The following is a 56878-nucleotide window of genomic DNA, read 5'->3' as shown; positions in this document are numbered from 1 at the left end:
ATGCATATATTTACATAATCGCCGCGGCGATGCGTCGACACGCCGCGAAGCGCCTGTGACAAACGGCGCTGAAAGGTAACAGTCGGTCACCGGGCGGCAACGCGGCGTCGGGCCCGGTATACTTTGCTCCACCGGCCGATGCAAAGAGCCGGCCGTTTTTTCCCATCGAGTGCGAAATTCGTATGAAACGTCATCTGTTTGCTTTCGTCGCGGCGGCCGCCGTGTCGGTTTCCGCTTTCGCGCAGAGCGCGCCGGTCGACCTCGTCCGCACGGCGGTCGAGGGCACCGTCAACGCGATGAAGGCCGATCCGGCCGCCCGCGGCGGTGACATGGCGAAGATCACGCAGGTGGTCGAGCAACGCTTCCTGCCCGTGACCAACTTCGAGCGCACGACCCGCATCGCGGTCGGCGACGCGTGGAAGCAGGCCACGCCGCAACAGCAGCAGGAGCTGTACAAGCAGTTCCGGTTGCTGATGACGCGCACCTACGCCGCGTCGCTCGCGCAGCTCGGCAACCAGGACGCGAAGTTCTCGTTCAAGCCAGGCGGCGCGTCGGGTGCCGATGCGCTCGTGCAGTCGACGGTCACGACGCCGGGCGACAGCCAGTCGGTCGGCTATCGTCTCGGCAAGGTCGGCAACGACTGGAAGATCTACGACATCGACATGTCGGGCGCGTGGCTGATCCAGGTCTACCAGGGCCAGTTCAAGAGCCAGCTCGCGACGGGTGGGATCGACGGCCTGATCGCGTATCTGCAGAAGCACAATTCGCGGACGAACTGACGGCTGTTGCGCGTAGTTCAGATGCATGGAAGGCGCCTTCGGGCGCCTTTTCTATTCGTAGGTCGGTCGAACGAGGGTGGCTAATGCAAGAGGCTGACTCAGCGAATCACATACGAGGCGAGAAAAAACAGCATCGTAGGGGTAATCAGTTGGCTAACGGGATTTCCTGCGAGTCACGACAATTGCGCCGGCCATTGCGAAAATTAAAATCAATCCGCCCCATGTGACGAAAAATAGATTCGCGATCTCCGGGTCCGTGTCGAAGAGGCTTCCCTTGCCATGCAGAACGAATGCCCCGTACACGTAGAGCGCTCCCCAGCAGAACATTGTCGCGAGCGCTCCACCGACAAGTGCACCTGCTACCACAGTCACGAGTTTCATTTGACGGGAAAAAACAAGATGGTTTTCGAATTTCGGAAATCCGACCAGATGCCCGGTAGGACTATATTCCATGAGATCCGCACGCCTGATCCGAAGCCAGTGAGTTTGCTCCCGTTCCAGAGGTCGACGTGACCGCCGCTCAAGTTGTCCGGTGAGTCGCCATCCTGAAGCCAATAGCCGTCGAAGAATATGATTCCGGTCCGACCGGATATCCTACTCGCCCAATTCTGACCCGTGATGTTCTCCGGAGCCAGTACTCCCGCGATCGGCCGCAGCTTCAACCACTCCGCGAACTCGTATGCGCGAGTCGCGGTCGGTTTGCCGTCGATCAGAAGGCGGCCCAGCGCCGGTTTGCCGGGCATCGGCCGAACCCGCTTCTGCGAAAACGACTTCATTGCGATGCCGACCTTGTGCAGCGTCACGCTTATCCGGATCGCACACTGGTTCTTGTACTGTCCGTTCGGATCATCGTACGGGTTGCCGTGAGCGTAGTTCTTCCACAGCTCGGAAAACGTCACCGACTTCAGCTCGACTTCCTTGTACGAGTTTTGCACGGCGGTTGTCCTGACGACTGTTTTTCCGTTCGGCATTAAGCGTCTCCGTCCGATCTCGCGAGCGCTTCGTCGCCCCAATAGACCGTGTACTCGTCGCTGTCGGTCGTATGGATGCGCGGCAGGCACGCGGTGCTGTCGAGCCTGCCTGAATGAATGCGCCCGTCCGATGTTTCGATGATGTAGGGATAGTCTGGCGACGCGCCGTTTCCGACGGCGCGGACGCATTCGTCGTAGGCACCTGCGGCTAAGCTCGTGACGTTGCCTGCCCGGTTCAGTCCGGAAGTAACGACGCCTGCCGCTTCCGCCTGGTCGTCGCACCATGAATTGCCGGCGAGCAGCGCGACGATGCGCGGTGGTGTCGAGCATCGACATTGAACGATGTCGCCGTCGGCCGCCGTCTCGCCCATGAATTCGATGCGCTTGGGGCCGCCCATCTTGGCGATCCGGCCGGTGCTTTCACACGCTTCGCAGAACGCGAGGCCGCCGATCAGCGCAACCTGATGGCCAGCGTCGCCAAACGTGAATGGCGGCCCTGCGTAGGCGAGAATGTGTCCGCCGGTTTCCAGCGCGTCACCGACAACGGCGATACGGCGCATCATGATTTCGCTCCTCGATCCAGGTCACCGATATCAGCCGGTGATGCCGGGGCCGCATGACGAGTTCACGCGTGTCATGCGAATCACGAGCACGGTGCTCGTTTCGGCAAGCGAAAGAATTCCATCGCCCCAGGGTGAGGTCGATTGGACAAGTATGAAATTTGAAAGTGAATTGCGCGTCGCGCGAGCCATCCGGGTGCGCTTGCCTACCGCCGCCGATGCTCGACCGCGAACTTGATCAGCTCGGCCTGCCCTTCGATCTCCAGCTTGCGTTTCAGGTTGAGCCGGTGCGTCTCGACCGTGCGCACCGACAGCCCCGTCTGTTGCGCGATCTGCTTGCTCGACAGCCCTTCGGCCAGCGCGTCGAGGATGTCGCGCTCGCGCGGCGTCAGCCGGTCCAGCGGCGACGCCGTCGCGCTGGCCTGGATCATCCGCGCGGCCAGCCCTTCGCTGAAGAACGTCTGCCCGGCCAGCACCACGCCGATCGCACGCACGATCTCGCTCGCGGGCGAATCCTTCAGCAGATAGCCGCTCGCGCCGGCGCGCACCGCCTGCGTCACGTACTCGATGTTGTCGTGCATCGACAGCATCAGCACGCGAATACCCGGAAAACGCTCGTGGAACACGCCCGCGAGCGTGATGCCGTTCATCCCGTTCATGCCGACGTCCATCAGCGCGAGATCGGGTTCGAGCGAGGCGGCCAGCGCGAGCGCCTCGTCCGCGTTGCCGGCCTCGCCGACCACCGACAGGTCGGCCGCTTCGAGCCGCATCCGCAAGCCATCGCGCACGAGCGGGTGATCGTCGACGAGCAGCAGTCGGGCGGCGTGCCGGGCGGTATCGGGGGCGCTCATGGGCAAGGTCTCCGGGTAGGGTGTGCGTGCTCAGGCGGCCGCGCGCCGCAGCGGCACGCGCGCGGCCACGACGGTATGGCCGACCTGCGACGTGATCGTCAGCGTGCCGTCGAGCGCGTCGAGGCGCTCGCGCATGTTGCGCAGGCCGATGCCGCGGCGCGCGTCGGCCTGCGAGCGTTCGGCGTCGAAGCCGCAGCCGTTGTCGGCGATGGTCAGCGTGACGGATTGTGCGCCGACGTCGAGCGTGACGGCCGCGCGCGACGCCCGCGCATGATGCACGATGTTGCTCAGCGCTTCCTGCGCGATCCGGAACAGCGCGGTGTTGACGGCTTCGGGCAGCGGCTGCGTGCCGCCGTGCGCGACCTGCGTGTAGCCGATGTCGATGCCGCTTTCCGCGCCCAGCTCGCGCACGAGTTGCTCGAGCGCGGCCGCGAGGCCGAGATCGTCGAGCATCGACGGGCGCAGCGCGTGCGAGATGCGTCGGACTTCGCGCAGCGTGTCGCCGAGCCGCCCGACGCCCGACGCGAGCGCCTGCTCGGCTTCGGGCACGCGCGACGTGCCGCGCTCGAAGCGCGCCAGCGCGGATTCGAGCATCAGCTTCGCGGACACCATCATCTGGCTGATCCCGTCGTGCAGTTCGCGCGACAGCCGCGCACGCTCCTGCTCCTGCGATTCGACGACGCGTTGCGCGAGCAGCTTGAGCTTCGCGTCGGCGCTGCGCGACTCGCTGACGTTCAGTACCAGCGCGCACACGGCGATCGCCGCCGCGCCGGTGAGCGCGATCGCGGTGAGCCAGCTCATCGTGCGCTCGATGTTCGCGGACGCGCGCGCATCGATGCGCTGCAGCGCGGTGTCGACGTCGTCGAGATAGATGCCGGTGCCGACCATCCAGCCCCAGCGCTCGAGCGCGACGACGTAGCCGAGCTTCGGCGCGACGCGGCCCGTCGACGGCCGCTGCCATGCATAGCGCACGTAGCCGCCGCCCTGCGACGCCGCGCCGATCAGCTTCTGGATGGTCAGCGCGCCCTGCGGGTCGCGCATCGACCAGAAGTTGTGACCGACGCGCTCGGGCTCGCGCGGATGCATCAGCGAATTGCCGTGCAGGTCGTAGACGAAGAAATAGCCGTCGGGGCCGAAATCCATCTTCTGCAGCATCGCGAGCGCCTGCGTGCGCAGCAGCGCGTCGTCGCGCGCATTGTGGCCGCTCGCGTCGTAGAGCGGCATGATCGCGCTCGTCGCGAGTTCGACGTAGTGCTTCAGCTCGACTTCCTTGCTCGACAGGTACGCGGCCTGGATCGTCGCGTGCTGCGTGCGCGCGAGCGTCGTCGCCTGCTGGCGCACGCCGAAGCCGATGCCGGCAATCGCGAGCAGGAACGGCACGATGGCCAGAAGGAAGATCTTTGCCTTGAGTCTCATGGTGGTGCGAAGCGGCCGGCCCACGCGGCCGGCCAGGCGCGCAGGCCGGGCGCATCGGCCGCGCGGCCGCGCGGTGGCATATCGAGCCGGTATTGTCGGCGATTTTGCAGGCGGGCGGCGGCCGCCGCCCCGCCGCTGCCCGTGCGTTCAGGCCCGCCGCGATTCGCGAGTGTCGGGCGACGTGGCCGCCTGCACGGCGATGCGGTTGCGCCCGCCTTCCTTCGCCCGATACAGCGCATCGTCGGCCCGCTTCAGCGCGGCCTGGATGTTGTCGTCGTGTTCGGGGTAGCTGGTCGTCACGCCGATGCTCACCGTCAGGCGGCCGACCGTGCCCGCGTCGTGCCGGATGCCGAGATCGAGGATGCCCGTGCGGATGGTTTCGGCGATCGTCACCGCGCCGTCCGTGTCGATATCCGGCAGCACGACGACGAATTCCTCGCCGCCGTAGCGCGCCGCATAGTCGGCCGGGCGGCGCAGGCAGCCGGCGATGCAGTGGCCGACCGCGGCGAGTGCGTCGTCGCCGGCCTGGTGGCCCTGCGTGTCGTTGTAGCGCTTGAAGTCGTCGACGTCGATGAACAGCAGCGACAGCGCATGTTGCGAGCGCGCGGCGCGGCGCCATTCGCGCGCGAGCGTGACGTCGAGCATCCGGCGGTTGTCGAGGCCCGTCAGGCCGTCGGTGCGCGCGAGCGCCTGCAGCTCGGTTTCCGCGCGATGGCGTTTGCGCAACTGCACGTCGAGCAGCAGCGACAGGCCGACGAAGCCGATCGCGAGCGCGACCATCGCGGAGCCGATCGGGATCGCACGGTCGTACCACGCGGCGTAGGTGTCCGCTTCCGAGCGCGCGACCATGACGATGAGCGGCAGGTGCTCGAGGTGCCGGAACACGTACAGGCGCCGCACGCCGTCGATCGTTGCGGTATCGGCGAAGCTGCCTTCGTTGGCGGTCATGAAGTGCCGGAACGTGCTCGCGCGGCTGATGTCGCGGCCGACGATCTTGGGGTCGTACGGCTCGCGCGCGACCATCCTGCCATCCGTGTTGATCAGGGCGACCGAGCCGCGATCGCCGAGCGACAGCCGCGAGAACAGGTTCTGAAAATATTCGAGCCGGATCGACATCACCGCGACGCCGCCGAACGATCCGTCGGGCCGCGTGATTCGCCGGCTGAGCGCGATGCTCGGCGAGCCGCCGCGCAGCCGCGAGTGATACGGGGGGCTGACGTACAGGCCGACGTCGGGACGGTCGCGGTGCACGGTGAAGTACGGTTCGTTGGCGAAGTTGGCCTTGCGCGGCACGTCGCTCATGCCGTCGACCGCGATGTCGCCTTTCGCGTCGAGCACGTAGATGCCGCCGAGGTACTTGGCGGTCGTCGCGCGATCGAACAGCACCTGGCGGCGCAGCGCCATCGGCAGCCGGGTCACCGCCGGGTCGTTCGCGCCTTCGACGACCGCCTGCAGCGACAGCGAATAGATCTCGATGTTGCGTTCGATGTCCCACGACGCCATCAGCGCGAGGTTCTGCTGCATGCTGCGCGAGCGGTCGCGCGCGTCGATCCGGCCTTCGTACAGCACGATCCCGCACAGCAGCAGCAGGATCAGCGCGATCAGCAGCCCCGTATAGAAGATCAGGTGCGGCAGCAGGGACCGGCGCAGATGAGCGGCGACACGGCTCGTCACGCCGGATTCGCTGGGCATTGCGTAGTCGGTTTCTGCCATGGTCCGTGGATCGGGGGCATCGTCGCCGGGCGGCGGGCCGATGCGATTGTTCGTATGACTACCGGTGGCGATCCGGTGCGCGCCCTTCCCGTGCCAGCCTTCCGTTCAGCGGAGAAACCGGGCACCGATTATCGACAATCGCGGCCCGAGAAACCGATAAACCGGGTATTCACAGGTAACGTCTGCTGCAATTCGACCATCTGACGAATCGCGACGCGAATTGAACGGAGTATAACGCGCGTGTTTGTGTGCGCGGAAAATGTTGCAACCTGTTGATCGGGATCAAATTTTCGCGTAATCCCGGGCTTGCAAATATCGGCGAAGCGTTGTCGCGCAAGGCTGTGCGGCAGTGCGGAAAAGGCCGTGCGGCGCACGTCCGCGGGCGCACCGGGATTAACGTCGGGTGAGCACCGCATGCGAAAGCGCGCGATATCTACCGATTATCGGTTTCAACGGCACGGTGCACGCAAATAGGAAAACGGGCAGCCGCGCGGGCTGCCCGTTTCGCAAGGTCGGCGTACGACCGGTGTCCGGCATGCGGGCGAGCCCGCGTGCGCAGGTTCAGGCGCCGTGCTGTTGCGCCTTGAACGCGAGCCGGAACCGATGCAGCAGCGGCTCGGTATAGCCGCTCGGTTGCGACGTGCCTTGCAGCGCGAGCGCGCATGCGGCCTTGAACGCGGTCGACTGGTCGTAGCCGGGCGCCATCGGGCGATAGTTCGGATCGCCCGCGTTCTGCTGGTCGACGACGCGGGCCATGCGCTTGAACACGTCGAGCACGAACGCCTCGGTGATCACGCCGTGGCGCAGCCAGTTCGCGATGTGCTGGCTCGAAATGCGCAGCGTCGCGCGGTCTTCCATCAGGCCGACGTCGTGGATGTCCGGCACCTTCGAGCATCCGACGCCCTGTTCGACCCAGCGCACGACGTAGCCGAGGATGCCCTGCGCGTTGTTCTCGACCTCGCTCAGGATCTCGGCCTCGCTCCACGCGGCGCGCTCGACGACCGGGACCGTCAGCAGCCCTTCGAGCAGCGCGTCGCGCTCGCTCGCGTACGGCGTCTTCTCGAGTTCCTGCTGGACGGCCTGCACGTCGACGAGGTGGTAGTGCAGCGCGTGCAGCGTCGCGGCGGTCGGCGACGGCACCCACGCGGTGTTCGCGCCGGCGCGCGGATGCGCGATCTTCTGCTCGAGCATCGCATGCATCAGGTCCGGCATCGCCCACATGCCCTTGCCGATCTGTGCGCGGCCGCGCAGGCCGGCCGACAGGCCCGCAAGCACGTTGTTGCGCTCGTACGACTGGATCCACGCGGACGATTTCATGTCGCCCTTGCGGATCATCGGGCCCGCTTCCATCGCGGTGTGCATCTCGTCGCCGGTGCGGTCGAGGAAGCCGGTGTTGATGAACGCGACGCGCGCGGCCGCTGCCGCGATGCACGCGGCGAGGTTCACGCTGGTGCGGCGCTCCTCGTCCATGATGCCCATCTTCAGCGTGTTGCGCGGCAGGGTGTACAGATCCTCGATGCGCGCGAACAGCGTGTCGGCGAACGCGACTTCGGCCGGGCCGTGCATCTTCGGCTTCACGATGTAGATCGAGCCCGTGCGCGAGTTGCGCTTGGCCTTCAGGTCGTGCAGCGCGCACAACGTCGTGACGACGCCGTCGAGAATGCCTTCCGGAATCTCGTTGCCGTCGCGATCGAGCACCGCGCCGTTGGTCATCAGGTGGCCGACGTTGCGCACGAACAGCAGCGAGCGGCCGTGCAGCGACAGCGTGCCGCCGGCCGGCGTCGTGTACTCGCGATCGGCGTTCAGGCGGCGCGTAAACGTCTTGCCGCCTTTCGCGACTGCCTCGACGAGCGTGCCCTGCATCAGGCCGAGCCAGTTGCGGTAGAGCTGGACCTTGTCGTCGGCGTCGACCGCCGCGACCGAATCCTCGCAGTCGATGATCGTGCTGACCGCGGCTTCGAGCACGACGTCCTTCACGTTCGCGAGATCGGCGCGGCCGATCGGCGTCGACGCGTCGATCTGGATCTCGACGTGCAGGCCGTTGTGCTTCAGCAGGATCGCGGACGGCGCGTCGGCCGCGCCCTGGTAGCCGACGAACTGCGCCGGCTGCGCGAGCGCGACGTTGCCCTTCGCGGTTTCGACCGCGAGCTGGCCGTCCTGCACGCGGTAGCGCAGCGCGTCGCGGTGCGAGCCGCTCGCGAGCGGCGCCGCGTTGTCGAGCACGTTGCGTGCATAGTCGATCACGCGCTGGCCGCGCGTCGGGTTGTAGGCCGCGGTGCGTTCGGCTCCGCCGTCTTCCGGCAGCGCGTCGGTGCCGTACAGCGCGTCGTACAGGCTGCCCCAGCGCGCGTTCGCGGCGTTCAGCGCATAGCGCGCGTTCGACAGCGGCACGACGAGCTGCGGGCCCGCCTGCGTGGCGATCTCGCTGTCGACGTTCGCGGTGGCGGCCGCGACGTTCGACGGGACCGGCACGAGGTAGCCGATCTGTTCGAGGAACGCGCGATACGCGGCGTGGTCGCGTACCGGGCCCGGGTGCGCGCGATGCCACGCGTCGAGTTCCTGCTGCAGGCGGTCGCGTTCGGCGAGCAGCTCGCGGTTGCGCGGCGCGAGGTCGTGCACCAGGGCCGAGAAACCGCTCCAGAACGCGGCCTTGTCGATGCCGGTGCCCGGCAGCGCTTCGTTTTCAATGAACTGGCTCAGCGCTGGCGCGACTTGCAGTCCTGCTTGGTCGATCATCGTGATTCCTCCCGGGGAATTGAAAAACGCGCGCGCGTTGGCTGGCTATGCCACGACGCTTTGTGTACCGGCGCGGGCGATCTGCGCGTCCTGTTCGGACTTTACGCCAGACACACCGATCGCGCCTGCAATCCGGCCGTCGACCGTGACCGGCACGCCGCCTTCGAGCAACCCCGTCAGCGGCGCGCTCAGGAACGCGGTGCGGCCACCGTTGATCATATCCTCATACGCCTTCGTCTCGCGACGGCCGAGCGCCGCCGCGCGCGCCTTGTCCTGCGCGATGGTGCTGCTGGCCGGCGATGCGCCGTCCAGCCGCGCGAACGCGAGCAGGTGGCCGCCATCGTCGACGACGGCGATCGACACGGCCCAGCCGTGGCGTTCCGCCTCCGCGCGGGCCGCGGCGAGCATGCGCTCGGCATCGGCCAGTTCGAGTTCGGGTTTCGTTTGCATGGCGTTCCTCCGGAATAGGCGGTCAGTCGACCAGCCGGTTGTCGACGAGCTCGATCCAGTGGCGCACGGGCGTGCGGCCCGCGCCGTTCAGGTGAGTCTGGCAGCCGACGTTGGCGGTGACAATCAGGTCCGGCTGCGCGGCTTCGAGCGCATCGAGCTTGTTGTCGCGTAATGTCGTCGCGAGCGCAGGCTGCGTCAGCGAATAGGTGCCGGCCGAGCCGCAGCACAGATGGCCGTCGGCGACATTCGTCAGATCGAAGCCGAGCCGCGTCAGGATGCTTTCCACCGCGCCGCCGAGGCGCTGTGCGTGCTGCAGCGTGCACGGGCAGTGAACCGCGACGCGCCGTGGCGTCGCGTCGGCGAGCGCGTCGAGCGGCTCCGCCGCGATCACTTCGGCCAGATCGCGCGCGAGTGCGCCGACGCGCCGTGCCTTCTCCGCATAGACGGGGTCGGAGCGCAGCAGGTCGCCGTATTCCTTCACGAACGCGCCGCAGCCGCTCGCGGTCAGCACGATCGCTTCCGCGCCGGCCTCGATCGCCGGCCACCACGCGTCGATGTTGCGGCGTGCGCGTTGAAGGCCCGCGTCCTGCGCGTTCAGGTGATATTCGGTCGCCCCGCAGCAGCCGGCTTCGCGCGCCGGCGTCACGCTGATGCCGAGCCGGTCGAGCACGCGCGCGGCGGCCGCATTGGTGTTCGGCGACAGCGATGGCTGCACGCAGCCCTCGAGCATCAGCACCCGTCGCGCATGGCGCACGGCCGGGCGCGGCGCGGCCGCGGGCACGGCGGCCGGGATCTTGTCCTGCAGCGTGCCGGGCAGCAGCGGGCGCAGCGCGCGGCCGGCCTTCAGCAGCGCGGCGAACGTCGCCGGGCGCGGCACCACGTGACGCAACCCCGCACGCAGCAGGCGCTCGCGCGTGGGCCGCCGCGCGCGCTTCTCGGCTTCCGCGCGGCCGATGTCGAGCAGCGTGTGATAGCGCACGCCGGACGGGCAGGTCGTTTCGCAGTTGCGGCACGTCAGGCAACGGTCGAGATGTTGTTGCGTGCGTTCGCCGCACGGCTCGCCTTCGAGCAGCTGCTTGATCAGGTAGATGCGGCCGCGCGGCCCGTCGAGCTCGTTGCCGAGCACCTGGTAGGTCGGGCAGGTCGCATTGCAGAAGCCGCAGTGCACGCAGGCGCGCAGGATCGCTTCCGCTTCGTCGGCCCGGGCGAGGGCCTTGCTTGCTTCGCTGAGGTTGGTTTGCATCGGCGGGTCGAAGTCGGGTTCGCGTCAGAAGTCGGCGTAGAGCCGGCCGGGATTGAAAATCGTGTGCGGGTCGAGCTGCGCCTTGAGTTGCCGGTGCACGCGCAGCAGCGCGGGCGGCAGCGGCTGGAACGGCTCCGCTGTCGTGCCCGGCGTGTAGCAGGTCGCGTGGCCGCCGCACTGCGCGGCGAAGCGCTGCACGTCGGCCGGCGCGGCGTCGGTCTTCAGCCAGCGCTGCGCGCCGCCCCAGTCGACGAGCTGCGCGCCCGCGAGCGCGTCGAGCGGCGCGGCGGCCGGCACCGATACGCGCCACAGCGGCCGCGGATCGTCGAAGAACGGCAGCGACAGGTCGCGCAGATGTGCCCAGAACGCGTCGTCGCGGTCGTCCATCCGGTCGCCGCCGATCGTGTCGCGCGCGGCCTTCACCGAGCCGTCGCCGCCTTCGAGCCGCACGCGCAGCACGCCGTCCGCGTGGCACGCGCCCGCGAGCGGCAGCCCCGCGCGACGCCACGCGGCGACGCGTTGCACGGCTTCGCTCGCCGTGAGCGTCAACGCGAGATCGCCGGTCGCGCGCGGCTTCGGCAGCACCTTCAGCGAGACCTCGGTCACGACGCCGAGGCAGCCGAAACTGCCGGCGAGCAGCCGCGACACGTCGTAGCCCGCGACGTTCTTCATCACCTCGCCGCCGAAGCGCAGATGCTTCGCGTGGCCGGTGATCACGCGGCAGCCGAGCACGAAGTCGCGCACCGCGCCGGCCCACGGGCGGCGCGGGCCCGACAGCGCCGCCGCGAACATGCCGCCGACCGTCGCCGCGCCGCCGAACGACGGCGGCTCGCATGGCAGCATCTGGCCGGCCGCGTCGAGCATCGCATCGAGATCGGCGAGCGGCGTGCCCGCGCGCGCGGTGATCACGAGTTCGGTCGGGTCGTACGACACGACGCCGCGATGCGTGCGCACGTCGAGCGTGCGGCCTTCGACCGGCCGGCCGACGAACGCCTTCGTGCCGGCGCCGCGGATGTGCAGCGGCTGGCGAGCGTGGATCGCCGCGTCGACCTGCGCGACGAGCGCCGCGCTGTCGTCGATGGACTCGATGGATTCGATGTCGCGTCGCATCAGAAGCGCTCCAGTTCGGGAAACGGCAGCTTGCCGTGATGGACGTGCATCGCGCCGAATTCGGCGCAGCGGTGCAGCGTCGGGATGTTCTTGCCGGGATTGAGCAGGCGCTGCGGATCGAACGCGGCCTTCACCGCGTGGAAGAACGTGATTTCATCGGCGTTGAACTGCACGCACATCTGGTTGATCTTTTCGCGCCCGACGCCGTGTTCGCCGGTAATGCTGCCGCCCACGGCGACGCACAGCGCGAGGATCTTGCCGCCGAGCGCTTCCGCGCGGTCGAGCTCGCCCTGCCGGTTCGCATCGAACAGGATCAGCGGATGCAGGTTGCCGTCGCCCGCGTGGAACACGTTCGCGACCGGCAGCCCGTATTCGGCGGACAGCGCGGCGATCCCTTCGAGCACGCGCGGCAGCTCGCGGCGCGGGATCGTGCCGTCCATGCAGTAGTAGTCGGGCGACATCCGGCCGACCGCCGGGAACGCGTTCTTGCGGCCGGCCCAGAAGCGCTGGCGTTCGGTTTCGTCGCGCGCGACGCGAATCTCGCTTGCGCCCGCGTCGCGCAGCAGCGCGGCGACGCGTTCGGCATCTTCTTCGACATCGCTGGCCGCGCCGTCGAGCTCGCACAGCAGGATCGCCTGCGCGTCGACCGGATAGCCGGCGTGGATGAAATCCTCGGCCGCGCGGATCGCGAGGTTGTCCATCATCTCGAGGCCGCCTGGGATCACGCCCGCGCCGATGATCCGCGCGACCGCGGCGCCGGCCTCGGCGACGTCGTCGAAGCTCGCCATCAGCACCTTCACGCTCGGCGGCAACGGCAGCAGCTTCACGGTCACTTCGGTGACGATCCCGAGCATCCCCTCGGAGCCGGTGAACAGCGCGAGCAGGTCGAAGCCAGGTGCGTCGAGCGCGTCGGCGCCGAGCGTGAGCGTGTCGCCGTCGATCGTCAGGATCTCGACCTTCAGGATGTTGTGTACCGTGAGCCCGTATTTCAGGCAATGCACGCCGCCCGCATTCTCGGCGACGTTGCCGCCGATCGAGCACGCCATCTGTGACGACGGGTCGGGCGCGTAGTAAAGGCCGTGCGGCGCGGCAGCCTGCGAAATCGCGAGGTTGCGCACGCCGGGCTGCACGCGCGCAATGCCGGCATCGGGGTCGATGTCGAGCATCCGGTTGAACTTCGCCATCACCAGCAGGATGCCTTTTTCGAGCGGCATCGCGCCGCCCGACAGCCCCGTGCCGGCGCCGCGCGCGACGACCGGCACGCGGTGCGCGGCCGCGACGCGCAGCACCGCGCGCACCTGGTCGACCGTATCGGGCAGCACGACCGCGAGCGGCACCGTGCGGTACGCGGCGAGGCCATCGCATTCGAACGGCTTCAACGCCTCGCGTTCATGCAGCACGTCGAGGCCGGGCGCCGCCGCGCGCAGCGCGGCGGCGAGCGTGGCGCGGTCGACGGTTGCCAACGGGCCGTCGATCCGTTCGTCGTAGATGAAACTCATCGTGTGTCTCCGTCTCCACCAGGCAGTTGGCCGCGCGATGCGCGACACGCCGGATGGACGGCATTCTTGGCGGGACGCGCGGGCCTGTCCAGCCGTCTTGACAGTGGTCGTACCAGTTTTTGGAAAGGCATCGATCCTGGTTTCCTGAATGATCGATAAAACCCAATCGAGACAAGGCTTTGTGCGAAAATCGACGGCATCCGTCAAAAGTGGTCATACCAGTATGGAAATGCAGGATCGGGAGCGGCCGGCGCGGCGCGTGGCCGACGTCGTCGCCGAGCGGATCGAGCAGTTGATCGTCGACGGCGTGCTGAAGGCCGGGCAGGCGTTGCCGTCGGAGCGGCGGCTGACCGAGAAGCTCGGCGTATCGCGCACGGCCGTGCGCGAAGGCATGAAGCTGCTGCACGCGCGCGGGATCATCGACACGGCGCACGGCAAGGGTTCGTTCGTCGCGAGCCTGACCCCGCAGCGCGCGATCACGCCGATGATGCATCTGCTCGGCTCGCAGCCGCGCACGCTGTACGACCTGTTCGAGGTGCGCGGGATGCTCGAGGCCGAGGCCGCCCGGCTCGCGGCGCTGCGCGGTACGCCGGCCGATTTCATCCTGATCCGGCGCCGCTACGAGGAAATGACGGCGGCCGACGCGCAGGATCTCGATCCCGCTGCGCGTGCGAAGCTCGACCACGCGTTTCATCTGGCGATCTGCGAGGCATCGCACAACCCGGTGCTCGTCAACACGCTGCAGTCGCTGACCGACCTGCTGCTCAGCTCGGTGTTCGCGTCGGTGAACAACCTCTATCACCGCGAACCGCTGAAGAAGCAGATCGACCGCCAGCATGCGCGGCTCTACAACGCGGTCACCGGCCGGCTGCCCGACCAGGCACGCAAGGCCGCGAGCGAACATATCCGTCAGTGCGTCGACTATCTGCGCGAGATCGAGCAGGAGGAACAGCGGCTCGTGCGTTCGACGTTGCGGCTCGAAGGGTGGACATGAGCGGGCGGGCCTGGCCGATGCGGTAACCGCTAGAATTGCGGTTTTAGCCCGGAACACGTCCATGTCTTTTGCCTCGCTTGGCCTGATCGAGCCGTTGCTGCGTAATCTGCAGGGCCTCAATTACCAGACACCCACGCCGGTGCAGGCCAAGGCGATTCCCGTCGTGCTCGGCGGCAAGGACGTCATGGCCGCCGCACAGACCGGCACCGGCAAGACGGCCGGCTTTGCGCTGCCGCTGTTGCAACGGCTCGTCCAACACGGCCCGGCGGTGTCCAGCAACCGTGCGCGCGTGCTGGTGCTGGTGCCCACGCGCGAACTGGCCGAGCAAGTGCTGCAAAGCTTCGTCGAGTACGGGAAGGGGCTCGATCTGCGCTTTCTGGCCGCGTACGGCGGGGTGAGCATCAATCCTCAGATGATGAAGCTGCGCAAGGGTGTCGACGTGCTCGTCGCGACGCCCGGCCGCTTGCTCGACCTCAATCGGCAGAACGCCGTGCAGTTCGATCAGGTCCAGACGCTGGTGCTCGATGAAGCCGACCGCATGCTCGATCTCGGCTTCGCGCGCGAACTCGACGCGGTGTTTGCCGCGTTGCCCGCCAAGCGCCAGACGCTGCTGTTCTCCGCGACGTTCTCCGACGAAATCCGCACGCTGGCGGCCGGCATTCTGCGCAGCCCGGTCGACATCAGCGTCAGCCCGCCCAACGCCACGGCCAGCAAGATCAAGCAGTGGGTCGTACCGGTCGACAAGCGGAACAAGCCCGACCTCTTCATGCATCTGGTGGCCCAGAACAAGTGGGAGCACGCGCTGGTGTTCGTCAAGACCCGCAATGGTGTCGACTATCTGGCGGTGATGCTGGAGAAAGCCGGCTATGCGGTCGATACGATCCACGGCGACAAGCCGCAACCCGCACGTTTGCGCGCGCTGGAGCGCTTCAAGACGGGTGAGGTGCAGATGCTGGTCGCCACCGATGTGGCGGCGCGCGGGCTCGATATCGACGATCTGCCGCTGGTGATCAACGTCGATCTGCCGATCGTCGCGCAAGACTACGTGCACCGTATCGGCCGGACCGGCCGCGCGGGCGCCAGCGGCGTCGCGGTGTCGCTCGTGTGCGCGGATGAAGCGCCACAACTGGCCGCGATCGAAGCGCTGATCCGGCAGACGCTGCGCCGGGAGGAAGAGCCCGGTTTCGAAGCCGAACACCGCGTGCCGGAAACCAGCGCGACGGGCCAGATCATCAAGAAACCCAAAAAGCCGAAGAAACCGAAGGTGCCGCAAGCTGGGCCGGTGGCCAAGCAGACGCCGGGCAAGAAGCCGCATACGCAAGGTGGCGAAGGCAAGCGCAAGCCTGGGGTGCAGCACGCGGCGGCCAATGGTGCCGGTCAAGGCCCGGACTACACCATCGGCAGCCCGTTCAGCGTGCACAAGCCGCGCAGCAAACCGGCCGGCAAACCGGCGCCGGGGAAGGCTGCCGGTAAATCTGCTGGTGGTCGCGGCAAACCTGGCAGACCGTCCAGGTAGCCTGAATCCTTCCCTTTCAAAGTGCCCGATACGATCGAACCGTCCGATGCAGTGAACGCATAGGGGTGGTTCGGAACAGCGCTGCCGGTTTTCTCGTGAGCGACCTGAAACCGCGCGCGATAGCGGCTTCGCCGCGTGACCCATGATGTGCGATGACTGAAGTGAGAGATGGAATGACGACGACATTCGACGAGGCGACAACGGCGGCGATCGCCGCGTTTGCCCAACTGGATTTCTACACGGCTGTGCAAGCGATGCGCGCCGAGGCCGATTACGACCACGAACGAGACCAGTGGATCTCGCGCTATATCGACGAGCAGGGCGGCGGCGTGGACGATGCGGAATACGACGCACTGCACGCGCGGGCACAGGCCACGCCGGAATACGCGGCGTTCATCGATGGGGTGCGGCGGGAAATTATGGCGTACTTCGGCGTGACCGACGAGCAACTGGACTGGATGATCGTGCTGCGCGACGACGACAGCGATGAACTGTGGGCGGAGGTCAACCGGCAGCGGAGCGCGTTGGGAACCGGGGAAGTGCGCGGGGATCTTTGACCGGGCGCGTCGTTCGTCGGTACGTTGGTGCGCGATTTGAAGGTCGGCTTCGCACCACGTATCGGACGCTAGCCTATCGATCAATCTTCTCGCGCCAGTCGTAGCAAGATATCGGCGAGGGCCCGAATTTTCGGTTGTGCCGCCCGTTGGGGCGGATAGACGAGGAAGTAGGAAAGGCCGTCTTCAACCACTTCCTCAAACGGGGTCACCAGCGATCCGGCACGGAGTCGGTCTCTCGCCATTCGCGGGTCGCCGATTGCAATGCCGTGTCCTTCCATCGACGCCGCGAGCGTCAATTCGAGGGTATCGAATACGAGCCCGCGTCCCGCATCGGTCTGGCGTGCCCCCACGTGATCGAGCCAGCATCTCCACTCTGCGTGGCTGGGCCCGGGATGGAGCAAATCGACCTGCGCAAGGTCGGCAACGGATCGCAGCGATGTCGCCAACGCGGGCGCGCACATCGGTGTGAGCCGCTCGGAAAAGAGCGGTACTGCTTCCATACCGGTCCACTGTCCCGTGCCGCGCACGACGATGGCGTCGACGTCGGACGTCGTGAAATCCGGCGTGTCGTCCGCGGAGGTCGAAATACGCAGCTCCGTGCCGCTCATCGCGCGATGAATGTCCGGCAGCCGCGGGAGCAACCAGCGAACGGCGAACGTGGACGGCAACTTCAACGTGAGCACCGAGGTCGCCCGTGCATGGGAATCCGCATGCTGAACCAGTTGCGTGAGCACGTTGACCGCGACCGTCAGCAGTGCATTGCCTTCCGGCGTCAACGTCAGCCCCGAGACATGGCGCACGAAGAGTGCGCATCGATAATGCGTTTCCAACTGCTGTATCTGGCGGCTCACCGCGCCTTGCGTGCGGCATAGATGATCCGCGGCCTTGCTGACGCTGCCCAGTTGCGCCGCGGCGACGAACGACTGAATTGCCGCCAGCGGCGGGAGCGGCCGCGTCAGGTCGGCCAGCGGATATGCATGCGCCGCATACCCGGGTTGCAAATTTTTCGATTGTTCGGTCATCGGTGCGTCGCTATCGTGCGTCTACCGGATGCCCTGTTCTGGCGAATGAACGGGTTGTCGACGAACGATCGGAGGATAATTTTGGGCTCAACGTCGGAATCACTCTACACGGAACAGGTTCGTGCTTACCTGCGGGAACTGGAGCGCGGCGATGTCGGCGCCATCTGCGCGCTATTCACGCCGGACGCGCGGATTTTCTCGCCATTTCTCGGCTGGATGCACCCCGGGCCCTTCTTTTCGAAGGTCGCCGCCGTATCCGGAGAAAGCAAGATTACACCGATCGATATCTGCGTCAGCACGACCGGCGCTCGACGTGCGACAGGTTACTTCATCTACGACTGGGCGCTGAACGACGGTTCGGTGGCGCACTTCGAGTGCGTCGACGTGTTCGAGTTCGACACTGCGGGGCTCATCGAACGGATGATCATCGTCTACGACACCCATCCGATTCGCAGTACGGTCGGCGACAAGTACGCGTAGTCGAATCGGTGTCGCTCGATGCCGAAGGCTGGCGTGTGCGGACGGCAGTTCCGCACGACGCCAAACTTCCGCGGACGCTGTCTCCCAGGTTTTGTCAGCAGGTCGAAATATGTCTCGACGACCGATGTCGATCGAAGTCGTACCCATCTGCGAAGCGCGTCGAAATCCCGGCAAGCTACGCGTCTGTGTCGCGGTGCGCTCTGTCGAAATTCTGCCTCGCTTCCCGGAAGCGGTCCGCATTCTCGACGATCCAGGTCCACAGCGGAACCATCCTGACGAGCAGGTCCATGCCCGTGTCGGACAACTCGTATTCGACTCTAGGCGGTACTTCTTCGAAATCGTGACGGAGCACCAGGCCGTCACGCTCGAGCTGCCGTAACGTGCGCGTCAACATGCGCTGAGTCACCCCGTGCATGCGCCTGCCGATTTCCGCATGGCGCAGTCTGCCGTACACGCCGAGCGTGTGGACGACACCGAGCGACCAACGGCTTCCGGCATGGGCGAGCACCTCCCGCCGCAACCCGTCATCATCGTCTCGCAGGCCGTCACACACGGTCTGCGAATATCGGAGAAGTTCGTCTCGATCCAACTATCCGGCTCCCAGTATCACGCGTGTACCTTCTTTCATACATGTCCGTGCATCGCTAGACTGCGTGCAACACATTCCTCAGCAGGCTGGACGATGAACCCAACAGACCCTCACGCGACTTCTCGGAACATCCTCGTGCTCGGTGCCGGCGAACTCGGCCTCCCGGTACTCCGCAATCTTGCACGTAGAGCGAAGGACGTCGCCGGCGCGAAGGTCAGCGTGCTGCTGCGCGCGAGTGCCCTCGAGTCCAGCGCACCCGCCAAGCGGCATGATATCGCGGAGATTCGCGCGCTTGGAATCGAGATCGTCGTAGGCGATTTCGTGAAGCATTCCATCGATGAACTCGCCGCCCTGTTCGCGCGATATGACACGGTAATCGGTTGCGCGGGCATTACAGCCGGCATCGACACGCCGATGAAGTTGGCGCGGGCTGCGTTGCAGGCGCGCATCCCGAGGTACTTCCCCTGGCAGTTCGGCGTCGATTTCGACGTGATCGGTCGCGGTAGTCCGCAGGACATCTTCGACGCCCAGCTGGACGTGCGCGAATTGCTGCGTAGTCAGCACGAGACCGAGTGGGTCGTCATCTCGACCGGCATGTTCACGAGCTATCTATTCGAGCCGGACTTCGGCGTAGTCGACCTGAAAAACGACGCAGTCCACGCGCTGGGTAGCCTCGACACCGCCGTGACGCTGACGACGCCCGACGATATCGGCGCGCTGACTGCCGCGATCGTGTTCGCCGAACCCCGTATCCGGAACGAGATCGTGTATCTGGCCGGCGACACCGTGACTTACGGGGAGGTCGCCGACAAGCTGGAAGCGGGCCTCGGCCGTCCCTTCAGCCGTTCGGTATGGAGTGAGCAGTATTTGCTCGACGAGCTGGCGCGCGATCCGAACAACATGATGCGCAAGTACCGTGCGGCATTTGCTCAAGGGCGGGGCGTCGCATGGGACAAGAGCGGGACGTTCAATCAACGCCACGCCATCCCGGTCACCGACGTGGCGTCGTGGATCCATGCCAACCTCGCTTCGGGTCGCGGCGAGTAATCGCAAGCCCGACCATCCGGATAAACGGCATCGACGACAGGCGATCGTCGACAGCGTTGAAGCCGGGATGGCGGATCAGGCTCACCAACCGACATCCGCCCAACCCGCAAGGCATGAAAAAAGCCCGCCGAAGCGGGCAACCTCACGATGCGGAGGGGGAGATGCGAAAACGCAACCGGCGCGCGTTCAGCCTTTCGTCGCGCCGAACGTGAGCCCCGCGACGAAATGCTTCTGCATCGCGAAGAACATCGCGACCGACGGCAGCGCGGCGAGGATCGACCCGGCCGATACCAGATTCCATGACGTCGTCCATTGCCCCTTCAACGCCGCGACACCCGCCGTGATCGGCGCGGCCTCGTCGCCTTGCGTGAGGCACAGCGCCCAGAAGTAATCGTTCCACACGAACGTGAACACGAGAATCGCGAGCGCGGCCAGCGCCGGCCGGATCAGCGGCAGCACGATGCGCCAGAACACCGTCCATTCGCCCGCGCCTTCGATGCGCGCCGCCTCGATCAGTTCGAACGGCAGCTGCTTGATGAAGTTGCGCAGGAACAGCGTGCAGAACCCCGTCTGAAACGCGACGTGAAACAGGATCAGCGCTTCGACGGTATTGAACACGCCGAGGCGCAGCGACAGGTCGCGTACCGGAATCATCAGCACCTGCACCGGCACGAAGTTGCCGGCGACGAACGTGCCGAACAGCGCGGTATTGCCGCGAAACCGGTAGGTCGCGAGCGCGAAGCCGGCCATCGCCGCGAGCGCGATCGAGCCGACGACCGACGGCACCGTGATCTGCACGCTGTTCCAGAAGTAGTGCAGCATCGGCGACGTGGTCAGCGCGTCGCGATAGTTCTCGATCATCGAGAAATGCCGCGGCCAGCCCCAGTAATGGCCTTCGACGAGTTCCTCGGTCGAGCGCACCGACGTGACGAACACGGCGATCATCGGCAGCAGCCAGATCACGAGCGCGACGGGCAGCGACAGCTTGTACAGCCGGCGCGATACCGGCTTCCAGTGGGCAACGGGTGTCGGAAACATGATGAATGAACTCCCGAAAGGTCACTGTTCGTTGCGCAGCATGCGGCGCAACTGGAACGCGATGTAGACGAGCATGATCGCGAACAGCACGACCGCGATCGACGCGGAATAGCCGAGCCGGTAGTACTTGATCGCCTGGTCGTACATGTAATACGCGAGCACGGTCGAGCTCTCGAACGGGCCGCCGCCCGTCATCACCGAGATCAGGTCGAAGCTGCGCAGCGCGCCGATCACGGTGACGACGATCGCCATGAACGTGGTCGGCCGCAGCTGCGGCAGCACGACGTGCCACAGCAGCGCGAAGCCGCGCGCGCCTTCCATCCGTGCGGCTTCGATCTGTTCCGGGTTGACCGACGTGAGGCCGGTCAGGTACAGGATCATGCAGTACGCCGTTTGCGGCCACAGCGCGGCCAACACGATGCCGAAGGTCGCGTAGCGCGCGTCGCCGAGCACCGGGATGCCGTGCCCGGCGATGAGCGCGAGCAGCCCGAAGGTCGGATCGTAGAACCACGAGAAGATCAGCCCGACGACCACGCCCGACAGCACGAACGGTGCGAAGAACAGCGACTTCACGAGCCGGATGCCGCCGACCGCCTGGTTCAGGTACAGCGCGAGCGCGAGGCCGAGCGGCGGCGCGAGCATGAACAGCACGAGCCAGATCACGTTGTTGCGCAGCGCCGTGTAGAACGTCGGCGCATGCAGCAACTCCGCGTAGTTCGCGAGGCCGACGAAGGTGCGCTCGGTCATCCCGTCCCAGTTGTACAGGCTCAGCCATAGCGTCGACAGGATCGGCCAGATCACATAGACGGCCACCATCGCGCAGGCCGGCGCGAGAAAGAGCCACGCGGCGCGCCGTTGCCGCCGCACGGCGGGCGACGGGCGGCGCGCGGGCAATGCGTCGGCGGATGAGCCGCGCGACGGCGGCGCGGCGCCGGCGGGCGGGGGGGACGCGATCGGACTGGACACGGCAAGCCTCCTGAAACGGACACGGCGGCGCGCCGCCGCCGGTTGGGTCACGCGGTCACTTCTTGTAGATCCGCTTGCGGGTCTGTTCGAGTTGCGCGAGCACCGTGTCGAGCTGCGCGGGATTCGCGACGAACTGCTGCATGCCCTTCATCCCCTCGTCGGCCATTTCCTTCGTCATGTCGCGGTCGTAGAACTGCGCGACGCCGCCCTTCGTGTCGGCGAGGATCCGGAAGCCGATCCGCGAGATCGGATCGGCCGGCTCCGGCGACTTGCTGTTGGCCGACAGCGAACCGAGCCCTTCGGCGAGTTTCGCGCCGATCTCGGGCGTTTCGACGAATGCGAGGAACGTGTGCGCGTCGGCCTTGTTCTTCGCCTTGGTCGGGATGTGCAGCGATTCGACCGGGCCGTCCTCGGCGGTCGGCACCTTCGGGTCGATGACGGGGAAGCGGTAGTAGCCCATTTCCGGCTTCACGTTCGGCGGAAAGCCGGCCGCGATGAAGGTGCCCATCAGCATCATCGCGGCCTTGCCCTGGAACAGGAACGGCTGCGCGCCGTCGAGATCGTAGGACAGCGCGTTGTCGATGAAGTAGCCCGAGTCGATCAGCGATTTCCACGTCGTGTAGACCTTCTTCACGCGCGGGTCGGTGTACGGTACGTCGCCGGCCATCAGCTGCTGGTGAAACGCGTTGCCGTTCAGGCGCAGGTCGAGATAGTCGAACCAGCCGGCGAGCGTCCACGCGTCGCGGCCGCCGATCGCGATCGGCGTGATGCCGGCCGCCTTCAGCTTCTTGCACGCATCGAGAAACTGGTCCCAGGTCTTCGGTTCGTCGGCGATGCCGACCTTGCGGAACAGGTCCTTGCGGTAGAAGAGGCCCCACGAGTAGTAGACGGTCGGCGCCGCGTACTGCTTGCCGTTATACGACGACGCGCTGCGCGTCGACGCGTACATCGCGTCCCAGCCGTTCTTCGTCCAGTCGCCGCTCAGGTCCTCGAACAGTCCGCGCTTCGCGTAGTACGCCATCCGCTCGCCCGCGTGCCAGTTCACGACGTCCGGCGCGACGGTCGTGAGCCACGCGGGGAGCTGCACCTTGTACGCTTCCTCGTCGACGAAGGTCGGCTTCACGTCGATGTCGGGATGGGCCTTGTGGAACGCTTCGATCGTCGACTGCCACACGGCGCGCTGGCTCGCGCCCTTGAACGCGATGTTGATGGTCAGCGTGCCGGCATCGGCGGGCGTCGTCGCGCCGAACGACGCGAACGCGATGGCGGCGGCGCTCGCCAGGCGGGCAGCGACGCGAAGGGGGCGATGGGTCATGAGTGTCTCCAGTCCTGTGTGTCGTTGTTTGTGCGTGACCCGGCGCGTGGCGGCGCCGGGGGCGGTTGCTACGAACGGCTTCGATACACGGCCACGCCTTGCGGCTCGACCTGCGCGGCGCCGACCACGAACGCGGACGGCGGTACGCCGTCGATCGCATGCGGCGTGTCGCGATAGTTGAATACGTAGGTCAGGCCGCCGCGCCGGCTCACGCGCACGGTGTCGCCGAGCGGCGTCGGGGCCAGGCCCGCAACGGCTGCGACATCGGCGAACAGCCGCGCGGTGGTCGCGTCGTCGAACAGCGCGGCCCAGTAGTGCAGCGTGCCGTGCGACACGCAGGCCGGATGGCCGTCGGCGAAGCGTGCGTGCACGACGCAGCGGGTGCCGTCGTCGTTCAATTCGACGAGGTCGCGCCAGTGACGCGCTTCGCCCGCGAGCGGCGAGCCGTCGCGCAGCGTGCCGTCGATCCGTTCGGTCAGGTTCGGCCGCAGCGATTCGACGCGCCACACGCGTACCGGCAGGATCGATGCGAGCGGGCCGGGCGGCAGCGCCGGCGGAATCTGCAGGTCGGCCGTCTTCGAGCCGGTGCGCGGGCCGAACACCGCGTGCGCACCCGATGCGGCGAGCCGCGACGCGAAATCGTCCGGCACGACCGGCAGCGGCGGCACGACGACGAGCCGGTAGCCGTCGAGCGGCGCATGCGCGGACACGATGTCGACGTCGAGGCCGAGCGAGCGCAGCGCCGAGTAGTACTCGAACGCGAAACGCGGGTAGTGGAAATCGGCGCCCTGCGGCTGCACTTCGAACAGCCATTTCGCTTCGTAGTCGAACACCAGCGCGACCGGCGCACGCACCGGGCCGGTCGCATCGGCATCCGCGCCGGCGTCGAGCACGGCGGCGATTTCCTGCGCGACGCGCTGCGCTTCGCGGCCGCCTTCGTCGAGCCGGTTGTCGGGGGTGTTCAGGCCCGCGTGCATCTGCTCCTGCGCGAACGGCGCCTGCCGCCAGCGGAAGTACGATACGCAGCCGGCGCCGTGCGCGAACGCTTCCCAGCTCCACAGCCGCACCATGCCCGGCAGCGGCGCGGGGTTCCAGTGCGCCCAGTTCACCGGGCCCGGCTGCTGCTCCATCACCCAGAACGGCAGCTTCGACATGCCGCGATAGAGATCGTGATTGAACGACGCGAAATCGGGATGGCCGGTACGCAGCCAGCGCGCCTTCACGTCGGGCGCGAACCACAGCTCCTCGAGCGCGCCGAGCGGATAGCTGTCCCACGTCGCGACGTCGAGGTCGCGCGCGACTTCGTAGTGATCGAACTCGGTGAACAGCTGCATGAAGTTGTGCGCGACGACGCGGCCCGGCGAGTGCGCGCGGATCACGTCGACCTGCATCCGGTGATAGCGCGCGAGCTCGTCGGACGCGAAGCGCCGGTAGTCGAGGCGATGCGACGGATGGGCTTCGGTCACGGTGCCCACCGGCGCGTCGACTTCGTCGAAATGGCGATACTCCATGCTCCAGAACACGGTGCCCCACGCGCGGTTCAGCGCGCCGATCGTGCCGTAGCGCGCTTTCAGCCATTCGCGAAAGCGCACGAGCGCGGCCGGCGAGTAGCTGACGACGGTCTGGTGGCAACCCAGCTCGTTGTCGGTCTGCCAGTAGCGCACGGCCGGGTGGCGGCCGTAGCGTTCGGCGACCGCCGTGCAGATCTGGCGCGACGCTTCGAGATAGGTCGGCGACGAGAAGTCGTAGTGGCGGCGCGAGCCGAACGCGCGCGGCCGGCCGTCGGCGCCGATCGCGAGGATATCGGGATGGCGGTCGACCAGCCATTTCGGCGGCGTCGCGGTCGGCGTGCACATCACGATCTCGAGGCCGGCCGCGCCGAGCACGTCGACCGCGCGGTCGAGCCAGCCCCAGTCGTATTCGCCCGGCGACGGCTCGATGCGGCTCCACGCGAATTCGGCGATCCGCACCTGCTCGATGCCGAGCGCTTTCATCCGGCGGGCGTCGTCGGCCCACATCGATTCCGGCCAGTGTTCCGGGTAGTAACAGACTCCGAGGCGCATGCCCGATCCTTATGCGTAGTGGTGGACGGGAAGGTCGGCGCACGCGGGCACCGCGCGGCCGTCTTCGGTGAACAGGTGGCAGGCCGCGGCCGGCGCGTGCACGTGCACGCGTTCGCCGGTGCGCACCTGCGCGTCGCCGGGCACTTTCGCGATCAGTGGCGTCGCGTTCGGCTGGCCGGCCGGATCGAGGTGCACGTAGGTCTGCTCGCCCAGGCGTTCGACGAGCGCGACGTCGCGCGCGAGCGTCGTCGCGTCGGGCGCGGCGCCGAGCGTCAGGTGTTCGGGGCGGATGCCGAGCGTCACGGCGGCGCCGGCGGAGAGCGCCGAGCCGTCGCGCGGCAGCACGAAGGTTTCGCCGGATGGCACGAGCGTGACGGCCGTGCGACGCGCGTCGCATGCGGTCACGACGGCCGGCAGGAAGTTCATCCGCGGCGAGCCGATGAAGCCCGCGACGAAGCGGCTGGCCGGATGGTGGTAGAGGTCGAGCGGCGCGCCGACCTGCGCGATGCTGCCGTGCTGCGCGGTATCCGCGCCGGCGTGCAGCAGCACGATCTTGTCGGCGAGCGTCATCGCCTCGGTCTGGTCGTGCGTCACGTAGACGACGCTCGCGCGTTCGAACTGACGATGCAGCCGCGCGATCTCGATGCGGGTCTGGCCGCGCAAGGCCGCGTCGAGGTTCGACAGCGGTTCGTCGAACAGGAACACGCCGGGCTCGCGCACGATCGCGCGGCCGATCGCGACGCGCTGCCGCTGGCCGCCGGACAGCGCCTTCGGCTTGCGCTCGAGCAGCGTGTCGAGCTGCAGGATGCGCGCGGCGTCGCGCACCTTCCGGTCGATCTCGGCCTTCGGCACGCGCGCGAGCTTCAGCCCGAACGCCATGTTCTCGTACACCGTCATGTGCGGAAACAGCGCGTAGCTCTGGAACACCATCGCGACGCCGCGCTGGGCGGCCGGCACGTCGTCGACGCGGCGGCCGTCGATCGACAACTCGCCGGCGCTCAGATCCTCGAGCCCGGCGATCATGCGCAGCAGCGTCGATTTCCCGCATCCGGACGGCCCGAGAAACACGCAGAACTCGTGCGCGCCGATCTCCAGATCGACGTCGCGAATGACCGGCGCGTGCTCGCCGTAGGCTTTCTGCACGCGTCGCATCGAGATGCTCGCCATTGTCTCCGCTCCATGTTTTAATGCGCCGTACGACTTGATTAAGCGCTTAATCACCGCGATCAAAAAAAGGGGCGATGCGATCGCGGCCGAGTCGCGCCCGTTGGCGGGCGGCAAGGTGTGCGGCGATAGTGCGCCGCTTCGGTGAGCGAAGCAAATACTGGATCGACGTCTCATATAGTGGGTAAGCGATGGCAACACTGGATGAAGTGGCGCGCCGCGCCGGCGTGACGGCCGCGACGGTGTCGAACGTGCTGCGCGACCGCGGCCGGGTGGGCGACGCGACGCGCGCGCGGGTGCTCGAAGCGGTCGACGCGCTCGGCTATCGGCCGCATCTCGCCGCGCGGGCGCTGGCGGAAGGGCGCGCGCCGACGGTCGCGCTGATGGTATCGAGCATCGCGAACCCGTTCTATCCGGAGTTCGCGCTGGCGGTCGAGCGCGCGGTGCGCCGCAACGGGCAGTTCCTGATCGTCTGCAACACGAACGAAGATCCGTTGCAGGGGCGAGCGTATCTCGACCAGATCGCCGGCACGGTCTCCGAAGGAATTCTCGTGACCAACGCGAACCTGCATCTGCCGGATCTGCTCGACGTCGCGCGGCGCGGTGTGCCGGTCGTGCTGTGCCTGTGGGAGCGGCCCGAGGCGCCGCCCGACGGGCTGCCATGCGTGGCGATCGATTTCCGCGAGGCGGGGCGGATCGCGACGCGGCATCTGCTCGAACTCGGCCATCGCGAGATCGGCGTGATCGTCGGCGGGTCGGCAAACGGCGTGCAGGCCGCGCGCTACGACGGCTGCGTCGACGTGATGCGCGAAGCCGGGCTGGACGCGTCGCGCGTCGGCGCCGGGCACGATTCGATCGAGGGCGGCGTGCGCGCGGCCGGGCAGTTGCTCGATGCGCATCCCGAGCTGACCGCGCTCGTCGCGACCAACGACCTGCCGGCGATCGGCGCGATGCACGCGGCGGCCGATCGCGGCCGGCGCGTGCCCGACGATCTGTCGATCGTCGGCATCACCGACATCCATCTCGCCCGCGACACGCGGCCCACGCTGACGACCGTCGCGATCCCGACCGCCGAGGCGGCCGGTATCGCGGTCGAATTGCTCAATACGCTGCGCGAGGCGGGCGGGCGGGGTGACGACGCATCGCGCGTGCGGGTCGCGTCACCGCCGACGCTGGCGGTGCGCGGTACGACGGGGCCGGTGCACGGCCGCGCACCGCACCGTGCCGGGCGGTCGCGCCGCACGTAAGGCCGCGAACCGGCCAGGTGGCGGCGCGAGGTTCGTTGGTAGAATTCGCATCCGTGGACAGCCGCCGGCAGCGACCCAGCCAGCCGGCGGCTACGCCAGACCGCCGACCCGCGCCCGCTTCGGCGCTCGATCCAATACGTGAATGAAGAAAACCGTCAAGACAGGTACGGCATCGGCTTCCGGCACGGCGCGCGCACGCCGGCCCACGCAGGCGGAGCGCAGCCAGGCGACGCGTGAGCGCGTCATTGCCGCCGCGATATCGCTGCTGCACAGGGAAGGCTATTCTGGTGCGACGACGCTCGCGATCCGGCGCGAGGCCGACGTCAGCATGGGCGCCATGCAGCACCAGTTTCCGACCAAGGCGGAATTGATGGCCGCGGTGCAGGAACGGCTCACCGGCGATCGCTTCGCGCAGTTCGAACGCGCGGCGCGCAGCGCCACGACGCCGCTCGAGCGGATCGACCGGATGCTCGATGTCGCGGGCGTGCTCATCGGCACGCCGCTATTCGCCGCCAGCATGGAGATCCAGTTGGCCCGGCGCGCCGACAAGGAGCTCGACGAGGCGGTGACGCGTATCCTCAGGCCGTTCGGCGAGGGGTTTCGCGCACTGATGGACGATGCCGTCGCGGGTTTCGATCGTGCGATTGCGCTCAAGATCACGCAATTGCAGTTACTGGCCGGATCGATGATCCGCGGGTTGACCATCGATGTCGTGACGGGCAGTGACCCTGCCGTGGCGCGGGCCGCATTCGCGCTCTGGCGTGAAATCGCGCTGCGGCACATCACGGACATGGCGCAATCTACTGCGCCGGCGCCCACGAAAACCGGCAAGCGCCGCGCTTCACGCTGATATCCCGCTGACGATGTGGGCCGCGCGCATCGTCGCGCCGGCCTCAACCACCTTCGACGAGCCGCAGCACGGTGCGTCGCGCCGAATCGAGATGCGCGACGGTCATCGCGCGTGCCGCCCGCGCATTGCGTTCGCGACATGCCTGCAGAATCTCTTCGTGATCGACCTGGAACGACGGCGTATCCGCGAGCAGCGTGGCCTGCAGGCGCTCGTAACGTTCGACCTGGCTGCGCAGCTCCGCGATCGACTTCAACTGCCGCGCGTTGCCGCAGCACGCATACAGCAACGCGTGGAATTCGCGGTTCAGCTCGCCTTGCCGGCGCGGCGCCGTCGCATCGCCGAGCAGCCGATGCACGAGTTCGGCGCGCGCGAGCGTCTCGTCGTCGAGCCGCTTCACGCTGCGGTAGATCGCATCGCCTTCGAGCAGCACGCGCAAATCGTAGATTTCCTGCACGTCGGACGCGCTCAGCGTCCGTACGACCGCGCCGCGATTCCTGAAGATATCGAGCAAGCCTTCGCGTTCGAGCCGCTGGATCGCTTCGCGCATCGGAATTCGGCTGATGCCGAACCGTTCGGCCAGGTCGCGCTCGACGAGCCGCTCGCCGGCCGCCAGCTCGCCGTTGATGATCATGTCGCGCAGCGACGCGGCGACCGCGTCAGCGGTGGAGTCGAGTTTGGCTTCCATGCCTGCGTGTTCCGTTATTTTGGAATAATGGTATACCAAACGACGATCCGGTGCCAGAATGGCGATCACCGGCGGGCTTCACGTAACGGCGTCCGGCCCGTTCGGACCGGTCAAGACAACCGACATCAATGGAGAGCGAGATGGCATCGGGTGAACATCACTATCGCGTCGCAGTGGAGTGGACGGGCAATCGCGGCACCGGCACGTCGGGGTATCGCGAGTACGGCCGCGATCACGTGATCCGCGCCGGTTCGAAGCCGGATATCCCCGGTTCGTCGGACCCGGCGTTCCGCGGCGACGCGGCGCGCTGGAACCCCGAAGACCTGCTGCTCGCGTCGGCGTCGGCATGCCACAAGCTCTGGTATCTGCATCTGTGCGCGGAGGCCGGCATCCGCGTACTGGCCTACGTCGACCACGCGGAAGGCATGATGGTCGACGGCGCCGGAGCGGGCCGCTTCACCGAGATCGTGCTGCGGCCGCAGGTGACGATCCGGGCCGGCGACGATCGCGAACGGGCCGCGCATCTGCATCACGATGCGCATGCGCAGTGCTACATCGCGAATTCGGTCAACTTCCCGATTCGCTGCGAACCGGTGGTCGAGTTTGCCGCGGAGTAGGCAACCGCAGCTGCACAGTCACGGCGCGACGCCGTAAACCTCCCGCGCCGCGGCCCGAATCGCATCGACCATCACCGCGACGGCCGGCGAATGCAGCCGGTCGGTGCGCGTGATGAGCCCGAAATCGTCCATCCGGCAATCCATCTCCAGCGGCAGCACCGTGACGATGCCGTGCCGCGCGTAGTAGTGCGCGACGTCCTCGGCGAGCACCGCGATCATGTCGCTCTGCTCGATCAATTGCGTGATGAACAGCAGCGCGGCCGTCTCGACGACGTTCGCCGGCGGCGCGAGGCTCGCGCGCTGGAACACGAGCTCGAAGCGGTGACGCAGCACGCTGCCGGCCGGCGGCACGACCCACGCGGCGCGCTGCACGTCTGCGAGCGACAGCGGCGCCTGCGCGAGCAGCGGGTGGCCGGGCCGCACGACGGCGGCCACCGACTCGCCGGTCAGCGGTTCGTAGCGCAGGCGCAGCTTGTCGTGTTCGGCGGACAGCCGGCCGAGCACGATGTCGATCTTTTCCTGTGCGAGGTGTTCGAGCAGCACGTTGCTGGTGTCGATCTCGACCGACACGTGCAGGCCCGCATGCGTGCCCTTCACCGCGGCGACGGCCGGCGGCACGAGCCGCAGGCCCGGCGACGTGATCGCCCCCACGGCGACGTGGCCGAGATGCCCGGCCTTTAGCGCGGCCAGCTCCTCGCGCGCCTGGTCGAGGCTGCCGAGCGCCGCGCGCGCGTGGCGGATCAGCGCGTCGCCGTACAGCGTCGGCCGCATCCCGCGCGGCAGGCGCTCGAACAGCACCGCGCCGATCGATTCCTCGAGTTCGCGCAGCAGCTTCGACGCGGCCGGCTGCGTCATGTTCAGCGCGGCCGCCGCGCGGTGAATGCTGCCTTCGTCGGCGAGCGCGACGAGCAGCAGCAACTGGCGCGTCTTGAGGCGGGCGCGGTTTCCCCACGGGCTGGCTTCGGTCATCGTACGGGTTTATATCGATATCTGAATCGATATCGTAATCGCCTAAATCGTCATTAGCCAGTTATCAAAATTCTGCCTAGACTGCGCCGGTATCCCGTCACCACAGGACTGACGATGTCGGCAACAAAACCCAGGCTGCGCTCCGCTCAATGGTTCGGCACGAACGACAAGAACGGCTTCATGTACCGAAGCTGGATGAAGAACCAGGGCATTCCCGATCACGAATTCGACGGCCGGCCGATCATCGGCATCTGCAACACGTGGTCCGAACTGACGCCGTGCAACGCGCACTTTCGCAAGCTCGCCGAGCACGTGAAGCGCGGCATCTCGGAAGCGGGCGGCTTCCCGGTCGAGTTCCCGGTGTTCTCGAACGGTGAATCGAACCTGCGCCCGTCCGCGATGCTCACGCGCAATCTTGCGTCGATGGACGTCGAGGAAGCGATCCGCGGCAACCCGATCGACGCGGTCGTGCTGCTCGCCGGCTGCGACAAGACGACGCCCGCGCTGCTGATGGGCGCGGCAAGCTGCGACGTGCCGGCGATCGTCGTGTCGGGCGGCCCGATGCTGAACGGCAAGCTCGAGGGCAAGAACATCGGTTCGGGCACGGCCGTGTGGCAGCTGCACGAAGCGCTGAAGGCCGGCGAGATCGACGTGCATCACTTCCTGTCGGCCGAAGCCGGGATGTCGCGCTCGGCCGGCACCTGCAACACGATGGGCACCGCGTCGACGATGGCGTGCATGGCCGAGGCGCTCGGCGTCGCGCTGCCGCACAACGCGGCGATTCCGGCCGTCGATTCGCGCCGCTACGTGCTCGCGCACATGTCGGGTATCCGGATCGTCGAGATGGCGCTCGAAGGGCTCGTGCTGTCGAAGATCCTGACGCGCGCGGCGTTCGAGAACGCGATCCGCGCGAACGCGGCGATCGGCGGTTCGACCAATGCGGTGATTCACCTGAAGGCGATCGCCGGCCGCATCGGCGTGCCGCTCGAACTGGAAGACTGGATGCGCATCGGCCGCGACACGCCGACGATCGTCGACCTGATGCCGTCGGGGCGCTTCCTGATGGAAGAGTTCTATTACGCGGGCGGCCTGCCGGCCGTGCTGCGCCGGCTCGGCGAAGGCGGGCTGCTGCCGCACCCGGATGCGCTGACCGTGAACGGCAAGTCGCTGTGGGACAACGTGCGCGAAGCGCCGAACTACGACGATGAAGTGATCCGTCCGCTTGACCGCCCGCTGATCGCGGACGGCGGGATCTGCATCCTGCGCGGCAATCTCGCGCCGCGCGGCGCGGTGCTGAAACCGTCGGCGGCGAGCCCCGAACTGCTGAAGCATCGCGGCCGCGCGGTGGTGTTCGAGAACCTCGACCACTACAAGGCGACGATCAACGACGAAGCGCTCGACATCGACGCGAGCTCGGTGATGGTGCTGAAGAATTGCGGGCCGCGCGGTTATCCGGGCATGGCCGAGGTCGGCAACATGGGGCTGCCGCCGAAGCTGCTGCGCCAGGGCGTGAAGGACATGGTGCGGATTTCCGATGCGCGGATGAGCGGCACCGCGTACGGCACGGTCGTGCTGCACGTCGCGCCGGAAGCCGCGGCCGGTGGGCCGCTTGCTGCCGTGCGCAACGGCGACTGGATCGAACTCGACTGCGAGGCCGGCACGCTGCATCTGGACATTACGGACGAGGAGCTGCAGCGCCGCCTGTCGGACGTCGATCCGACCGCGGCGCCGGGCGTGGCCGGGCAGCTCGGCAAGGGCGGTTACGCACGGCTGTATATCGATCACGTGCTGCAGGCCGACGAGGGGTGCGACCTCGACTTCCTGGTCGGCATGCGCGGCGCGGACGTGCCGAGCCATTCGCATTGAGTGGCGGGCGGTGACCGCCGGTTGTGCAGAGATACGGCCCGCGTAAGCGCTGAAGCGCTAACGTGGGCCGACCGCGATGCATGGGGCCGCCGTAAAAGCGCTAACGGCGGCCGACAGGAGACAAGATGACGACGCAGTACACGCCCGCGCAGGCCGCGGCGGACCAGTCCGACTCGCCGGCAGCCGTCGACGAACGGCAACTGACCCGCCTGCTCACGCGCAAGCTGGTGCCGTTCCTCGCGCTGATCTACGTGGTCGCGTACGTCGACCGTACCGTCGTCGGCTTCGCGAAGCTCCACATGAACGCGGCGATCGGCCTCGGCGACGCCGCGTACGGGCTCGGCGCCGGACTGTTCTTCATCGGCTACTTCCTGTGCGAGGTGCCGAGCAACCTCGCGCTCGGCCGCTTCGGCGCACGCGTGTGGTTCGCGCGCATCCTCGCGACGTGGGGCGTGATCACGATGGCGATGGCGCTCGTGCAGGGGCCGACCAGCTTCTACATGCTGCGCTTCCTGCTCGGCGCGGCCGAAGCCGGCCTCTATCCCGGCATCCTGTACTTCCTCACGCAATGGTTCCCGATGCGGGATCGCGCCCGCGTGATCGGCCTGCTCGTGCTCGCGCAGCCGCTCGCCGGTATCGTCACCGGGCCGCTCGCCGGATGGCTGCTGTCGACGCACGGGTGGTTCGGCCTGTCGGACTGGCAGACACTGTTCGTCGTCAGCGGCTTGCCGGCCGTGCTGCTCGCATGGCCGACGCTGCGGCTGTTGCCCGAATCGCCCGCGCATGCGCGCTGGCTGAACGACGACGAACGCCGCTGGATCGCGCGGCAGCTCGCCGCCGACCGCGACACGTATCGCCCCGATTCGCACGGCAATCCGCTCGCCGCGTTGCGCGACCGCCGCGTGCTGCTGCTCGCCGCGCTGTTCCTGCCGTTCCCGCTGTGCATCTACGGGCTGTCGCTGTGGCTGCCGACGATCATCCACGCGTTCGGCGCCGGCGATGCGACGACCGGCCTGCTGTCCGCCGTGCCCTACCTGTTCGCGGTGGTCGGCCTGCTCGTCGTGCCGCGCCATTCGGATCGCAAGCGCGAGCGCTACTGGCACATCGTCGTCGTGTCGGCGGCCGCCGCCGTGACGATGGCCGCGAGCGCGTGGGTGCGGCAGCCGGCGCTGCAATTCATGTTCATCTGCCTGACCGCGTTCTCGCTCTATTCGATCCAGGCCGTCGTGTGGGCGCTGCCCGGCGAATTCCTGGCCGGCACGAGCGCCGCGGTCGGCATCGCCGCGATCAATTCGCTCGCGAATCTCGGCGGCTACGTCGGGCCGTACGGGATCGGGCTGATCAAGGCATCGACCGGCAGCCTCGCGGCCGGCCTGTACTTTCTCGCGGCGACGCTGCTGTTCGCGGTGCTGATGACGTTCGTGGTCCGGGCCGCACTGCGCGCGCCCGAGCCGGCCGCGGGCGCATTCGCCCGCGAATCCTGAACGCCTTGTTTTCCGGCTGAACGCCGATTCGACTGACGCAGGACCCACCATGACATCGAGCAGCACACCGCGCTATCGCGGCATCTTCCCCGTCGTTCCGACGACGTTTTCCGACACCGGCGAGCTCGACCTCGCGAGCCAGAAGCGCGCGGTCGACTTCATGATCGACGCCGGATCGGACGGGCTGTGCATCCTCGCGAACTTCTCCGAGCAGTTCGCGATCACCGACGACGAACGCGACGTGCTCACGTGCACGATCCTCGAACACGTCGCCGGCCGCGTGCCGGTGATCGTCACGACGTCGCACTACAGCACGCAGGTTTGCGCGGCGCGCAGCCTGCGCGCGCAGCAGCTCGGCGCGGCGATGGTGATGGCGATGCCGCCGTATCACGGCGCGACGTTTCGCGTGCCGGAAGCGCAGATCTTCGATTTCTTCGCGCGCGTGTCCGATGCGATCGACATCCCGATCATGATCCAGGACGCGCCGGCGAGCGGCACGCCGCTGTCCGCGCCGTTCCTCGCGCGGATGGCCCGCGAGATCGAGCAGGTCGCGTACTTCAAGATCGAGACGCCGGGTGCGGCGAACAAGCTGCGCGAGCTGATCCGGCTCGGCGGCGACGCGATCGAGGGGCCGTGGGACGGCGAGGAGGCGATCACGCTGCTCGCCGACCTCCATGCGGGCGCGACCGGCGCGATGACGGGCGGCGGCTTCCCGGACGGTATCCGGCCGATCCTCGAAGCATGGCGCGACGGGCGCCACGACGATGCGTTCGCGCATTACCAGACGTGGCTGCCGCTGATCAATCACGAGAACCGCCAATCCGGGATCCTCACCGCGAAGGCGCTGATGCGCGAAGGCGGCGTGATCGCGTGCGAGCGGCCGCGGCATCCGATGCCGGAACTGCACCCGGACACGCGCGCGGAATTGCTCGCGATCGCGCGCCGGCTCGATCCGCTCGTGCTGCGCTGGGCGCGCTGAGCGATTCGCGAAGGAGAGACGCACGATGAGCCATCCAATTTCGCTGGGTGTCGTCGGGATCGGCAAGATCGCCCGCGACCAGCATTTGCCGGCGATCGCCGCCGAACCGGGCTTCGCGCTGACTGCCTGCGCGAGCCGTCACGCAGAAGTCAACGGCGTGCGCAATTATCCGGATCTGAACGCGCTGCTGGCCGCCGAGCCCGAGCTCGACGCGGTGTCGCTGTGCGCGCCGCCGCAGGTGCGCTACGCGCAGGCGCGCGCGGCGCTCGAAGCCGGCAAGCACGTGATGCTCGAGAAGCCGCCGGGCGCGACGCTCGGCGAAGTGGCGGCGCTGGACGCGCTGGCCCGCGAGCGTGGCCTCACGCTGTTTGCGACCTGGCATTCGCGCTGCGCGAGCGCGGTCGAGCCGGCGCGTGCATGGCTCGCGCAACGCACGATCCGCGCGGTGCAGGTGCGCTGGAAGGAAGACGTGCGGCGCTGGCATCCGGGGCAGCAGTGGATCTGGGAGCCGGGCGGCCTCGGCGTGTTCGATCCGGGCATCAACGCGCTGTCGATCGTCACGCGGATCCTGCCGCGCGAGCTGGTGCTGCGCGAGGCGACGCTGATCGTACCGAGCGACGCGCAGATGCCGATCGCGGCCGAACTCGATTGCGCGGATACCGACGGCGTACCGGTGCGCGCGGAATTCGACTGGCGGCATGGCCCGGTCGAGCAATGGGAGATCGCGGTCGACACGGCCGACGGCGTGCTCGCGATCAGCCGCGGCGGCGCGCAATTGTCGATCGCGGGCGAGCCGGTCGAGATCGGGCCGGAGCGCGAATACCCGGCGCTGTATGCGCATTTCCACGCGTTGATCGCGCGTGGAGAAAGCGACGTCGACGTGCGGCCGCTGCGGCTCGTCGCCGATGCCTTCCTGTTCGGCCGGCGCGTGCAGACCGACGCGTTCGGCCGCTGAACCTGCGTGCGCTTCGCCATGAAGCATGAAGCGCACGCGACGATTGATTGATATTTCGACACGCATCACGGCATCAGCCGATACCAAGGAGACACCATGAACCGCACGACTCACACGATCCGTCGACACACCCTGCGCGCGCTGCTGGCCGCGCTTTGCATCGCGCCGCTCGGGATGACGGGCGCCGCGCATGCCGATGCGCCGCTGAAGATCGGCTTCCTCGTGAAGATGCCGGAGCAGGCGTGGTTCATCAACGAGCAGAATGCGGCATCCGCGCTCGGCCAGAAGGAGAACTTCTCGGTCGTGAAGATCGGCACGCCCGACGGCGAGAAGGTGCTGGCCGCGATCGACAACCTCGGCTCGCAAGGCGCGCAGGGCTTCGTGATTTGCGCGCCGGACGTGCGCCTCGGGCCGGCGATCGCGTCGCGCGCGAAGCGCTACAACATGAAGTTCGTGACCGTCGACGACCAGCTCGTCGATTCGAGCGGCAAGCCGCTGCCGAACGTGCCGCACCTCGGGATGTCGGCGACCAAGATCGGCAACCAGGTCGGCCAGGCGATCGCCGACGAGATGAAGCGGCGCGGCTGGAAGCCGGAAGAAGTCGGCGCGCTGCGGATCACGAACTACGAGCTGCCGACCGCGAAGCTGCGCACCGACGGCGCGACGCAGGCGCTGCTCGCGAACGGCTTCCGCAAGGAGAACATCTTCGACGCGCCGCAGAAGACGACCGACGACGAAGGCGGCTTCAGCGCGGCGGCGCCCGTGCTCGCCCGCCATCCGAACGTGAAGAAATGGGTGGTCTACGCGCTGAACGAGGAAACCGTGCTCGGCGCGGTGCGCGCGACCGAACAGCTGCACATCCCGGCGGCCGACGTGATCGGCGTCGGCATCAACGGCGCGGGCGAGGCGTTCGCCGAGTTCCAGAAGAAGGAGCCGACCGGCTTCTACGGGACGATCGCGGTCAGCTCGACGAACCACGGCAAGGACAGCACGCAGAACCTCGTCGACTGGATCCGCAACGGCAAGACGCCGCCGGCCGACACGCAGACGAGCGGCAAGCTGATGACGCGCGCGAACTGGCAGGCCGTGCGCGCCGAACTCGGTATCTGAGCGGGGCGAGGCGAGAACGCGATGACGATGCAGACGATGACGGCCGTGTCCGGCCACGACGCCGAAGCGGGTACGCCGCCGGACGGCCCGCTGCTCGCGCTCGACGGCATCACCGTGACGTTTCCGGGCGTGCGTGCGCTCGACGCGGTGTCGCTGTCGGTGCGCGCGGGCGAAGTGCACGGGCTGATGGGCGAGAACGGCGCGGGGAAATCGACGCTGCTGAAGGTGCTGTCCGGCGTGAACCAGCCGCAGGCCGGCACGCTGACGCTGAACGGCACGGCGCAGCGCTTCGCGTCGACGCGCGCGGCACTCGAGGCCGGCATCGCGATCATCTACCAGGAGCTGCATCTGGTGCCTGAGCTGACGGTCGCGGAAAACCTGATGCTCGGGCAATTGCCGAGCCGGCTCGGCGTGGTCGACGAACGTGCGCTCGCCGCGCGCGCGCTCGATGCGCTGGAGCGGCTCGGCGAGCACATCGATCCGGGCATCCCGGTGAAGTATTTGTCGATCGGCCAGCGCCAGATGATCGAGATCGGCAAGGCGCTGATGCGCGATGCGCGCGTGATCGCGTTCGACGAACCGACGAGCTCGCTGTCCGCACGCGAAACCACGCAACTGTTCCGGATCATCCGCGCGCTGCGCGCGGAAGGCCGCGCGATCATCTACGTCACGCACCGGATGGAGGAAGTGTACGAGCTGTGCGACCGCGTGACGGTGTTTCGCGACGGCCGCCGCATCGACACGTTCGATTCCGTCGCCGATCTCGACCGCGACCGGCTGATCGGCTGCATGGTCGGCCGCTCGATCGAGGACGTGTACGGCTACCGGCCGCGCCCGGCCGGCGACGTGCTGATTGAAGCGAAGGGGCTGGCGGGGCCGGGGCTGGCCGAGTCCGTGTCGTTCACCGCGCGGCGCGGCGAGATCGTCGGCTTCTTCGGGCTCGTCGGCGCGGGCCGCTCGGAGTTGATGAAGCTGCTGTACGGCGCGGTACGGCCGACCGCCGGCCACGTCGAGCTGAACGGCAAGCGGGTGGCGTTCGGCAGCCCGCGCGACGCGGTGCGTGCCGGCATCGCGCTGTGCCCGGAAGACCGCAAGCAGGAAGGCATCGTCGCGATCGCGTCGGTGGCCGACAACCTCAACATCAGCGCGCGCCGTCATTTCAGCCCGGCGCGCGTGCTGCTCGACGGGCGGCGCGAACGCGAGCTCGCGCAGAAATACATCGAGCGCCTCGCGATCAAGACCCGCGACGGCGAAACGCCGATCGGCGCGCTGTCGGGCGGCAACCAGCAGAAGGTCGTGCTCGCGCGCTGGCTGGCCGAGCGCATCGACGTGTTCCTGATGGACGAGCCGACGCGCGGCATCGACGTCGGCGCGCGCGCCGAAATCTACAACCTGTTCTACGAACTCGCGGAAGCGGGCCGTACGGTGATCCTCGTGTCGAGCGATCTGGCCGAGGTGATCGGCGTGTCGGACCGCATCGTCGTGATGAAGGAAGGACGGATCGCGGGCGAGGTCGCGAAGGCGCAGGCGACGCCCGATGCGCTGATCAAGCTCGCGCTGCCGCGCTAGCGGCCCGCAGTCAAACTGGAAAGCAAACGTTATGAGCCAGGCAATGCAACCCCAACGTACTTCCCCCTCCCCGGATACGCCCGCCGTGCCCGCGCGCGCGCGCGGCGGCGTGTGGCAGTTGATCAACCGCTCCGGCATCGTGATGGTGTTTCTGGTGCTGTTCGCGACGCTGTCGCTGACCGTGCCGGACTTCCTCACGCCGCGCAACATCCAGGGCCTGCTGCTATCGGTCACGCTGATCGGTTCGATCTCGGTGACGATGATGTTCGTGCTCGCGCTCGGCGAAGTCGACCTGTCGGTCGCGTCGATCGTCGCGTTCTCGGGTGTGGTCGCATCGACGCTGATTACCGCGACGCACAGCATCGTGCTCGGCGTCGCGGCCGGCGTGCTCGCCGGCGGCGCGGTGGGGCTCGTGAACGGCGTGCTGATTGCGCGCTACCGGATCAACTCGCTGATCGTCACGCTCGCGATGATGGAAGTCGTGCGCGGGCTCGCATTCATCACGTCGAACGGCGACGCGGTGATGATCTCGGAAGAGCGCTTCTTCGATCTCGGCGGCGGGTCGTTCCTCGGCATCTCGTTTCCGATCTGGAGCAACATCGTCGGCTTCGTCGTGTTCGGCTTTTTGCTGCGCAAGACGGTGTTCGGCAAGAACGTGCTGGCGGTCGGCGGCAACGGCGAGGCCGCGCTGCTCGCGGGGCTGCCGGTGATGCGCATCAAGATCGCCGTGTTCGTGCTGCAGGGGCTCGTGACCGGCTTCGCCGGCGTGATGCTCGCGTCGCGAATGAGCCTCGGCGACCCGAAGACGTCGGTCGGTCTCGAGCTCGGCGTGATTTCCGCGTGCGTGCTCGGCGGCGTGTCGCTGACGGGCGGCGTCGCGACGATCTCCGGCGTGCTGGTCGGCGTGCTGATCATGGGCTCCGTGCAGGACGCGATGAGCCTGCTGAACGTGCCGACCTTTTACCAATATCTGATACGCGGCGGAATTCTGTTGCTCGCGGTGCTGTTCGACCAGTATCGTCGCAACCAGCGGCGCGCGATGAAGATCTGATTTCGACCACGCGCGGCCGCCTGCAAATACGACGAATATCGGGAGACGGCATGCAACAGACTCATCCGGGCACGGCGGCGACGCTGCTGGCCGACAGCCGCAACACGCTCGGCGAAGGCGCGACGTGGTGCGACAGGACGCACGCGCTGTACTGGGTGGACATCGAAGGCGCGCAACTGTGGCGCTGCCGCGCGGACGGTTCGGACCTCGCGCAATGGGCGATGCCCGAGCGGCTCGCGTGCTTTGCGCTGACCGACGAGCCGGACGTGCTGCTCGTCGGGCTCGCTACGCATCTCGCTTTCTTCAATCTGCGCAGCGGTGCGTTCACGCGGATCGTCGACGTCGAACCCGAGCTGCCGACGCGGCTGAACGACGGGCGCTGCGACGGGGCCGGCGCGTTCGTGTTCGGGATGAAGGACGAAGGTGGCGATCCGCCGCGCGCGGTCGGCGGGTTTTATCGGCTCAATCCGGACCTCACGCTCGAGCGGCTTGCGCTGCCGCCGGCCGCGATCGCGAACAGCATCGGGTTCTCGCCGGATGGCACGAAGATGTATTTCTGCGATTCGCTGGTGCGCGAGATTTTTGTGTGCGATTACCGGGCGGGTGGCGACGTTGCGAACGTGCGGTCGTTCGCGCGGCTGACGGATGTGGACGGAGATCCGGACGGCTCGATCGTCGATCGTGATGGCGGGCTGTGGAATGCGCAGTGGGGTGGGCGGCGGGTGGTGCGTTATGGGCCGGGCGGGGTCGAGACGGATCGCGTTGAAGTGCCGACCGCGCAGCCGAGTTGCGTTGCGATCGATGGTGACGGCCGGTTGTATGTGACGAGTGCACGTGTTGGCCTGAGCGATGATGCGCTGGTCGGCGATGCGCACGCCGGCGGTGTGTTCGTCGCGCAGACGCGCTATGTGGGGCTGCCGACTGCGCGGTTTGCCGGGACACGTACTGGATGAATGGCGGATGTGGACGGCAGGTGCTATCGGCTGGCAACCCGAAATGGCGCAGAACAACGAAAGCCCCCGGCTTGTGAAGGATCGGGGGCTTTTCTTTTACACGCAATCACCACAATTAAAATAAAGGTAGTCGGGCACGAATCCAATCCCACTTGGTAGGCGGAATCGCAAGCAACTGCATCACATCACTGCTCGAGCTATCGTAAAATATGATTCCACCGACACCATCTACCAGTTCTCGCTCGGTTGCTGAATTTACATAGTATGAAAAATAGCGTTGAGCGCGCAATTCTCCGGTTCCGTCAAAAAGCTGAAGCCTCACTTCATGCCCATTCCGAACATTCGCTCCACACAACTTTGCGTAATATTCCATGCCTCCAAATTCCTTCTTTCCCCCATTCAGTTCATTTTCAAAAAAATCACACCGACCATAATTTGGTCTGCTCATATGAATGGAAAAGCCAATCAGAAAAAACAGAAGAATGGCTAGCCCAGTGATTCGGAGGGCGCTAATCTGCATATTTCACCAAGTTTTATTTCGACAGGTTTCTTCAACTTTAGATAGACGGGTTTTGAATATATCATAAAGTCCCCGCCCCTATGATGCTTGGCGCGCCATCGACTATAGTCGGAGTTGTAGATCGGATAGAACACGTCGGGCTCTTTGAATTTCCCGAAAAGGCTCTTTCTCGTGTCCACGGGCTTGTTGATGCTTTTTACCCAGATATCCACATCAGTATCGCGCTTTGGCGAACTAGACGCCGACTCACTTATCACGGGCCCCGGCGCGATGATCACGCCACGCTTATTCCAATGCCCCAAATATTGAATTCCATTAAATGAGTAGTTGTCTTTGACGTAAAGGTACACATGCGTAATTTTTCCGATGGCGTCTACGCAATAAAAATTGCTCGTTTTCTCATATCTGAAATATTTTTCACCAGTGATCTCAAGATTGCCTATGGCTGCATATATATTAAAATTCGCCAAGGCTCCCGTGAGATCCGTCGGTGCGAGATTTTCGAGTGTGTCCCAATTGCTGATTGAAGCAAGCTGGAATTGCCAATCTATATGAAAATGACGAATGTCAGACAAAAATTGAGTCGTATTGATATTGAGGTTTGCCTGTCGATCTTCTGAAAACATCTTGTTAATTTTTGCAAGAATTTTTGTTTTTGCTTCGACTATGGCGGCGTCTCGATAAATATCCTCGGAAAGAAGCTTTTCATATTTCCTCCGAACACTTCCAAATTTCAATGTCCAGTCAAGAGTTACGCTATCGTTGTTTATTGGTTGAATTGACTTGGCATTGTCATTATAAATGTGCTCGGCACTCGCAAACCAAGTGCGTGCGAGTTTGGCTGACACTCTCCAGCCCAAGTTATCCATCGCAATAGCTACATCTTGTAAATCAAAGGGCGGGGGATTCTCGCAAACTTCGGCCTCGTCCTGCTTTGGTGGTTCTTTGGTCTTCGGCTGTTGCTTCGACTGCGGTGCTTCTGCTTGCTTTCGAGTTTTGGGCGGCTTCGCTACCGGCTTTGGTGGCAGTGGAGGCGGCGGCTTTTCGCCTGGAGCCAGTTTATCGATCGATACAGTTTTTTGAGTCTCGAGCGGGATGCATCCTTGTGCGCCATCGTACTTCTTCAATTCTGGCCCTAGCAACCCTTTTTGAGGTCTATAGTAAGGAATCTTTTTTACGTCAGCCATAAAATTCTCGTCTCATATTAACCTTTGTTGGTTGCGGTATCGCAGTCACTCCGCCTTGTGAAGATTGGAATGAAGCTGTTCTTTTACCCCATCACGAAGTGACGAACCATTTTCAAGATGAGAATCGATTGTTTTTGGTAATTTAATGGATGTGCGGACCGGTAATTTCGTACTTATACGAGGCAACTGAGAACATGGAGGGACGTTAAGCGTGATGTCGCGACTATGCGTCCGTCCCCCCACCTGCTGATAAGATGGCCCGCAATTCCACCCAGCCCGCGCCATGAGTTCCACCCCGACCAAGCCCGCCCGTTCGAAACCCGCCGCGAAGAACGTCGCCCGCACGCCGGCCGACAAGCCGAAGCCGCGCGTGCAACAACGCCTGACCTATGTGATCGGCGGCCTCGACCGGCTGCTGCGCCGCCACATGACCGACGCGCTCGCGCCGCTCGGCATCACGCTCGCGCAGTACACGGCGCTGTCGGTGCTCGAGGCGCGCGGCGCATCGTCGAACGCGCAGTTGGCCGAGCGCTCGTGGATCACACCGCAGTCGGCGAACGAGGTGATGAGCGTGATGGCCGCCCGCGGTTTCGTCACGCGCGAAGCCGACCCGTCGCACGGCCGCATCATCCTGCTGACGCTGACCGATGCGGGCGCGGCGATGCTGCGCGAATGCGAAGCCGTGCTGCGCCCGCTCGAAAAGCGCATGCTCGGCGACATCCCGGCCGACGACGCCGCGCACGTGCAGCGCGCGCTCGAACTGTTCTCGCGCAACCTGCGCGGCTGACCGCTTCCCCGGTTTTCACGACGCGGGCCTGCCAGGCCCGCGCTCGCTTCGTACGCGCCATCGGCGGCCTCCCGACCGCTCCCCGATTTCCCGTCGCTTTCCCCGCGTTCCGCTCCGGGTTTACACCGGCGCTCGTGCCGCTTGCAATATCAGGTAGCCTGATATTAAATGAAGTCGTCCGCAGCAGGGATGCTGCGCACCGAATCGCACTGGAAACGAACGACAGGAACAGACATGAGCAAGTACGACAACCGCTGGCAGACCGTTGAAGTGAAAGTGGAGGCCGGCATCGCGTGGGTGACGTTGAATCGCCCCGAGAAGCGCAACGCAATGAGCCCGACGCTGAACAGGGAGATGCTGGAAGTCCTCGACGCGGTCGAGTTCGACGACGAGGCGAAGGTGCTGGTGCTGACCGGCGCGGGCGCCGCGTGGACGGCCGGCATGGATCTGAAGGAATATTTCCGCGAGATCGACGGCGGTTCCGACGCGCTGCAGGAAAAAGTGCGCCGCGACGCGTCGGAATGGCAGTGGCGCCGTCTGCGGATGTACAACAAGCCGACGATCGCGATGGTGAACGGCTGGTGCTTCGGCGGCGGGTTCTCGCCGCTCGTCGCGTGCGACCTCGCGATCGCGGCCGATGAAGCGGTGTTCGGGCTGTCGGAGATCAACTGGGGCATCCCGCCGGGCAACCTCGTCAGCAAGGCGATGGCCGACACGGTCGGGCATCGCCGCGCGCTGCACTACATCATGACCGGCGACACGTTCACGGGCGCGGAAGCGGCCGAGATGGGTCTCGTGAACAGCAGCGTGCCGCTCGCCGGGCTGCGCGACGCGACGATCGCGCTCGCCGCGCGGCTGATGGACAAGAACCCGGTGGTGCTGCGCGCGGCGAAACACGGCTTCAAGCGTTCGCGCGAGCTCACGTGGGAGCAGTGCGAGGATTACCTGTATGCGAAGCTCGACCAGGCGCAGTTGCGCGACCCGGAGCGCGGCCGCGAACAGGGGCTGAAGCAGTTCCTCGACGACAAGACGATCAAGCCGGGCCTGCAGGCATACAAGCGCTGAGACAAGCGCGGACGCAGCCGCCGGCTTCCCCGCCGGCGTAATCGCAAGAGACAGGCAAGGCAGGAGACGACATGACCGACAGACGGATGCTGATCGGCGGCGAGTGGTGCAACGCCCGCGACGGCCGCACCTTCGACCGCTTCAACCCCGCGACGGGCGCGCTCGCATCGCGCGCGCCGGCGGCCGGCGTGGCCGACGCCGACGCGGCGATCGACGCCGCGCATCGCGCGTTCCCCGCGTGGGCGGCACTCGCGCCGACCGAACGGCGCCGCCGGCTGCTGAAGGCGGCCGACCTGATGGACGCGCGCATCGACGAGATCATCGCGACCGGCGTCGCCGAAACCGGCGCGACGCCCGGCTGGCTCGGCTTCAACGCGACGCTCGCGGCGAACATGCTGCGCGAGGCCGCGTCGATGACGACGCAGATCGCCGGCGACGTGATCCCGTCCGACGTACCGGGCAACCTCGCGCTCGCGATGCGCGTGCCGTGCGGCGTGGTGCTCGGCATCGCGCCGTGGAACGCGCCGGTGATCCTCGGCACGCGGGCGCTGGCGATGCCGCTCGCCTGCGGCAACACGGTCGTGCTGAAGGCGTCCGAGGCGTGCCCCGGCGTGCATGCGCTGATCGGTGCGGTGCTGGACGAGGCAGGGCTCGGCGCGGGCGTGGTCAACGTGATCACGCACGCGGCGGCCGATGCGCCTGAGCTCGTCGAGCGGATGATCGCGCATCCGCAGGTGAAGCGGATCAACTTCACCGGGTCGACGCACGTCGGCCGCATCATCGCGCGCCACGCGGCCGCGCACCTGAAACCCGTGCTGCTCGAACTCGGCGGCAAGGCGCCGGTGCTCGTGCTCGACGATGCCGATCTCGATGCGGCCGTCGACGCGATCGCGTTCGGCGCATTCTTCAACCAGGGGCAGATCTGCATGTCGACCGAGCGCGTGATCGCCGCACGGCCGATCGCCGACGCCCTCGTCGAGCGGCTCGCCGCGAAGGCGCGCACGCTGGTCGCGGGCGATCCGCTGGCCGGCCATCCGCTCGGCACGATGGTCGATGCGTCGGCTGCCGCGCGCGCGGCGTCGCTGGTCGAGGATGCGCGTGCGCTTGGCGCGCAACTGCCGCTCGGCTGCCGTGTGGAAGGCGCGACGATGCAGCCGGCGATCGTCGACGGCGTGACGCGCGACATGCGGCTCTATCGCGAGGAGTCCTTTGCACCGGTCGTCGCGATCCTGCGTGCGGACAGCGACGACGAAGCGGTGGCGCTCGCGAACGACAGCGAATTCGGGCTGTCGGCGAGCGTGTTCAGCCGCGATATCGCACGTGCGATGGCGGTCGCGCGCCGGATCGAATCGGGGATCTGCCACGTCAACGGGCCGACCGTGCACGACGAAGCGCAGATGCCGTTCGGCGGCACGAAGGCGAGCGGCTACGGCCGCTTCGGCAGCCGCGCGTCGATCGCCGAATTCACCGAGCTGCGCTGGATCACCGTGCAGACCGCGCCGCGCCACTACCCGATATGAGCGAGCCGACGATGAATGCAGAGAAGGCGCCGCTTCAGGTCGGCCAACACGCCGACGCCGACGCCGTGCGCTACCGCGCGGCCGCCGTCGCGGTCGGCGCGGCCGAGATTCGCCGCGCCGACGACGGTACCTGGTACCTGCGCTCGCGCGAGCCGCTCGGCGATTACCCGACGCGCATCACCGACTGCCTCGTGCGCGGCGCGCACGCGCATCCCGACCGCGTGCTGGCCGCGCGGCGTGGCGCCGATGGCCGCTGGATCGAGATCACGTACGCGCAGATGCTCGAACGCGCGCGCGTGCTCGGCCAGGGTCTCGTCGATCTCGGGCTGTCGGCCGAGCGTCCGCTCGCGGTGCTGTCCGGCAACGATCTCGAGCATTTGCAGATGATGTTCGCGGCGATGCTGGCCGGCGTGCCGTATTCGCCGATCTCGCCCGCGTATTCGCTGGTGTCGACCGACTACGGCAAGTTGCGTCACACGCTCGGCGTGCTGCGGCCGGGCGCGGTGTTCGTCGCCGAACGTGCGCCGTTCGCGCGTGCGCTCGATGCGACGTTGCCGGCCGATGCAACGCTGATCGTGGCCCGCGACGCCGATGCGCAAACCGATGTCGCGAGCCGCACAGTGCCGCTGTCGCGCCTGCTCGCCACCGTTCCGCGCACGATCGATGCGATCCACGCGGCGGTCGGCCCCGACCATCTCGCGAAGATCCTGTTCACGTCCGGTTCGACGAAGCAGCCGAAGGCGGTGCCGACCACGCACCGGATGCTGTGCAGCAACCAGCAGATGCTGCGGCAGACGATGCCGGAACTCACGCGCGAGCCGCCGGTGCTGGTCGACTGGCTGCCGTGGAATCACACGTTCGGCGGCAGTCACAACCTCGGCATCGCGCTGTACAACGGCGGCACGCTGTATATCGACGACGGCCGCCCGATGCCCGGCCGCTTCGACGAAACCGTGCGCAACCTGCGCGAGATCGCGCCGACGATCTACTTCAACGTGCCGAAGGGCTGGGAAGAGCTGACCGCCGCGCTCGAACGCGATGCCGAGCTGCGCGACACGTTCTTCTCGCGCGTGAAGCTGTATTTCTTCGGCGGCGCGGGGCTGTCGCAGGCCGCATGGGACCGGCTCGACCGCGTGACCGAAGCGCATTGCGGCGAGCGCATCCGGATCATGGCCGGCCTCGGGATGACGGAGGCGTCGCCTTCGTGCCTGTTCACGACGGGACCGCTGATGCGCGCCGGCTATATCGGGCTGCCCGCGCCCGGCTGCGACGCGAAGCTCGTGCCGTGCGGCGGCAAGCACGAACTGCGCTTCAAGGGGCCGAACGTGATGCGCGGCTACTGGCATGCGGACGTCGATCCGCGCGACGTGTTCGACGAAGAAGGCTACTACCGCAGCGGCGACGCGGGCGTCTTTGCCGATCCGCAGCGACCGGAACTCGGGCTGCTGTTCGACGGGCGGCTCACCGAGGACTTCAAGCTGAGCAGCGGCACGTTCGTCAGCGTCGGGCCGTTGCGCGCGAATGCAGTGTCGACCGGCGCGCCGTACGTGCAGGACGTGGTCGTCACCGGGATCAATCGCGACGACATCGGCTTGCTGGTGTTCCCGCGCGTCGATGCCTGCCGTGCGCTGGCAGGGCTCCCGGCCGATGCGCCCGTGACCGACGTGCTGCGCGCGCCGGCCGTGCGCGCGGCGTTCGCGACGTGGCTCGCCGCGCTGAACCGCAACGCGAGCGGCGGGTCGACGTTCGTCGCGCGGATCCGGCTGATCGACACGCCGCCGTCGCTCGATCTCGGCGAGGTGACCGACAAGGGTTCGCTGAACCAGGCGGCCGTGCAGAAGCATCGCGCGGCGACGATCGACGCGCTGTACGACCCGGCGCGACGCGATCCCGACGTGATTTACGCGTAAGCAGCACGCACGGGCAGTTGCAGCGGTAAGCAGCACGCACAACGACCGGCCGGCCACGACACCGGCAGGCATTTTTTCGGCCAGTGAATCAGGTTGCCTGATAAAGGCGGCCGTTCATACGACACCTCGCGCGCCGAACCGCCACTGGCCGGCGGCGGCGCGCGGCGGCCGTTGCAGGGCCGACCGACTACAAAGACATGGGAATGGAGACATGAACACTTACGTTGCCGAAAAATCCACGGTCGCGACCACGCTCGCGCTGTGTTTCGCGATCGCTCTCCTCGAAGGGCTCGACCTGCAGTCGGTCGGTGTCGCCGCGCCGCGCATGGCGCGCGAATTCGGGCTGTCCGTGTCGCAGATGGGCATCGCGTTCAGCGCGGGCACCTTCGGGCTGCTGCCGGGCGCGATGCTCGGCGGGCGGCTCGCCGACCGGATCGGCCGCAAGCGTGTGCTGATCGCATCGGTCGTGCTGTTCGGGCTGCTGTCGATCGCGACGGCGCAGGTATCGACGTTCGCGATGCTCGTCGTCGTGCGCGTGCTGACCGGCATCGGCCTCGGCGGCGCGATGCCGAACCTGATCGCGCTGTCGTCCGAAGCGGTCGAGCCGCGCTCGCGCAGCAGCGCGGTCGCGACGATGTACTGCGGGATCCCGTTCGGCGGCGTGATCGCGTCGGTGATCGGCGTGCTGCTCGCGGGCGACACCGAATGGCGGCACATTTTCTACGTCGGCGGCGTGGGCCCGCTGCTGCTCGTGCCGCTGCTCGTGTGGTGCCTGCCGGAATCGCGCGCGTATCTCGACGTCGCGGGCACGCAGGCATCACGCACGAGCGTCGGGAAGACGCTGTTCGGCGACGGCCGCACGACGTCGACGGTCGCGCTGTGGGTCAGCTACTTCTGCACGCTGATCGTCCTCTACTTCCTGCTGAACTGGCTGCCGTCGCTGATGGCTTCGCGCGGGCTCGATCGCGCACACGTCGGCCTCGTGCAGATCGCGTTCAACGTCGGCGCGGGGCTCGGCGCGCTCGGCATCGGCGCGGCGCTCGACCGGATGCGCGCGTCGCGCGTGGTCGGCGGCATGTATGTCGGGATCGTGCTGTCGCTCGCCGCGCTCGCGGCCGCGCCCGGTTTCGCGTCGCTCGCGGCGGCCGCGTTCGCGGCGGGGATGTTCGTCGTCGGCGGGCAGTCGGTGCTGTATGCGCTCGCGGCGATCTACTACCCGACCGCGATGCGCGGCACCGGCGTCGGCGCGGCGGTGGCCGTCGGCCGGCTCGGCTCCGTCGTCGGGCCGCTCGCGGCCGCGACGCTGCTGGCCGCGGGCCGCAGCGCGCCGGTCGTGATCGGCGCGAGCATCCCCGTCACGCTCGTCGCGGCCTTCGCTGCATTCGTGCTGATTCGTCGCCCGCAAGCCGACGACTGACGTTTCGTTTTTTTCAAGGCGCGCCGTCAGAGCGCGCAATTCAACACGGTCTGGAGACGCAACGAAATGAAGATGAAGACAAGGAACGGCCTGCTGGCCGCCGGCGCATGCTGCGCGCTTGCCGCGCCGGGCGCGCACGCGCAGTCGAGCGTGACGCTGTACGGGATCATCGACACGGGCGTCGAGTTCGTGTCGCACGCGAACGCGGCCGGCGACCACGTCGTGCGGATGCCGGGCGTGACGGGCGAGCTGCCGTCGCGCTGGGGGCTGCGCGGCACCGAGGATCTCGGCGGCGGCTACCAGGCGGTGTTCACGCTCGAAAGCGGCTTCAACGTACGCGGCGGCGATCTCGGCCAGGGCGGCCGGCTGTTCGGGCGCCAGGCCTTCGTCGGGCTGAAGAGCGGCTTCGGTACGCTCGCGTTCGGCCGTCAGTACACGATGACCTATCTCGCGCTGCAGGGCGCGGACATCATCGGCCCCGACATCTACGGGCTCGGCTCGTTCGACGCGTACGTGCCGAACGGCCGCGCCGACAACGCGGTGACCTACGTCGGCGCGTATCGCGGCGTGACGTTCGGCGCCGCGTATTCGTTCGGCCGCGACGGCGCGGGCACCGGCAACTCGCCGGGGCAGGGCACGTGCGCGGGGCAGGTGCCGGGCGACGCAGTGCAGTGCCGCAACTGGTCGGTGATGCTCAAGTACGACAGCGCGTACTTCGGTGCGGCGGCATCGTACGAGGAACAGCGCGGCGGCACCGGCGCGGCCGCCAACTTCTTCGACGGCGTGGCGCCCGTCCCGTTCACGAGCAGCGGCGGCAAGGATGCGCGTACGCACGTGAGCGCGTATGCGCAGGCGGCCGGCGCGAAGATCGGCGCGGGCTGGATCGGGCGGCGCGTGTCGACCGGTTCGCCGGCCGCGCCCGGCGCGCATTCGGACCTGTTCTTCGTCGGCGCGTCGTATGCGGTGAAGCCCGATTTCATCGTCGACGGCGAAGGCTACCGGATCGTCAACAGCGCGCACGACACGCGCGCGACGATGGCCACGCTGCGCGCGACTTATCTGCTGACCAAGCGCACGGCCGTCTATGCGCAATCGTCGTATCTGTGGAACAGCGCGCACGCGCGCTACTCGGTCAGCGGCGGCGGGCCCGGCACGACGCCCGGCGCAGGGATGGGGCAGCTCGGCGCGATGGTCGGCGTGCGGCACATGTTCTGATTCAGCGGCGTGACGAACCGAATGGGAGTTATCTTGAACAGGAAATCTGCATTCCTCTGTATTGCGCCGCTGTCCGCCGCCGCCCTGCTCGCCGGTTGCGGCGGCGACGATTCGATCAGCGCGCCGCCCACACACCTGAGCGCCGCGACGCCGGCCGCGATGGCGCAGACCTGCGACGCGCTCGCCGCGAAGCTCGCGTATGCGAACACGTCGTTCACGTCGGTGACGACCGCGGCGGCCGGCGCGCTGACGGTGGCCGGCAAGCCGGTCGCCGAGCACTGCGTGATCGCCGGGAAAATGAACGAGCGCGTGAGCGCGGTGGACGGCAAGACCTATGCGATCGGCTTCGAGATGCGCTTGCCGAAAGCATGGAACGGCCGCTTCTTTTACCAGGCGAACGGCGGGCTCGACGGCAACGTCGTGACCGCGACCGGCGAGATCGGCGGCGGCGGGCCGCTGACCAACGCGCTGAACCAGGGTTTCGCGGTGATCAGCTCGGATTCCGGGCACAGCGCCGCGCAGAATCCGCTGTTCGGCCTCGATCCGCAGGCGCGGATCGACTACGGCTACGGCGCCGTCGACGCGCTGACGCCGATGGCGAAGCAGGTGATCCGGCTCGCGTACGGCAAGGCGCCCGATCGCAGCTATTTCGGCGGCTGCTCGAACGGCGGCCGTCACGCGATGGTCACGGCGGTGCGCAATCCGGCCGACTACGACGGCATCATCGCGGGCGATCCGGGCTTCCATCTGCCGAAGGCGGCGATCGGCGAGATGTACGGCGCGCAGCAGTTCGCGAAGATCGCATCGGCCACGGGAACGAACGGGTTGCCGGATATCCGCAGCGGTTTCAACGATGCGGAACGCCAGTTCGTCGGCGCGAAGATTCTCGAAAAATGCGACGCGCTCGACGGCGCGGCCGACGGGATGGTGCAGGACGTCGCCGCGTGCCAGGCGCACTTCAGCGTCGATGCCGATGTTCCCACCTGCGCGAATGGCACGCGCACCGGGTCGTGCCTGACGCCTGCGCAGAAAACCGCGCTGGAGAACGTGTTCGCCGGGGCGCGCAACAGCGCGGGCACGGCGCTGTACGCGAGCTTTCCGTACGATCCGGGCCTGTCGGGCCCTGGCTGGGCTGCATGGAAGCAGTCGAACTCGATCATGCTCGACCCGGCCGCGATGGCGTTCACGTTCATGACGCCGCCGAAAACCGCCGCGGTGCTCGCGAACCTCGCCGGCTTCGCGCTCGGCTTCGACATGGACCACGATGCGCCGGCAATCTTCGCGACGAACGGCACTTATACGCAATCGTCATGGTCGTTCATGACGCCGCCCGACGAGACGAACCTCGCCGCGCTGAAGTCGCGCGGCGCGAAGCTGCTCGTCTATCACGGCACGGGCGACCCGGTGTTCTCGTTCAACGACACGCGCGACTGGTACGCGCAGGTCGCGCAGGCGAACGGAGGCGATGCGTCGAGCTTCGCACGCTTCTATCCGGTGCCGGGGATGAACCACTGCTCCGGCGGGCCGGCCGCCGACCAGTTCGACATGCTGACGCCGCTCGTCGCGTGGGTCGAACAGGGGCAGGCGCCCGCGGCGGTCGTGGCTGCTGCGCGCGACACGACGAACGCGGTGCCGAACGCGGACGTGCCCGCGTCGTGGGGCGCGGGGCGTACGCGGCCGCTGTGCCCGTATCCGCAGGTTGCGCGCTACAACGGTTCGGGCGACTTGAACTCGGCGGCGAGCTTCAGTTGTCGCTGACGTAGCCGTCGATGGGAAGCGGCCGGCGCACGCTGTCACGCGCCGGCCGCTTCATCGCCGCATTCACTCGCCGGCGTCGACCGGCACGTCGAGCCCGACCTTCACGCGGCTCATGCTGACCAGCGTCTTGAACCGCTTCACGTTGTTGTTCGCGAAGAACAGCTCGCGCGTGAGCGCGTTGTACTGATCCATGTTGCGCACCGCGAGGATCAGCACGAAATCCCATTCTCCCGTCACGTAGTAGCACTGCTGGATCTGCGGGCAGCGCTCGAACGCGCGTTTCATCGCGTCGAGCTGGTCGATCTGCTCGCTCTCGACCTCGACGTTCACGACGATCGTCAGCGGATGATCGACCTTGTCCGGCGCGACGATGGCCGTATAACGCTCGATCACGCCCGCTTCCGCGAGACGCCGCAGCCGTCGGTTCACGGCAGCGGTCGACAGGTTGACGCGCGCGCCGAGCTCGGCCTGCGGCGTCTGCGCGTCGCGCTGGACTTCCATCAGCAGCTTGCGATCGAACGCATCGAGAGGGATCGTCATGATGGCGCGTGCAACCTCGAAGAATGAGAAATTTTTGCGTCCGGGCGGTCGATTTGGCGATTTCATTCACCCGACCGCGCAATATTATTTTTCAAACCGACGGCGCGCGCAACCCGCGCTGCCCGATCCGACTCACCCGACGGACCCCCAGCGGTCCCGCTCCGGAGCCTTTCGCCATGCTGATCGCCAACCCGCGCGCGTCGCGCACCGCCTACCCGAACGCGCTGCGCCGCGTGATGAACATCGCGTCGGCCGACGAAAGCGGCGCATGGCTCGCGCACTGGCCGCTCGTCGGCAATGCACGCACGCCGCTGCGCGCGCTGCCCGATCTCGCCGCGCGGCTCGGCGTCGCGAGCGTCAGCGTGAAGGACGAGTCGTGCCGTTCGCCGCTCGGCAGCTTCAAGGCACTCGGCGCGCCGATCGCGCTGGTGCGGCTCGTGAAGCGGCTGCGCCGCACGCAGGCACTCGATCCGCAAGGGCTCGTCACCGGCCGCTACGCGTCGGCACTGGCCGACCTGACGGTGATCAGCGCGACCGACGGCAATCACGGCCGCGCGCTGGCTGCCGCCGCGCGTGCGATCGGCTGCGGCTGCGTGATCGTGCTGCACGCGCACGTCGACGCCGAGCGCGAACGCGCGATCTCCGCGTACGGCGCGCGGATCGTGCGCATCGCGGGGAACTATGACGAATCGGTCGTCTGCGCGGCGCAGCTCGCGCAGGCGAACGGCTGGTACGTCGTGTCGGATACGTCGTACGACGGCTACGAAGCGATTCCGCGCGACGTGATGCAGGGCTACGGCGTGATCGCCGCCGAAGCGGCCGCGCAGGCCGCGGAGGAAGACGGCCGGCCGTTCACGCACGTGTTCCTGCAAGGCGGCGTGGGCGGCCTCGCCGCGGGCGTCGCGAGTTACCTGTGGGAGCGTGACGGCGTGCAGCGGCCGCGCTTTGTCGTCGTCGAGCCGCGCCAGGCCGACTGCCTGTACCAGAGCGCGCTGGCCGGCCGCGCGACGAAGGCGAGCGGCAGCGTCGATTCGGTGATGGCCGGGCTCGCGTGCGGCGAGGCGTCGCCGCTCGCATGGGATTTTCTCGAGATGTGCATCGACCACTTCATGCTGATCGACGACGCGGATGCGGTGCAGGCGATGCGTGGCCTCGCGGCCGGCAGCGAACGCGACGTGCCGCTCGTCGCCGGCGAATCGGGCGCGGCCGGTGTGGCGGGGCTGGCCGTGTTGATGCGCGACCCGGCGCGCGCGCGGCAGGTCGGGCTCGACGCGAACGCGCGCGTGCTGGCGATCAACACGGAAGGGGCGACCGCGCCGTCCGTGTACCGGAACTGCGTCGGCGAGACGGCCGATACGGTGCTCGCGCGCCAGCGCGACTGGCTGAGCCGCGCGGCGGTGGCGGCCTGAACGACATGACCACCGACGAGGCGAACGCAATGGATGCAATCGACGCAACGGCAGAAAGCACGCTGCAGGGCCGACTGAAGACCTGGCGCAGGTATCTGCACCAGCACCCGGAAACCGGATTCGAAGAGGTGAACACGTCGGACTACGTCGCGCGGATCCTGACGACGCTCGGGCTCGACGTGCATCGCGGCATCGGCGGCACGGGGCTCGTCGCGAACCTGACGGTCGGCACGGGCCAGCGCACGATCGGCATTCGCGCGGACATGGACGCGCTGAACATCGTCGAGCACGCGCCGGGCCGCGAACACGTGTCGCGCACGCCCGGCAAGATGCATGCGTGCGGGCACGACGGCCACATGTCGATGGTGCTCGGCGCCGCGCAACTGCTGGCCGAGCGCAAGGATTTCGACGGCACGGTGCGCTTCATTTTCCAGCCGGCGGAAGAGCACGGCCGCGGCGCGAAGGCGATGATGGCCGACGGGCTGTTCGAGCGCTTTCCGGTCGACGCGATCTTCGGTGCGCACAACATGCCCGGCATGCGCGCGGGCACGTTCGCGACGCGTGCGGGCGGCATCATGGCGAGCGAAGACAATTTCGTGATCCGGATCGACGGGCGCGGCACGCATGCGGCGCGGCCGCACATGGGCATCGATCCGATCGTGATCGGCGCGCAGATCGTGCTCGCGCTGCAGACGATCGTGTCGCGCAATCTCGACCCGGGCCAGCAGGCGGTGATCTCGTGCACGGAATTCATCACCGACGGGCTGCGCAACGTGCTGCCGTCGACGGTGACGATCAAGGGCGACACGCGCAGCTATTCGCGCGACGTGCAGGCGCTGCTGGAGGCGCGGATGCGCGAGATCAGCGAAGGGATCTGCCGTACGCACGGTGCGGCCTGCACGTTCGAGTACACGCACGAGTTCGCGCCGACGGTGAATTCGCCGGAATGGGTCGACACGGCCGCGCAGGCCGCCGCGCACGTCGCGGGCGCCGATGCGGTGAACGCCGACGTGCAGCCGATGATGATCTCGGAGGATTTCGGCGCGTTCCTGCAGGCGGTGCCGGGCAATTTCGTGTTCATCGGCAACGGCGAAGTGGCCGGGCAGGGCGGCGTGCCGCTGCACAACGCGACGTACGATTTCAACGACGAGATCTTGCCGACCGGCGCGCGCTATTTCGCGGAAGTGGCGCGACGCGCGTTGAAGGCGGTGTAGCGGAGGCGGTCGCTGCGTATTCGGTTCGCCGCGCGTGCGGCGTACCTTCGTCATTGACGACGCATCGATGCTCGAGCGCACCGGTTTGCCGGCGCGTCGAGGATCGTCCGTCGTCGCATTCGATCAACCGGCCAGTTCACCCAGGCACGCATCGAACTGTGCGACGAGCGTATCGACATCGTCGGCCGTCGTTTGCGGGCACACGAGCATCATGTTGTGGAACGGCGTGATCAGCACGCCGCGATTCAGCAGGTACAGGTGCACGATGTGCTCGAGTTCGCTGTCGAGTTGCGCGCCGGCCAGCGTGCCGTTGCGCGGCGGCACGGGCGCGAACTGAAACTCGGTGCGCGCGCCGATGCGCGTCACGCACCACGGCAGCCGGCGTTTTGCGATCGCCTGGTCGAGCCCAGCCGCGAGCCGTGCGGCGAGTGCGAACATGTACGCATACGCGGCGTCGGTCGCGACTTCGGCAAGCGTCGCGCGCATCGCATGCATCGCGAGCATGTTCGCGGTGAGCGTCGTGCCGATCCCCGAATGGCCGGGCGGCGCATTCAGCTTCGCCGCTTTCGCGCGTTCCGCGAATTCGGCGCTGAAGCCGTACACCGCGCACGGCACGCCGCCCGCGATCGGCTTGCCGACCACCAGCATGTCCGGTTCGAGGCCGTGCGCGACCGCGTAGCCGCCGGGCCCGCTGCTGATCGTGTGCGTCTCGTCGATCACCAGCAACGTGCCGTGGCGGCGCGTCAGTTCGCGCGCGGCCTCCCAGAAGCCGGGGTCGGGCAGCACCATACCGATGTTCGTCATCGCGGGCTCGGCGAGCACGCACGCGACGTCGCCGTCCTTCAGCGCCGCTTCGAGCGCGTCCAGATCGTTGAATTCGACGACGCGCGTGTTCGCGAGCAGGTCGTACGACTGCCCGAGCAGACTGTCGCGCTGCACCGGGCGGCCGTCGACGAGATCGACGAACACGTCGTCGACGGTACCGTGATAGCAGCCGTTGAACACGACGATCGTGTTGCGGCCGGTGGCCGCGCGCGCCCAGCGCAGCACGAAGCGGTTCGCGTCGCTCGCGCTCAGCGCGAATTGCCAGACCGGCAGCTGGAAGCGGCGCGCGAGTTCGCGCGACACCCAGGCGGCGTCCTCGCTCGGCAGCATCGTCGTATAGCCGCGCGTGGCCTGCTCGACGAGCGCGCGGGCGACCGGTTCGGGCGCATGGCCGAACATCGCGCCCGTATCGCCGAGGCAGAAGTCGACGTAGCGATGATCGTCGACGTCGATGAACGTCGCGCCGCGTGCTTCCTTCACGTATAGCGAGAACGGGGTCGACCAGTCCTGCATCCAGTGCAACGGCACGCCGAACAGCAAGTGCTCGGACGCTTCCGCGGAGAGTGCGCGGGAGACCGGCATGGCTTCGGTGAACGCGCGGCGCTCGCGATCGAACAGCGCGCGGGCGCGGATGAGGTCGACTCCGTGGCGGGTAGGCAAAGGCAGCTCCTGGCTGGGGGATAGGGGAAACGATAGCGCGGGCAGCGGGGAACTGAACAGAGGCGGAATTACCGAGACGGGTCGGCGGCGGTTGGCGAGCAGGGAAATCGCTTTGGCGGATAGGTCGGCCGAGACGATTTAATTGAAGTTTTTGCGCATAAACATACGACAACTTATCTCTAAGCGAAGGCGGTGAAATGTGAGTGTGTGCACACATACAGACGGATGTGTGCGTAAAAGCTGGATAAGCGACGGATGCATGATCCGTGCGAAGCGTGCGTCGACTGCGCGATATGGTATGACGACGTATAAATGCGAACTGTTGCCCAGCGCATCGATACCCTTCCCCGGAAGGCGCGCCCATGGCGCCCATCGTCGTCGTTCATCTTTCTCTCCGATCACCCGCATCGAAGCGGGTAACGTGCCGCACCTTCATC

Annotated in this window: 49 protein-coding genes and 1 pseudogene (1 of these 50 running past the window's edge); 27 read left to right on the top strand and 23 right to left on the bottom strand. The window is 67.1% G+C overall.

The annotated features are described in order from the left end of the window. Nucleotides 1–182: 182 nt before the first annotated feature. A complete protein-coding gene (locus GJG85_RS25325) occupies nucleotides 183–779 on the top strand; it encodes an ABC transporter substrate-binding protein (protein ID WP_050013460.1) in 597 nt (198 codons plus the stop codon). Nucleotides 780–1156: 377 nt separating this feature from the next. Here GJG85_RS25325 and GJG85_RS25320 read toward each other — a convergent pair whose 3' ends face one another. The 10 genes from GJG85_RS25320 to glcD form a co-directional block, all read right to left on the bottom strand. Further along, nucleotides 1157–1750, bottom strand: a complete 594-nt coding sequence (locus GJG85_RS25320; protein WP_050013459.1) for a type VI secretion system amidase effector protein Tae4 — start codon at nucleotides 1748–1750, stop codon at nucleotides 1157–1159. Further along, the gene (locus GJG85_RS25315; RefSeq protein WP_089489930.1) at nucleotides 1750–2313 is read right to left on the bottom strand and encodes a PAAR domain-containing protein; all 564 of its coding nucleotides are present in this window, start codon (nucleotides 2311–2313) and stop codon (nucleotides 1750–1752) included. Before GJG85_RS25315 ends, GJG85_RS25320 begins: the two co-directional genes overlap by 1 nt. 203 nt (nucleotides 2314–2516) lie before the next feature. Beyond that, the gene (locus tag GJG85_RS25310) at nucleotides 2517–3161 is read right to left on the bottom strand and encodes a response regulator transcription factor (RefSeq protein ID WP_050013457.1); all 645 of its coding nucleotides are present in this window, start codon (nucleotides 3159–3161) and stop codon (nucleotides 2517–2519) included. A 30-nt stretch (nucleotides 3162–3191) separates the two neighbouring features. After that, entirely contained in the window at nucleotides 3192–4577 is a 1386-nt protein-coding gene (locus GJG85_RS25305; RefSeq protein ID WP_050013456.1) for a cache domain-containing protein, read from the bottom strand. Between the two features lie 147 nt (nucleotides 4578–4724). Next, entirely contained in the window at nucleotides 4725–6290 is a 1566-nt protein-coding gene (locus GJG85_RS25300; RefSeq protein WP_050013455.1) for a sensor domain-containing diguanylate cyclase, read from the bottom strand. Nucleotides 6291–6851: 561 nt separating this feature from the next. Then, entirely contained in the window at nucleotides 6852–9026 is a 2175-nt protein-coding gene (locus tag GJG85_RS25295; protein ID WP_050013454.1) for a malate synthase G, read from the bottom strand. 45 nt (nucleotides 9027–9071) lie between these two features. Next, nucleotides 9072–9476, bottom strand: coding sequence for a heme-binding protein (locus tag GJG85_RS25290; protein ID WP_050013453.1), 405 nt, complete (start codon nucleotides 9474–9476; stop codon nucleotides 9072–9074). Nucleotides 9477–9498: 22 nt separating this feature from the next. Then, entirely contained in the window at nucleotides 9499–10719 is a 1221-nt protein-coding gene (gene glcF, locus GJG85_RS25285; RefSeq protein ID WP_050013452.1) for a glycolate oxidase subunit GlcF, read from the bottom strand. Between the two features lie 24 nt (nucleotides 10720–10743). Beyond that, on the bottom strand, nucleotides 10744–11829 hold the full coding sequence (glcE, locus tag GJG85_RS25280) for a glycolate oxidase subunit GlcE (protein WP_050013451.1): 1086 nt from the start codon (nucleotides 11827–11829) through the stop codon (nucleotides 10744–10746). Then, the gene (gene glcD / locus GJG85_RS25275; RefSeq protein ID WP_124631374.1) at nucleotides 11829–13328 is read right to left on the bottom strand and encodes a glycolate oxidase subunit GlcD; all 1500 of its coding nucleotides are present in this window, start codon (nucleotides 13326–13328) and stop codon (nucleotides 11829–11831) included. The genes glcE and glcD overlap by 1 nt, the downstream gene beginning before the upstream one ends. 223 nt (nucleotides 13329–13551) lie before the next feature. Here glcD and glcC point away from each other — a divergent pair, with 223 nt between their 5' ends. The 3 genes from glcC to GJG85_RS25260 all read left to right on the top strand — a co-directional run bounded on the left by glcC (nucleotide 13552) and on the right by GJG85_RS25260 (nucleotide 16395). After that, nucleotides 13552–14322, top strand: coding sequence for a transcriptional regulator GlcC (gene glcC, locus GJG85_RS25270; RefSeq protein WP_174432547.1), 771 nt, complete (start codon nucleotides 13552–13554; stop codon nucleotides 14320–14322). Nucleotides 14323–14383: 61 nt separating this feature from the next. Beyond that, a complete protein-coding gene (locus GJG85_RS25265; protein ID WP_050013448.1) occupies nucleotides 14384–15838 on the top strand; it encodes a DEAD/DEAH box helicase in 1455 nt (484 codons plus the stop codon). A gap of 173 nt (nucleotides 15839–16011) precedes the next feature. Continuing rightward, nucleotides 16012–16395 (top strand): hypothetical protein, encoded by a 384-nt coding sequence (locus GJG85_RS25260; protein WP_050013447.1) that lies wholly within the window; start codon nucleotides 16012–16014, stop codon nucleotides 16393–16395. Nucleotides 16396–16475: 80 nt separating this feature from the next. Here GJG85_RS25260 and GJG85_RS25255 read toward each other — a convergent pair whose 3' ends face one another. Further along, the gene (locus GJG85_RS25255; RefSeq protein WP_050013446.1) at nucleotides 16476–17417 is read right to left on the bottom strand and encodes a LysR substrate-binding domain-containing protein; all 942 of its coding nucleotides are present in this window, start codon (nucleotides 17415–17417) and stop codon (nucleotides 16476–16478) included. 81 nt (nucleotides 17418–17498) lie between these two features. Here GJG85_RS25255 and GJG85_RS25250 point away from each other — a divergent pair, with 81 nt between their 5' ends. Then, the gene (locus GJG85_RS25250) at nucleotides 17499–17897 is read left to right on the top strand and encodes a nuclear transport factor 2 family protein (RefSeq protein ID WP_080334230.1); all 399 of its coding nucleotides are present in this window, start codon (nucleotides 17499–17501) and stop codon (nucleotides 17895–17897) included. 175 nt (nucleotides 17898–18072) lie between these two features. Here the strand turns inward: GJG85_RS25250 and GJG85_RS25245 are convergent, their stop codons facing one another. Continuing rightward, a complete protein-coding gene (locus tag GJG85_RS25245) occupies nucleotides 18073–18486 on the bottom strand; it encodes a helix-turn-helix domain-containing protein (protein WP_050013445.1) in 414 nt (137 codons plus the stop codon). Between the two features lie 93 nt (nucleotides 18487–18579). Between GJG85_RS25245 and GJG85_RS25240 the strand changes: the two genes are divergently transcribed. Beyond that, nucleotides 18580–19533 carry an aromatic alcohol reductase gene (locus tag GJG85_RS25240; RefSeq protein WP_089489925.1) on the top strand — a complete coding sequence of 318 codons (954 nt, stop codon included), beginning with the start codon at nucleotides 18580–18582 and terminating at the stop codon, nucleotides 19531–19533. A 186-nt stretch (nucleotides 19534–19719) separates the two neighbouring features. Here GJG85_RS25240 and GJG85_RS25235 read toward each other — a convergent pair whose 3' ends face one another. The 5 genes from GJG85_RS25235 to ugpC form a co-directional block, all read right to left on the bottom strand. Beyond that, a complete protein-coding gene (locus tag GJG85_RS25235) occupies nucleotides 19720–20571 on the bottom strand; it encodes a carbohydrate ABC transporter permease (protein ID WP_050013443.1) in 852 nt (283 codons plus the stop codon). Nucleotides 20572–20592: 21 nt separating this feature from the next. Next, nucleotides 20593–21537, bottom strand: a complete 945-nt coding sequence (locus GJG85_RS25230; RefSeq protein WP_050013442.1) for a sugar ABC transporter permease — start codon at nucleotides 21535–21537, stop codon at nucleotides 20593–20595. A gap of 55 nt (nucleotides 21538–21592) precedes the next feature. Then, nucleotides 21593–22852 carry an extracellular solute-binding protein gene (locus GJG85_RS25225; protein WP_089489924.1) on the bottom strand — a complete coding sequence of 420 codons (1260 nt, stop codon included), beginning with the start codon at nucleotides 22850–22852 and terminating at the stop codon, nucleotides 21593–21595. Nucleotides 22853–22920: 68 nt separating this feature from the next. Further along, nucleotides 22921–24915, bottom strand: coding sequence for a beta-galactosidase (locus GJG85_RS25220; protein WP_204383953.1), 1995 nt, complete (start codon nucleotides 24913–24915; stop codon nucleotides 22921–22923). A gap of 9 nt (nucleotides 24916–24924) precedes the next feature. Then, on the bottom strand, nucleotides 24925–26082 hold the full coding sequence (gene ugpC / locus GJG85_RS25215) for a sn-glycerol-3-phosphate ABC transporter ATP-binding protein UgpC (protein WP_089489922.1): 1158 nt from the start codon (nucleotides 26080–26082) through the stop codon (nucleotides 24925–24927). 188 nt (nucleotides 26083–26270) lie between these two features. Between ugpC and GJG85_RS25210 the strand changes: the two genes are divergently transcribed. Then, nucleotides 26271–27326: a LacI family DNA-binding transcriptional regulator gene (locus GJG85_RS25210; RefSeq protein ID WP_050013438.1), complete on the top strand. Its 1056-nt coding sequence runs from the start codon at nucleotides 26271–26273 to the stop codon at nucleotides 27324–27326. Between the two features lie 142 nt (nucleotides 27327–27468). Further along, nucleotides 27469–28176 (top strand): TetR/AcrR family transcriptional regulator, encoded by a 708-nt coding sequence (locus GJG85_RS25205; protein ID WP_050013437.1) that lies wholly within the window; start codon nucleotides 27469–27471, stop codon nucleotides 28174–28176. A gap of 43 nt (nucleotides 28177–28219) precedes the next feature. On the opposite strand, the gene GJG85_RS25200 is transcribed toward GJG85_RS25205, so the two are convergent. Further along, nucleotides 28220–28861: a GntR family transcriptional regulator gene (locus GJG85_RS25200; protein ID WP_050013436.1), complete on the bottom strand. Its 642-nt coding sequence runs from the start codon at nucleotides 28859–28861 to the stop codon at nucleotides 28220–28222. A 140-nt stretch (nucleotides 28862–29001) separates the two neighbouring features. On the opposite strand from GJG85_RS25200, the gene GJG85_RS25195 reads away from it, so the two are divergent. After that, nucleotides 29002–29478 (top strand): OsmC family protein, encoded by a 477-nt coding sequence (locus tag GJG85_RS25195; RefSeq protein WP_050013435.1) that lies wholly within the window; start codon nucleotides 29002–29004, stop codon nucleotides 29476–29478. An 18-nt stretch (nucleotides 29479–29496) separates the two neighbouring features. On the opposite strand, the gene GJG85_RS25190 is transcribed toward GJG85_RS25195, so the two are convergent. Further along, on the bottom strand, nucleotides 29497–30447 hold the full coding sequence (locus tag GJG85_RS25190) for a LysR substrate-binding domain-containing protein (protein ID WP_050013434.1): 951 nt from the start codon (nucleotides 30445–30447) through the stop codon (nucleotides 29497–29499). A 114-nt stretch (nucleotides 30448–30561) separates the two neighbouring features. Between GJG85_RS25190 and GJG85_RS25185 the strand changes: the two genes are divergently transcribed. The 8 genes from GJG85_RS25185 (at nucleotide 30562) to GJG85_RS25150 (ending at nucleotide 40414) form a co-directional block, all read left to right on the top strand. Beyond that, a complete protein-coding gene (locus GJG85_RS25185) occupies nucleotides 30562–32313 on the top strand; it encodes an IlvD/Edd family dehydratase (RefSeq protein ID WP_089489919.1) in 1752 nt (583 codons plus the stop codon). A gap of 125 nt (nucleotides 32314–32438) precedes the next feature. Further along, the gene (locus tag GJG85_RS25180) at nucleotides 32439–33797 is read left to right on the top strand and encodes an MFS transporter (protein ID WP_204383951.1); all 1359 of its coding nucleotides are present in this window, start codon (nucleotides 32439–32441) and stop codon (nucleotides 33795–33797) included. Between the two features lie 49 nt (nucleotides 33798–33846). Then, on the top strand, nucleotides 33847–34776 hold the full coding sequence (locus GJG85_RS25175; protein ID WP_050013431.1) for a dihydrodipicolinate synthase family protein: 930 nt from the start codon (nucleotides 33847–33849) through the stop codon (nucleotides 34774–34776). Between the two features lie 25 nt (nucleotides 34777–34801). Then, nucleotides 34802–35731: a Gfo/Idh/MocA family oxidoreductase gene (locus GJG85_RS25170; protein ID WP_050013430.1), complete on the top strand. Its 930-nt coding sequence runs from the start codon at nucleotides 34802–34804 to the stop codon at nucleotides 35729–35731. 96 nt (nucleotides 35732–35827) lie between these two features. Further along, entirely contained in the window at nucleotides 35828–36841 is a 1014-nt protein-coding gene (locus tag GJG85_RS25165) for an arabinose ABC transporter substrate-binding protein (RefSeq protein ID WP_050013429.1), read from the top strand. Between the two features lie 21 nt (nucleotides 36842–36862). Next, the gene (gene araG / locus GJG85_RS25160) at nucleotides 36863–38410 is read left to right on the top strand and encodes an L-arabinose ABC transporter ATP-binding protein AraG (protein ID WP_089489916.1); all 1548 of its coding nucleotides are present in this window, start codon (nucleotides 36863–36865) and stop codon (nucleotides 38408–38410) included. Between the two features lie 31 nt (nucleotides 38411–38441). After that, nucleotides 38442–39461, top strand: coding sequence for an L-arabinose ABC transporter permease AraH (gene araH / locus GJG85_RS25155; protein ID WP_050013427.1), 1020 nt, complete (start codon nucleotides 38442–38444; stop codon nucleotides 39459–39461). A gap of 50 nt (nucleotides 39462–39511) precedes the next feature. Further along, nucleotides 39512–40414, top strand: coding sequence for an SMP-30/gluconolactonase/LRE family protein (locus tag GJG85_RS25150; protein WP_204383949.1), 903 nt, complete (start codon nucleotides 39512–39514; stop codon nucleotides 40412–40414). A gap of 115 nt (nucleotides 40415–40529) precedes the next feature. Here the strand turns inward: GJG85_RS25150 and GJG85_RS25145 are convergent, their stop codons facing one another. Together GJG85_RS25145 and GJG85_RS25140 are read right to left on the bottom strand one after the other, a co-directional pair. After that, nucleotides 40530–40787: a hypothetical protein gene (locus GJG85_RS25145; protein WP_143328922.1), complete on the bottom strand. Its 258-nt coding sequence runs from the start codon at nucleotides 40785–40787 to the stop codon at nucleotides 40530–40532. Between the two features lie 113 nt (nucleotides 40788–40900). Beyond that, complete coding sequence (locus GJG85_RS25140; protein WP_179233185.1) at nucleotides 40901–42121, bottom strand: DUF6402 family protein; 1221 nt, start codon at nucleotides 42119–42121, stop codon at nucleotides 40901–40903. 283 nt (nucleotides 42122–42404) lie between these two features. On the opposite strand from GJG85_RS25140, the gene GJG85_RS25135 reads away from it, so the two are divergent. The 7 genes from GJG85_RS25135 to GJG85_RS25105 all read left to right on the top strand — a co-directional run bounded on the left by GJG85_RS25135 (nucleotide 42405) and on the right by GJG85_RS25105 (nucleotide 51793). Then, a complete protein-coding gene (locus GJG85_RS25135; RefSeq protein ID WP_050013425.1) occupies nucleotides 42405–42908 on the top strand; it encodes a MarR family winged helix-turn-helix transcriptional regulator in 504 nt (167 codons plus the stop codon). A gap of 234 nt (nucleotides 42909–43142) precedes the next feature. Next, nucleotides 43143–43973, top strand: coding sequence for a p-hydroxycinnamoyl CoA hydratase/lyase (locus GJG85_RS25130; RefSeq protein ID WP_050013424.1), 831 nt, complete (start codon nucleotides 43143–43145; stop codon nucleotides 43971–43973). A gap of 71 nt (nucleotides 43974–44044) precedes the next feature. Then, the gene (locus tag GJG85_RS25125; protein ID WP_089489913.1) at nucleotides 44045–45493 is read left to right on the top strand and encodes an aldehyde dehydrogenase; all 1449 of its coding nucleotides are present in this window, start codon (nucleotides 44045–44047) and stop codon (nucleotides 45491–45493) included. Continuing rightward, nucleotides 45490–47403 (top strand): feruloyl-CoA synthase, encoded by a 1914-nt coding sequence (locus tag GJG85_RS25120; protein WP_204383947.1) that lies wholly within the window; start codon nucleotides 45490–45492, stop codon nucleotides 47401–47403. Before GJG85_RS25125 ends, GJG85_RS25120 begins: the two co-directional genes overlap by 4 nt. A gap of 211 nt (nucleotides 47404–47614) precedes the next feature. Further along, the gene (mhpT, locus tag GJG85_RS25115; RefSeq protein WP_050013421.1) at nucleotides 47615–48820 is read left to right on the top strand and encodes a 3-(3-hydroxy-phenyl)propionate transporter MhpT; all 1206 of its coding nucleotides are present in this window, start codon (nucleotides 47615–47617) and stop codon (nucleotides 48818–48820) included. A gap of 66 nt (nucleotides 48821–48886) precedes the next feature. Further along, nucleotides 48887–50035, top strand: coding sequence for a porin (locus tag GJG85_RS25110; protein ID WP_204383946.1), 1149 nt, complete (start codon nucleotides 48887–48889; stop codon nucleotides 50033–50035). A 33-nt stretch (nucleotides 50036–50068) separates the two neighbouring features. Beyond that, complete coding sequence (locus GJG85_RS25105; protein ID WP_089489911.1) at nucleotides 50069–51793, top strand: tannase/feruloyl esterase family alpha/beta hydrolase; 1725 nt, start codon at nucleotides 50069–50071, stop codon at nucleotides 51791–51793. Nucleotides 51794–51856: 63 nt separating this feature from the next. Here GJG85_RS25105 and GJG85_RS25100 read toward each other — a convergent pair whose 3' ends face one another. Further along, nucleotides 51857–52333, bottom strand: coding sequence for an Lrp/AsnC family transcriptional regulator (locus tag GJG85_RS25100; RefSeq protein WP_089489910.1), 477 nt, complete (start codon nucleotides 52331–52333; stop codon nucleotides 51857–51859). Between the two features lie 176 nt (nucleotides 52334–52509). Between GJG85_RS25100 and GJG85_RS25095 the strand changes: the two genes are divergently transcribed. After that, entirely contained in the window at nucleotides 52510–53742 is a 1233-nt protein-coding gene (locus GJG85_RS25095; protein ID WP_089489909.1) for a diaminopropionate ammonia-lyase, read from the top strand. Nucleotides 53743–53771: 29 nt separating this feature from the next. After that, nucleotides 53772–54956, top strand: a complete 1185-nt coding sequence (locus GJG85_RS25090; protein WP_124631363.1) for a M20 aminoacylase family protein — start codon at nucleotides 53772–53774, stop codon at nucleotides 54954–54956. Nucleotides 54957–55079: 123 nt separating this feature from the next. Here the strand turns inward: GJG85_RS25090 and GJG85_RS25085 are convergent, their stop codons facing one another. Next, nucleotides 55080–56441 carry an aspartate aminotransferase family protein gene (locus GJG85_RS25085; protein WP_204383945.1) on the bottom strand — a complete coding sequence of 454 codons (1362 nt, stop codon included), beginning with the start codon at nucleotides 56439–56441 and terminating at the stop codon, nucleotides 55080–55082. A 434-nt stretch (nucleotides 56442–56875) separates the two neighbouring features. Here GJG85_RS25085 and GJG85_RS25080 point away from each other — a divergent pair. Beyond that, nucleotides 56876–56878 (top strand): annotated as a pseudogene (locus tag GJG85_RS25080) (hypothetical protein); its annotated part runs 183 nt beyond the window's last position; the annotation flags it as partial.

The organism is Burkholderia sp. MS389 (assembly GCF_016899425.1).
GTDB classification, from domain to species: Bacteria; Pseudomonadota; Gammaproteobacteria; order Burkholderiales; family Burkholderiaceae; genus Burkholderia; species Burkholderia sola.
This window is presented reverse-complemented; position numbering and strand designations above follow the sequence as displayed.

What these genes read in the sequence shown, in the direction of transcription:
- GJG85_RS25325 (WP_050013460.1), top strand. Translation starts at nt 183, where the DNA reads ATGAAACGTCATCTGTTTGCTTTCGTCGCGGCGGCCGCCGTGTCGGTT.
- GJG85_RS25320 (WP_050013459.1), bottom strand. Translation starts at nt 1,750, where the DNA reads ATGCCGAACGGAAAAACAGTCGTCAGGACAACCGCCGTGCAAAACTCG.
- GJG85_RS25315 (WP_089489930.1), bottom strand. Translation starts at nt 2,313, where the DNA reads ATGATGCGCCGTATCGCCGTTGTCGGTGACGCGCTGGAAACCGGCGGA.
- GJG85_RS25310 (WP_050013457.1), bottom strand. Translation starts at nt 3,161, where the DNA reads ATGAGCGCCCCCGATACCGCCCGGCACGCCGCCCGACTGCTGCTCGTC.
- GJG85_RS25305 (WP_050013456.1), bottom strand. Translation starts at nt 4,577, where the DNA reads ATGAGACTCAAGGCAAAGATCTTCCTTCTGGCCATCGTGCCGTTCCTG.
- GJG85_RS25300 (WP_050013455.1), bottom strand. Translation starts at nt 6,290, where the DNA reads ATGGCAGAAACCGACTACGCAATGCCCAGCGAATCCGGCGTGACGAGC.
- GJG85_RS25295 (WP_050013454.1), bottom strand. Translation starts at nt 9,026, where the DNA reads ATGATCGACCAAGCAGGACTGCAAGTCGCGCCAGCGCTGAGCCAGTTC.
- GJG85_RS25290 (WP_050013453.1), bottom strand. Translation starts at nt 9,476, where the DNA reads ATGCAAACGAAACCCGAACTCGAACTGGCCGATGCCGAGCGCATGCTC.
- glcF (WP_050013452.1), bottom strand. Translation starts at nt 10,719, where the DNA reads ATGCAAACCAACCTCAGCGAAGCAAGCAAGGCCCTCGCCCGGGCCGAC.
- glcE (WP_050013451.1), bottom strand. Translation starts at nt 11,829, where the DNA reads ATGCGACGCGACATCGAATCCATCGAGTCCATCGACGACAGCGCGGCG.
- glcD (WP_124631374.1), bottom strand. Translation starts at nt 13,328, where the DNA reads ATGAGTTTCATCTACGACGAACGGATCGACGGCCCGTTGGCAACCGTC.
- glcC (WP_174432547.1), top strand. Translation starts at nt 13,552, where the DNA reads ATGGAAATGCAGGATCGGGAGCGGCCGGCGCGGCGCGTGGCCGACGTC.
- GJG85_RS25265 (WP_050013448.1), top strand. Translation starts at nt 14,384, where the DNA reads ATGTCTTTTGCCTCGCTTGGCCTGATCGAGCCGTTGCTGCGTAATCTG.
- GJG85_RS25260 (WP_050013447.1), top strand. Translation starts at nt 16,012, where the DNA reads ATGACGACGACATTCGACGAGGCGACAACGGCGGCGATCGCCGCGTTT.
- GJG85_RS25255 (WP_050013446.1), bottom strand. Translation starts at nt 17,417, where the DNA reads ATGACCGAACAATCGAAAAATTTGCAACCCGGGTATGCGGCGCATGCA.
- GJG85_RS25240 (WP_089489925.1), top strand. Translation starts at nt 18,580, where the DNA reads ATGAACCCAACAGACCCTCACGCGACTTCTCGGAACATCCTCGTGCTC.
- GJG85_RS25235 (WP_050013443.1), bottom strand. Translation starts at nt 20,571, where the DNA reads ATGTTTCCGACACCCGTTGCCCACTGGAAGCCGGTATCGCGCCGGCTG.
- GJG85_RS25225 (WP_089489924.1), bottom strand. Translation starts at nt 22,852, where the DNA reads ATGACCCATCGCCCCCTTCGCGTCGCTGCCCGCCTGGCGAGCGCCGCC.
- GJG85_RS25220 (WP_204383953.1), bottom strand. Translation starts at nt 24,915, where the DNA reads ATGCGCCTCGGAGTCTGTTACTACCCGGAACACTGGCCGGAATCGATG.
- ugpC (WP_089489922.1), bottom strand. Translation starts at nt 26,082, where the DNA reads ATGGCGAGCATCTCGATGCGACGCGTGCAGAAAGCCTACGGCGAGCAC.
- GJG85_RS25210 (WP_050013438.1), top strand. Translation starts at nt 26,271, where the DNA reads ATGGCAACACTGGATGAAGTGGCGCGCCGCGCCGGCGTGACGGCCGCG.
- GJG85_RS25205 (WP_050013437.1), top strand. Translation starts at nt 27,469, where the DNA reads ATGAAGAAAACCGTCAAGACAGGTACGGCATCGGCTTCCGGCACGGCG.
- GJG85_RS25200 (WP_050013436.1), bottom strand. Translation starts at nt 28,861, where the DNA reads ATGGAAGCCAAACTCGACTCCACCGCTGACGCGGTCGCCGCGTCGCTG.
- GJG85_RS25195 (WP_050013435.1), top strand. Translation starts at nt 29,002, where the DNA reads ATGGCATCGGGTGAACATCACTATCGCGTCGCAGTGGAGTGGACGGGC.
- GJG85_RS25190 (WP_050013434.1), bottom strand. Translation starts at nt 30,447, where the DNA reads ATGACCGAAGCCAGCCCGTGGGGAAACCGCGCCCGCCTCAAGACGCGC.
- GJG85_RS25185 (WP_089489919.1), top strand. Translation starts at nt 30,562, where the DNA reads ATGTCGGCAACAAAACCCAGGCTGCGCTCCGCTCAATGGTTCGGCACG.
- GJG85_RS25180 (WP_204383951.1), top strand. Translation starts at nt 32,439, where the DNA reads ATGACGACGCAGTACACGCCCGCGCAGGCCGCGGCGGACCAGTCCGAC.
- GJG85_RS25175 (WP_050013431.1), top strand. Translation starts at nt 33,847, where the DNA reads ATGACATCGAGCAGCACACCGCGCTATCGCGGCATCTTCCCCGTCGTT.
- GJG85_RS25170 (WP_050013430.1), top strand. Translation starts at nt 34,802, where the DNA reads ATGAGCCATCCAATTTCGCTGGGTGTCGTCGGGATCGGCAAGATCGCC.
- GJG85_RS25165 (WP_050013429.1), top strand. Translation starts at nt 35,828, where the DNA reads ATGAACCGCACGACTCACACGATCCGTCGACACACCCTGCGCGCGCTG.
- araG (WP_089489916.1), top strand. Translation starts at nt 36,863, where the DNA reads ATGACGATGCAGACGATGACGGCCGTGTCCGGCCACGACGCCGAAGCG.
- araH (WP_050013427.1), top strand. Translation starts at nt 38,442, where the DNA reads ATGAGCCAGGCAATGCAACCCCAACGTACTTCCCCCTCCCCGGATACG.
- GJG85_RS25150 (WP_204383949.1), top strand. Translation starts at nt 39,512, where the DNA reads ATGCAACAGACTCATCCGGGCACGGCGGCGACGCTGCTGGCCGACAGC.
- GJG85_RS25145 (WP_143328922.1), bottom strand. Translation starts at nt 40,787, where the DNA reads ATGGAATATTACGCAAAGTTGTGTGGAGCGAATGTTCGGAATGGGCAT.
- GJG85_RS25140 (WP_179233185.1), bottom strand. Translation starts at nt 42,121, where the DNA reads ATGGCTGACGTAAAAAAGATTCCTTACTATAGACCTCAAAAAGGGTTG.
- GJG85_RS25135 (WP_050013425.1), top strand. Translation starts at nt 42,405, where the DNA reads ATGAGTTCCACCCCGACCAAGCCCGCCCGTTCGAAACCCGCCGCGAAG.
- GJG85_RS25130 (WP_050013424.1), top strand. Translation starts at nt 43,143, where the DNA reads ATGAGCAAGTACGACAACCGCTGGCAGACCGTTGAAGTGAAAGTGGAG.
- GJG85_RS25125 (WP_089489913.1), top strand. Translation starts at nt 44,045, where the DNA reads ATGACCGACAGACGGATGCTGATCGGCGGCGAGTGGTGCAACGCCCGC.
- GJG85_RS25120 (WP_204383947.1), top strand. Translation starts at nt 45,490, where the DNA reads ATGAGCGAGCCGACGATGAATGCAGAGAAGGCGCCGCTTCAGGTCGGC.
- mhpT (WP_050013421.1), top strand. Translation starts at nt 47,615, where the DNA reads ATGAACACTTACGTTGCCGAAAAATCCACGGTCGCGACCACGCTCGCG.
- GJG85_RS25110 (WP_204383946.1), top strand. Translation starts at nt 48,887, where the DNA reads ATGAAGATGAAGACAAGGAACGGCCTGCTGGCCGCCGGCGCATGCTGC.
- GJG85_RS25100 (WP_089489910.1), bottom strand. Translation starts at nt 52,333, where the DNA reads ATGACGATCCCTCTCGATGCGTTCGATCGCAAGCTGCTGATGGAAGTC.
- GJG85_RS25095 (WP_089489909.1), top strand. Translation starts at nt 52,510, where the DNA reads ATGCTGATCGCCAACCCGCGCGCGTCGCGCACCGCCTACCCGAACGCG.
- GJG85_RS25090 (WP_124631363.1), top strand. Translation starts at nt 53,772, where the DNA reads ATGGATGCAATCGACGCAACGGCAGAAAGCACGCTGCAGGGCCGACTG.